This is a genomic window from Thiobacillus sp. SCUT-2, assembly GCF_035621355.1.
Lineage (GTDB): Bacteria > Pseudomonadota > Gammaproteobacteria > Burkholderiales > Thiobacillaceae > Thiobacillus > Thiobacillus sedimenti.
Window position 1 is genome coordinate 1 of record NZ_CP141769.1, and the last position, 56,880, is coordinate 56,880.

Sequence of the window (56,880 nt, forward strand, 5' to 3'; positions counted from 1 at the left end):
CGGGCAGGCACGCGTCTCCCGGCCTGTGGATAACCTCGGCGAAGGGGAGTAAGATGCACGTCCGAATCCCATGCAGCATTCCGCCCCTCGCCCCTCGACTATGGATTCCTTCTGGGACCTTTGCCAAGAGCGCTTTCGCGCCAATCTGACCCAGCAGCAGTTCAGCACCTGGATCAAGCCGCTGGTCTTCGAGCACGCGGGGGACGAGGTACGCATCCTGGCGCCCAATCACTTCGTGATGGACTGGGTGCGCGAAAAATTCGCCGAGCATATCGAAACGTGGGCGCAGGAATTCTATTCCCAGCCGGTTTCGATCGCGTACGCCCTCGGCAAGAAGAACCCGGCCCCGCGCACGCCGGCGTCGACCAATGCGGCCGCCGCGGCAGCGCCCGCTCCCGCCGCCACGGCGGCGCCGGCGCAGATGGGCATGCGGATCAACCCCGGCTTCACCTTCGACAACTTCGTTTCCGGCCGGGCCAACCAGCTCGCCCGCGCTGCCGCGCTTCAGATCGCCGACAACCCGGGCGTCGCGTACAACCCGCTCTTCGTGTATGGCGGCGTCGGGCTGGGCAAGACCCATCTGCTGCAGGCCATCGGCAATACCGTGCGCCAATCCAACCCCGATGCGCGCATCAGCTACATCCACGCCAACGACTATGTCGACGACGTGGTCAAGGCCTATCTGAACAAGCAGTTCGACGACCTCAAGCGCCGCTACATGTCGCTTGACCTGCTGCTGATCGACGACATCCAGTTCCTCGCCAAGAAGGACCGCACCCAGGAAGAGTTCTTCTACGTCTTCAACTCGCTGATCGAGAACAAGAAGCAGATCGTCATCACCTGCGACACGTTTCCCAAGGAGATCAGCGGCCTGGACGACCGTCTGAAGTCGCGCTTCGCCTGGGGCCTCACCGTCGCGGTCGAACCGCCGGAACTCGAGATGCGGGTCGCCATCCTGCTCGCCAAGGCACAGGCAGAGAACGTCCGGCTCGACGAAGCCGTCGCCTTCTTCATTGCCAAGCAGGTGCGCTCCAACGTGCGCGAACTGGAAGGCGCATTGAAGCGCGTGATCGCGTTCTCGCGCTTCCACGAGAAGCCGATCACGATGGAACTGGTGAAGGAAGCCTTGCGCGACCTCATCGCCTCGACCTCACGCATCGTCTCGATCGAGAACATCCAGAAGACCGTCGCCGACTTCTACAAGATCAAGGTCGCCGACATGTTCTCGAAGAAGCGCACCCGCAATCTGGCGCGGCCCCGGCAGATCGCGATGGCGCTGGCGAAGGAACTTACCAACCAGAGCCTGCCCGAGATCGGCGAATCCTTCGGCGGCCGCGACCATACGACCGTCATCCATGCCTGCCGCAAGGTGGCCGAGCTGCGCGAGACCGAAGCCGACATCGGGCGCGACTATCTGGTGTTACTACAAAGCCTGACAGGCTGAGGGCGAATTGTGGATAAAAGAGACCTGGCGCCAATCCGCGAAAAAGCATCCCCAGCTCTCCCCGCTTTCCCCGCGTTTATCCACAGCTGAATACGGCCACCAAGATCTTGTAACAAAAGGATAAAAAAGCTTTTCCCCAGATTGATGTCGCCTTTATTATGATTCCCAGGAATATATAAATGCTATTAATACAAAGCGAACGCAACGCACTGCTGGCTTCCCTCTCTGCCGTTGTCGGGGTGGTCGAGCGGCGCCATACCCTGCCGATCCTGTCCAATCTTCTGCTGGAAAAAAAAGGCGGCAAGCTGACCCTGCTGGCGACCGACCTCGAACTGCAGGTCAGCACCCAGCTCGACGCGGAAGCCGGCGACGACTTCGCCATCACCATTGCGGCGCGCAAGCTGTTCGATATCGTTCGTGCCCTTCCGGATGCCGCCAGGGTCAAGCTCGACAGCAAGGACAGCCAGGTTGTGGTCAGCGCGGGCAAGTCGCGCTTCACGCTGCAGACGCTCCCCGCTGCCGACTTCCCGCGCGTGGAAACCGGTACCGGCCTGGGTGATGCCATCCATCTGCCGCAGAAGACGCTGAAGCGCCTGCTGCAACTGGTCCAGTTCGCCATGGCGAGCCAGGACATCCGCTACTACCTGAACGGCATGCTGCTGGTCCTCGACGGCAAGGCCCTGCGCGTGGTCGCCACCGACGGTCACCGCCTGAGCTATGCGGAAACGGCGCTCGAATCCGAAAGCGAGGCGCGCGAGGTCATCATTCCCCGCAAGACCGTGCTCGAGCTCTCCAAGCTGCTGTCCGACGTCGATGACGCCGTCGAACTGCGCATCGGCAGCAACCAGGTCACGTTCTCGCTGCCCGGGACCGAACTCGTCACCAAGGTGGTCGACGGCAAGTTCCCCGACTACCAGCGCGTGATCCCGGTCAACCAGCCGCGTCACCTCAAGGCCAACCGCCAGAGCGTGACGCAGGCGCTGCAGCGCGCGGCGATCCTCTCGAACGAGAAATTCCGCGGCGTGCGCCTGGTGATGAGCGCGAACACGCTCGGCATCGTCTGCAACAACAACGAGCAGGAAGAGGCGGCCGACGAGATCGAGGTCAACTACGACGGAGAGCCCCTGGATGTCGGGTTCAACGTCACCTACCTGCTCGACGGTCTGGGCGCGGTCAACAGCGACGAGATCACCTTGTCGCTGGGCGACGCCAACAGCAGCATGCTGCTGACGAGCGAGGCCGAGCCGGGCTTCAAGTACGTCGTGATGCCGATGCGAATCTGAGCACGCCCGTCCGATTCATTGCGCAACAAACCACAGGAAGCCCCGCACGGGGCAGGAACACCATGAGCGACAAGCCCGACAACAACGCCAACGGCGGTTACGACGAAGACAGCATCCAGCAGCTGGAAGGCCTGGAGGCGGTGCGCAAGCGCCCCGGCATGTACATCGGCGACACGTCCGATGGCACCGGCCTGCACCACATGGTGTTCGAAGTGCTCGACAACGCGATCGACGAGGCGCTGGCGGGGTACTGCGACGACATCAAGGTCATCATCCATCCGGACAATTCCATCTCGATCAGCGACAACGGCCGCGGCATCCCGGTCGGCATCAAGTTCGACGACAAGCACGAGCCCAAGCGCAGCGCGGCCGAGATCGTGATGACCGTGCTGCATGCCGGCGGCAAGTTCAACCAGAACAGCTACAAGGTCTCCGGCGGTCTGCACGGCGTCGGCGTGTCGTGCGTCAACGGCCTGTCGAAGTGGCTCAAGCTGGTCGTCCGCCGCGATGGCAAGAAATACGCGATGACCTTCAACCAGGGCAAGGTCGTCGATCGCCCGGTTGAAATCCAGAACGGCGTCGAGGTTTCTCCGATGCAGGTCATCGGTGAAACGAAGAACCGTGGCACCGAAGTACACTTCCTTGCCGACGAGGAAATCTTCGGCACCGTCGAATTCCATTTCGACATCCTCGCCAAGCGCATCCGCGAACTCTCCTTCCTCAACAACGGCGTCAAGATCGAACTGATCGACCATCGCGACGGCAAGAGCGAGAACTTCGCGCACTCGGGCGGCGTGAAGGGCTTCGTCGAATACATGAACCGCGTCAAGACCGTCCTGCATCCCAAGATCTTCAACGCCACCGGCGACAAGGACGGCATGACCGTTGAAGTCGCGATGCAGTGGAACGACAGCTATTCCGAGTCGGTGCAGTGCTTCACCAACAACATCCCGCAGCGCGACGGCGGCACCCACCTCACCGGCCTGCGCATGGCGATGACGCGCGTGCTCAACAAGTACATCGAGGAAAACGAGCTCGCCAAGAAAGCCAAGGTCGAGACCAGCGGCGACGACATGCGCGAAGGCCTGACCTGCGTGCTGTCGGTGAAAGTGCCCGAGCCCAAGTTCTCTTCGCAAACCAAGGACAAGCTCGTCTCGAGCGAGGTGCAGCCGGTGGTGCAGGAAATCGTCGGCCAGAAGCTCGCCGACTTCCTGCTGGAGAACCCCAACGACGCCAAGCTCTTGTGCGGCAAGATCATCGAGGCCGCGCGTGCCCGCGAGGCCGCGCGCAAGGCGCGCGAGATCACGCGCCGCAAGGGCGTGATGGACGGCCTCGGCCTGCCCGGCAAGCTCGCCGACTGCCAGGAGAAGGATCCCGCGCTGTCCGAGCTCTACCTGGTCGAGGGCGACTCCGCCGGCGGCTCCGCCAAGCAGGGCCGCGACCGCAAGTTCCAGGCGATCCTGCCCTTGAAGGGCAAGATCCTCAACGTCGAACGCGCGCGCTTCGACAAGGTCATCGGCAGCCAGGAAATCGCCACGCTGATCACCGCGCTCGGCACCAGCATCGGCAAGGACGACTACAACCCCGACAAGCTGCGCTACCACCGCATCATCATCATGACCGACGCCGACGTCGACGGCGCCCACATCCGCACCCTGCTGCTGACCTTCTTCTACCGGCAGATGCCCGAGCTCGTCGAGCGCGGCCACATCTACATCGCCCAGCCGCCGCTCTACAAGGTCAAGCACGGCCGCTCCGAGCGCTACATCAAGGACGAGCACGCGCTGAAGGAGCATTTGATGGCCGAGGCGATGAAGGACGCCGAGCTCACGCCGATGGAAGGCGCCATGCCGATCGCCGGCGAAGCGCTGGAAAGTCTTGCGCGCGAATACTTCCTCGCCGAGGCGGTGTGCGAGCGCCTCGCCCGCCTGCTGCCCGACGACGTGCTGCAGGCACTGATGAAGATCCCGCGTCTGAGTCTCGCCGACAGCGGGGCCGCGATGATGAGCGAGGCCAGCCTCGGTGCCGCACTCGACCCGAACAAATTCGAGGTCGCCGCGGAATACCTGAGCGAGGCCGACAGCCACCGGCTGCGCATCACCCGCCACGCCCACGGCAACGTGCACGTCAGCTTCCTCGAAGCCGATCTGCTGGATTCCGGAGACTACAACCAGCTGGTCAAGGTAGGCGACCTGCTGCGCGACCTCATCGGACTCGGCGCCAAGGCACGCCGCGGCGAGAAGGAAAGCCTCGTCTCGAGCTTCCGCGAGGCGATGGAGTGGTTCCTCGGCGAGGTCAAGCGCGGCATGAGCATCCAGCGCTACAAAGGGCTGGGCGAGATGAACCCTGAGCAGCTGTGGGAAACCACCATGGACCCCAAAGTGCGCCGCCTGATGAAGGTGCAGATCGAGGACGCCATCTCCTCCGACCAGATCTTCACGACGCTGATGGGCGACGAGGTGGAGCCCAGGAGAAACTTCATCGAGACCAACGCCCTTGGGGTGCGGAACCTCGACGTGTAACGATCAAGGTTCTCAGAATTGTCGAGAAAATTCTCAATGCTTGAGAAAGCCTGAACCCGAAAAGGCCAACCAATCCGGTTGGCCTTTTTTTTGTCGACGAATCTCCTACGGATTCTTCGGCAGCAGGCTGCTTTCCGCCACGAGCAGATAAACAGGATGGTTGTGGTGACCGTCCAATCCTCGGCTTGAGCGGCGATTAATCGCGTGAGCGAGCTCGGTCCGCAAGGGATGGCAAGCAGCCGTTGGCGAGTCGTCTTCAATCAGAAAAAAAACATGGTGCCTTTTCGGGTCTACGGTATTCCTCAATGATTCAGCTTTGCTGGTCGGTGTTGGAATGCGGCAAGGAATACGGCAATTGCCGATAGCAGCACGGCCGAGGCCGTATAGCGGCTCAGGTCCAACCCACCGGTATTTATAGGCTTGTCCAGGAAATCGCCCACCACGGCACCCAACGGCCGCGTCAGGATGAAGGCCGCCCAGAACAGCACGGTGTGGGACAACTTCGTCCTATAGTAAGCGGCCGCGATCAGGATGAGTAGGACGCTAAAAAGGATAGCGCCACCTTCGTATCCAAGCCCGGCGGTGTCCGCCGTCCAGTCACCCAACGCGGTTCCCAACGTCTGCGAGAACATGATCGTCACCCAGTAGAACAGCTCGGATTTCGACGACCCCACGGTATTGATCGAAACGGAACCCAGGGTACGGTACCAGATGGCGAGCGACAGAATAAGCAGGCCAAACAGTAAAGCTGAGCCTCCCGCATAGCCGATCCCCAGCGAGCGATCGGCAAAGTCGGCCAAGGTCGTGCCGACCGTTGTCGTTGCAATGATGGTTGTCCAATAGATCACGGGGTGAAATCGCTTGGCGCGGATCTGGACGATCACGGCAGCAAGGAAGATAGCGGCGAATATGCCAGTGCTCAACAAGTAGCCCAGGTTCATCGACATGGACAGCGCATCGCCGCCCGTCTCGCCGAGCGTGGTGGCGAATATCTTGATGATCCAGAAGACGAGTGTGACTTCCGGTACCTTGCTCAGGGCTTCGTCGGTTCTTTGGTTCATTATCGGGTGATCCTGTGTTCAGTGGAGCCCTTATGGATCAAGGTGAGATACGGGCGTCCGCTTGTTTGTTCCCAACGTCAATCATGCGCGGATGCTGACCTTGGGGGCTTCCGATCACTGAACATCAGCTCCTCGCCGCCGAACGCTCACTCCCGACCCTATGCAGCCATCTGAGTCGATCCGCCGGAGCTTCCGCAATTCGGCCTTAGCTGCCGGTCGTGGGTCGAGCGGAGGGGTTCCGCTCTGAGCTGATGACCAGATATTCACCTGCTTCGACGTTAACGTACGCAGTTTGCCGTCGGGAACATGGACTCCCGAGCCGTTGTTCCCGCCAAACCCTAGCCGGTAACGAGGCAGGGGCAGTGCAGAAGGATCGGACTCGCCGTCGTTACCGATCAGTTCTCCTGTTTGTCGAAGGGGTTCACCACACTGCGGGTGGATCCGCCTTTTCATGCTGTAATAGACGGACTAGGGAAACCAAACACATTGATAATCAACCAGATAAGGTTACTCTGATGGTGTCCGTATTATTAAAGAAAGAATGTCCGGACCCGTGGGTCCGTCTAATAACTGTTGGGGTTTTATGTAGATGGATTCAATCGCAAATTACCTGAAAGATCCTGGTTGGTGGTTCTCCGCCTTCTTTGTTGCGATTATCGCCAGTGTCATTGCCGGCTTTCTTAAAGACCGCATAGAGCGTCATCTTCCTAATCTTTCTACGCGCTTCTCTGCGTGGCGTTCAGTCAGAGCAATGGAAAGAGCTGCGTTAATCAAGGCGCTATCTGATAACCCATCTCTCCTCACCACCGCTTATATCCGCGCGGTCATGGGAGTAGTCCTTTACGTTTTGACGCTACTGCTTTTTTTAATGGCATCTCTATTTGATGAACTTCGCCCTCACACCAGCGCAGTGCTAGGGGCGGACGAAAAGTTTATCGTTTCAAATATCCTAATTCCGTTTGTTGGTGGCCTTGCGGTTATCCAAGGCTACCGTGCCTCGGCGCGTATTTCAGTCGTAGATAAGGCTTGGGGTGAGTTTAAAATGAAACATGATATTCCCAGCATGCCATAACCCCACGTTCCAGGGGATTGCGCAAAAGCTTCGCTTTTGCTCCATCCCTGAACTTCTACGTTATGCCCGCTTAAACCTAAGGTAGAGATATGCAGACCCTCGCAGCATACAGATTAGAAACGAAAGCTCTTTCAGATGATGAGCTTCAGATGTGGTGGTCTGATATATCTGGTGTGATAAATAAGTGGCTCAAGAAAAAGGGCGTTGCAGACACTTCTAGTGAGCTTGGCGCATTCGCATCAGAAACAAGTGGAGCAAAGGGCACGTTTACAACCAATTCAGTTTCGAGCACATCTGGAGAATTAACTGAAATTGTTCTTACTGAGCCGACAAAAGATGGCCATACGTTTACAACAAGTCTGGCAATAACCAATTCTGAGAAAGTAATTTCAGTTTATCTAACGCTGTCGGCTTCAATTACTGGAAATACGGTTGCACCAACAACGCTTTATCCACGCTGCCCAACTTTGATCCGGGAAATGCTTACCCTGCGAAGTGATTGGATGTTCGGAGGCAGCGAGGTACCAGATGCACGCCCAATTTCTGTCACAGGCGAAGAGGCAGCATCGGTACTTGCTGGTTATTTGATGAACGAGAGGCGCACTTTGCCCGTCACCGTCGTATCAGATATAGATGGGGAGCCGATTTGGAATGATTTGCCAGAAAAATTGGCTATTGATTTGGCCGGCCTTTCTTCTGTGGTCAGAATTGACGGCGAAGCATCCTGGGCTTTGACGGACCTTATCGGCAAGTCTAATTCATGTTATTTGGGTGCAGTGCGCATTTATTGGCCCCTGAGAAAGGTTGTAGAAGATACAAGTGAGTTACGCAGTAAAGTGTGGACGGCCGAACGTCTCCTTTCGAGCGATACAGATGGGAAGGGATTGTCTAGGTTTACAACATCCCTTCGGCGGGACGTCATGAATATCGCTGCCCTCGTTGTGGACGCGCCACCCAGTGTGAGAAAAATAAAGACCGAGGTTTCGCGAGCACGACTTTCCGAACTCCAAGCCAAGGCTGACGCAAATAGTGAGGAATTGGAGTTGGCGCGGTTATTTATTGAAGAAAATGAAACGCTTAAGGACGAACTCGAAAAAGCCAAAATAGAAATTTCCAAGCAAGCAGCAAGAGCTGAAGCGGCAGAATATGCACTCGACGTACTAAAGTCAGATGATTCTGACAAAAGCATAGACGATCAAGTCCAAGCTCAAGCTGATAAGAGACCTAAAACTGGCGAAATTCGTTACTACAAAAAAACGCACAGCAAGCCAACATATGATGTGCTGGTAAAGATTTCTGATTGTGGCCATAACTCTTGGCAGGCGGCGAACAAGGCAGACAAGGCAAAGAAGGGCATAGAGAAGCTAGAGGGCAGTTCGGATTGGAAGAGCGTTTCTCACTGTGGCTCCTGCCAAGGTGGTGGGGTGTGGAAGGTTGTTTGGTGAGATGGTCCAAGGCATAGCCCTGCATTTAACACGGACGCCTAACAGACGCCTTCGCCGGCAATTGGGCGCCGGTTAATTCCACGATGAACAGCGCTTTGTCCGCTTAGGGCAGAGCACCTGCCGTATACAGCGGTCGTCCTGTCAGTCCGCTCAGGCCGATAACCGGAAGATTGTGGTAACAACAGGTGCGACCGTCTGCCCTTGCCCGGAAGGCAGCCATTGGCGCGGTTGTTTCAGATCGTTGAGAAATGCGCAGGAATTTCTCGGGTAACGTGGGAACGGATTAAGGCCGTATTCTCGGATTGGATGAGAAAGCCTTCGAATTTCTGGAAGGCAATTCTCACGAATTCCGGGAACCTGCAGACGGTGCTCGGCGACAAGTGGACAAAAAAAGGCCAACCAAGCGGTTGGCCTTTGTTTTGTGCAACCCGGCCGGACACGTACATGCACGCTCGGCAACCCGGCGCGACATTCTTCGGTCGCGCCGGCGAAGGGGTCACCTCACTTTTTCTTGGCGGCTTTCTTGCCTGCGACGGCGGCCTTGAAGCCGGCGCCAGCGGTGAAGCGCGGCACGGTCGTGGCAGCGATTTTGATTTCCTTGCCGGTCTGCGGGTTGCGTCCGGTGCGCGCGGCGCGCTTGGCGGACTTGAAGGTGCCGAAACCGACCAGGGTGACGGAGTCACCTTTGGACACGGCTTTGACGACTGCGTCGAGGATGGCGTCCAGCGCGCGGCCGGCGGCGGCTTTGCTGATGTCTGCTTCGGCGGCAGCGACGTCGATCAATTCGGATTTGTTCATGAGTGTCCCTCTAGTTGATTGAGAAAAGCGAGGCTGGTGGTGGAGCCAGCATTCGTATCCTAGCCGCAAACAGGCCCGCTGGGCCTGATGTGCAGCCCTGATTATCGACTTTTTTCGGATCAATCTTGAAAAACGTGGCGCTTTCAATACGGAGCGCCGCGGCATCCGCCGCGCGCGCGCCGGAACCTGCGTGATTTTCCAGGCCCGGTGGGCGGCGGCGCAATCGCAAACCGCTTCGGAGAGGGGGACGGTCGAGCAGCCGCACTCAGTGCGATGCGGCGGCAGGATCTCCTGCGGCCTGGCCCATCCACCCCTGCAGGATGTCGCGCAACTCCGCTTCCTGCACGGGCATCGCCAGCGCGGCGTCGATGCGCAGGCGGGCGCGAACCTTGTCGAGCGCGGGCTGGTGGGCGGGCTCGTAGAACACCAGGATGCGGGTATGGGGAGAGGCTTGCACAGCGGCGAGAAGCGACTCCAGATTGGAGAGACGGTCGCGGAAGTCGGTCTGGTGATAGAAGTCCGCGACGATGACCGCAGGAGGCGTCTTGCGGACGAGGCTGATCGCCTTGCGCTCGGACCATTCGGCGGCGACCGCATAGCCGAGCGCCTGGTAGAGCTTCTTGAAATTGGCCGTGCCGATGCAGGCGTTGACCATGAGCAGGCTGGGCGGCGTGCTCATGCCGCGGGTTTCTTGGCGGTCGTCTTCTTGGTGGACGCGGCTTTCGTCTTGGCCTTCGGCGTCGTCGCCTTGGTGGTCGCCGCTTTCTTCGTGGCGGGCTTGGCCTTCGCCTCGGCCTTCTTCTCGGCAGCCGGCTTGGCCGCGGCCTTGCGGGTCGGCTTCTTGGCGGGGCCCTTGGCGACCCGCGCGGCGATCAGGTCGAGCGCTTCCTGCAGCGTGATCTCTTCCGGCGTGATGTCCTTGGGCAGGGTGGCGTTCGTGGTGCCGTGCTTGACGTAGGGACCGTAGCGGCCGGAACGAACGGTGATCTCCTTGCCGTCGTCCGGGTGCGGGCCGAGGTTCTTCAAGACGGCGGCGGCGGATTCGCCGCGCGGGGCGCGTTCCATCGCCAGCACCTCGAGTGCGCGCGGCAGGTCGATCTCGTAGACGCTGTCGGTCTTGGGAATCGACTTGAACTTGCCGTCATGCAGCAGATACGGCCCGAAGCGGCCGTTGTTGGCGACGATCGGCAGGCCGGTGACCGGATGGTGGCCGACCTCGCGCGGCAGCGAGAGGAACTTCAGCGCCAGTTCGAGGGTGGCGTTCTCGAGCGGGATGTCCTTCGGCCACGAGGCGCGGCGCGGCTTCGGCGCCTTCTTGTCCTCGGGCATCTCGCCGATCTGCACGTAGGGGCCGTAGCGGCCGGACAGCAGCTTGACGTCGAGGCCGCTCGCCGGGTCCTTGCCGAGGATGTTGTCGCCCTCGGCCGTGGCCGCGTGCAGCGGGCGCGTGTAGTCGCACGCGGGATAGCCCGAGCAGCCGATGAACAAGCCGCGCTTGCTCGCCTGCATGAAGAGCGGCTTGCCGCATTTGGGACAGGCTTCGAGGATCGGACAGCCGCGCTCGACCTCCTGCTTGGCCTTCAGCTCGCCGTCGAATTCCTTCCAGAATTCGCCCAGCAGGCGCGACCACTGGCGCTTGCCGTTGGAGACGTCGTCGAGCTTGTCCTCCAGCTTGGCGGTGAAGTCGTAATCGACGTAATGCGTGAAGTGGCGGGTCAGGAAGCAGTTGACCAGGCGGCCGATGTCGGTCGGCTGGAAGCGCTTCTTCTCCAGCACCACGTACTCGCGGTCCTGCAGCGTCGAGATGATGCTGGCGTAGGTCGAGGGACGGCCGATGCCGTATTCCTCGAGCGCCTTGACCAGCGAAGCTTCCGTATAGCGCGGCGGCGGCTGGGTGAAGTGCTGCTCGCCGTACAGCCGGTCGACCGGCAGCGTCTCGCCCTCGGTCAGTGCCGGCAGTTTCGATTCGCCCTCTTCCTCCTCGTCGTCCTGGTAGACGGCCAGGAATCCGGCGAAGGCCAGCGTCTGGCCGGTGGCGCGGAAGGTGCCCTCCCCCACCGTGATGTCGGCGGCGACGGTGTCGAATTGCGCGGCCGTCATCTGGCAGGCGACGGTGCGCTTCCAGACCAGCTCGTACAGCCGGGCCTGGTCGTGGGTCAGGAAGGACTTCACCGCATCGGGCGTGCGCAGCACCGACGTCGGACGCACCGCCTCGTGCGCCTCCTGCGCGTTCTTGGTCTTGGCCTTGTAGTGCACGGCGTGCGGCGGCAGGTAGTCCTTGTCGAAGTTGGTGCCCACGTACTTGCGGATGTCGGTGATCGCTTCCTGCGCGAGGTTGACCGAGTCCGTCCGCATGTAGGTGATGAGGCCGACCGGGCCTTCGCCGAGGTCGATGCCTTCGTACAGCTGCTGGGCGGTACGCATCACGCGGTCGGTCGTCATGCCGAGCTGGCGCACGCCGGCCTGCTGCAGCGTCGAGGTCGTGAACGGCGCGGCGGGATTGCGCGCACGGCGTTTCTTCTCGATGCGCATCACGCGCGCGTCTTTGGATTCCAGCGTCGCCAGCCATTCCTTGCTGCGCGCCTCGTGCTCGACCGAGAACTGTTCGAGCTTCTCGCCGCGGAAATGGGTGAGCTTGGCGGTGAAGGGCTGCGAGCCTTTGTGCGTGTCGAGGTGCAGCGTCCAGTATTCGCGCGGCTGGAACGCCTCGATCTCTTCCTCGCGCTCGACGATCATGCGCAGCGCCGGTGACTGCACCCGGCCGGCCGACAGCCCGGGGCTGATCTTCTTCCACAGGAGCGGCGACAGGTTGAAGCCGACCAGGTAGTCGAGCGCGCGGCGCGCCTGCTGGGCGTCGACGAGGTCGGACGCGATCTCGCGCGGATGGCGCACCGCATCCTGGATCGCCGATTCGGTGATCTCGTAGAAGGCGACGCGCTTCATCGGCGTCTTGACCTTCTTCTCTTTCAGGATCTCGCTGATGTGCCAGGAAATCGCCTCGCCTTCCCTGTCCGGGTCGGTCGCGAGCAGCACTTCGTCGGCTTTCCTGGCGGCCTTGACGATGGCATCGACGTGCTTGGCGTTGCGCTCGATGATCTGGTACTTCATCGCGAAGCTTTCGGTGTCGACCGCGCCGGTCTTCGGCTCCAGGTCGCGCACGTGGCCGTAGCTGGCGAGGATGTCGTAGTCCGCGCCGAGGTATTTCTTCAGCGACTTGGACTTCGACGGCGATTCGACGATGACGAGCTTGGACATGACTGATTAATGTGGGCGGGCAGGGATCAATGTAGACGGCCCGGCTCGTGGTTCAACAGCATGTCTTCCAGATGGGTGAAGTGTTCGATCACGCCGCGGCGCCACAGCACGATCAGCGTCATCCAGCGCACGTGGTCGGGCTCGATGTCCTCGCCGGCCAGCGTCATCAGGCCGGAAATGACCCACTCGCGCGATTCGGGGTCAAGCACCTTGGCGCCGACCAGGTAAGCGAGCTCGCTGCGGCACGCGTCGTTCAGGCGCTCCAGCTCCTCGGGCGCGTAGTGGCGGTCGTAGGCCAGCGCGAGGCGCGCGTGCGTGGCGCTGTCCGCGAGGTTGGCGTGCCAGTCGAGCGCGGCCTGGATGTCGGCCTCTTCGAAGCCGGCGGCGAACAGACGTCTCTCGAGCGCGTCGCGGTCGGGCGCCAGCTCGGCCATGCGGAAGCTTTCGTACAGATAAACCAGAATGTCGAGCATGATTTCAGTGGAGTTTTTGGTAGCGCCCGCCGGGCAAGGTTGCGATGTGCCCTTCCAGTTCAAGCGTCAACAGCTTCGCCGAAAGCGCATCGAGCGTCAACCCGGTTCGTTCGGCCAGCGAGTCGAGCGTCGTCGGGGCGTCGCCGAGCACCTCCAGCACCGGATCCGAGGGGGTTTCGGGGTGGTGCGGCGGGGTCAGCCGCTGCTGCCAGGCGAGTTCGTCGAGGATGTCGGCGGCCGATTCGACCAGCTTGGCACCCTGCTTGATCAGCGCGTGGCAGCCGCGTGAAACCGGCGAATGGATCGAGCCGGGAATCGCGAACACTTCCCGTCCCTGCTCGGTCGCCACCCGTGCGGTGATCAGCGAGCCGCTGTCGGGGGCGGCTTCGACGACCAGGACGCCGCGGGAGAGCCCGCTGATGATCCGGTTGCGGCGCGGGAAATTGCCGGCCACGGGGGGCGTGCCGAGCGGGAATTCCGAGACGACGAGGCCGGACTCCGCGAGCTGGTGCGCCAGCGCCTTGTTCTTCGCCGGATAGATGCGGTCGAGTCCGGTGCCGATCACGCCGATGCTCGACGCGGCGCCCATGAGGCCGCCACGGTGGGCGGCGGCGTCGATGCCCAGGGCGAGCCCGCTGACGATGGTGAGCCCGGCGTCGGACAGCACGTGCGCGAAGGCCTCGGCGTCGCGCGCGCCTTGCGGCGTGGCGTTGCGGCTGCCGACGATGCCGAGGCAGGCACGGCCGAGCAGCTCGCGCCGGCCTTTGCAGTACAGCATGGCCGGGGGATCGGGAATCTCGAGCAGCGACTTCGGATAATCGGCATCGGCCAGGGTCATCAGGCTGTTGCCGGGCTGGTCGAGCCAGGCGAGCGCGGCATCGAGTTCGGCAGGATCGGGCCCCGCCAGCAGGGCGTCGCATTGGGCGGGCGTGAGGTGCGCCGACAGCGCGGCGCGGCCGGATGCCAAAACGGCCTCCGGGGAACCGAAGGCCGTCAGCAGGCGGATCAGGCTGGTATTGCCGACCCCCGGGACGAGGGCCAGCCGCAGCCAGGGATCAAGGGCGTTCAATCAGGGTTCTTGACGGCGTCCAGCAGATAGACCGGCCCCTGGGATTCCATGATGAGGGCGTAGGCCACCCGATCGTAGACGCGGTAGACCATGACGAGGCCGCTGCGCGCATCGGGCAGCTTGACGGCGCGGTCGCTGCGCTCGCTGAGGCAGGTGTGGCGGAAGGTGTTGCGCACGTCGGCCGCCTGGTCGTAGCTGACGGCGCTGTTCTCCTTGAGGCAGCGCACGTCGCTGTAGAGCCACGCGCTGCCGTCAGGCGTGCCCGCGCCCTTGCCGTCGACCCAGTTCATGCGGTCCTTCTCCTCGCGCGAGAGCTTCACGGCCAGGCCTTCGCGGAACACGGCCAGGACGTCGCCCGGCTCGAGGCCGTCGCGGCTGCCGCGGTTGAGGACGACGGTCTGGTAGCGGCCGCTGTCGGACAGCCCGCCGTAGGCCGAGATGATGCGTCCGCTGACCGGCTTTTCCGGCGCGTGGGGGATATATTCGAAGGTGGTGTCGTCATCTGCGGCGACCAGCTTGTCCTTCGGCAGGATCTCGCGCACCGACTGCGTGATGCGGATCTTCTGCGGGGCGCCTTCCGCGACGGTGCGCGCATCGCCCAGATACTCGACTTCATAGCCCAGCACCTCGCCGGTTTCCGGATCTTTCAGCGCCTTGCCCGGACGCAGGACGTTCCAGCGGGTGACGCCGGGCTGGCCGCCGGTTGCGAAGGCGTCGTCGCCCGCACCCAGCACGACGCGTTCGGCGTTGCTGCCGAGGATGAAGGGGGCGTCGTCGAGGGCGCCCTTGGATACCACGCGCGGCTGCGCCAGGAAGGGATGGATCACGCGGATGGGGATCGGCGGGATCGCTTCGTCGGCGAGCGCGGTGGCGCGCACGCCTGGCGCCAGCTTCACGGTCGGCAGGCCGCCCTTGCTGCCCTTGACCAGCGACAGGCGCGGCTCCTTGCCGCTGCGGTCGAGGACGATCAGGTCGCCCGGATAGATCCAGTGCGGGTTCTTGATCTCCTCGCGGTTCATCTTCCAGATCTGCGGCCAGCGCCACGGGTCCTTGAGGAACTTGCCGGAGATGTCCCACAGCGTGTCGCCCTTGACCACGACGTATTTGTCCGGCGCGTTGTCCTGCAGTTTAAGGGAGTCGGACAGCGCGGGCGTGGCAGCCAGCAACAGGGCAAGAGAAACAACGAGTTGACGCACGGGGGAACCCTCCATTTAGACCTTGTCTAATTCTGCGGTGAAAATATACTGTGCGCTTAGCTTACGGTTAAATGCCGCCTTATATTTAGGGTCGCGGGCAGCCAAATGCAGATTCTGCATCAAAGTCCACGCCCAGCCCATTCATTTGTAAACTTTTTATGGCCAGACTCGACATCCTGCATTATCCCGATGCGCGCCTCCACACCCTCGCCAAGCCGGTGAAGGCGGTGGACGGGCGCATCCGCAAGCTGGTCGACGACATGGCCGAGACGATGTACGCGGCGCCCGGCATCGGGCTGGCGGCAACGCAGGTCAACGTCCACGAGCAGGTCGTCGTGATCGACATCTCCGAGACGCACGACCAGTTGCGCGTCTTCATCAACCCGGAAATCGTCGCCCGCTCCGGAACCGAGGAAAGCGAGGAAGGCTGCCTGTCGGTGCCGGGCATCTTCGACCGGGTGACGCGCGCCGAGCGCGTCACGGTGCGCGCGCTCGACCGCGACGGCAAGCCGTTCGAGCTTGAGGCCGACGGCCTGCTGGCGGTGTGCATCCAGCACGAGCTCGATCACCTGAAGGGCAAGGTCTTCGTCGACTACCTCTCCAGCCTCAAGCGCAACCGCATCAAGACCAAGCTCCTGAAGCAGGCCCGCGAGCACCGGCCGGAACCGGCGCCGGCGCGCGCCTCGCTCTGACCGGCCGCGCCGCCATGCGTGTCATCTTCGCGGGCACGCCGCCGTTCGCGGCGGCCGCGCTGAACGCCCTGGCCGACGCCGGCCACGATGTTGTCCTCGTGCTGACCCAGCCCGACCGGCCCGCGGGGCGAGGCATGAAGCTCACGCCGAGCGCGGTCAAGCAGGCGGCGCTGGCGCGGGGCCTCCCGGTTCATCAGCCGGCCACCCTGAAGACGCCCGAGGCGCAGGCCGAGCTGCGCGCGGCAGCGGCCGACGTCATGGTCGTCGCGGCCTACGGGCTGATCCTGCCGCAGGCCGTGCTCGACATCCCGCGCCTCGGCTGCCTCAACATCCATGCCTCGCTCCTGCCGCGCTGGCGCGGCGCGGCGCCGATCCAGCGGGCGATCCTGGCCGGCGATACGGAAACCGGCATCACGATCATGCAGATGGACGCCGGGCTCGACACCGGCGCGATGCTGTCAAAAACCGTGGTGCCGATCCGCGCGACCGACACCGCCGCGAGCCTGCACGACGTCCTGGCCAAGGCCGGCGCCGAGGCCATCGTGGCTGCGCTGGCGAATCCCGGCGCGTGGGCTGCGGCGGCGCAGGACGAGGCGCAGGCGACTTACGCCGCCAAGCTCAGCAAGGAAGAAGCCCGGCTCGACTGGCGCGAGGCGGCGGAGTCCCTCGCGCGCGCGGTGCGTGCGTACAACCCGGCACCCGGGGCGTGGACGCTGCTCGACGGCGCGCCGCTGAAGGTGTGGGCCGCGGCGGTCGTGCCGGGAGGCGGGAAGCCGGGCGAAATCCTGCGCGCCGACGCGGCGGGGCTGGTGGTGGCCTGCGGCAGCGGTGCGCTCGCCTTGCAGGAGATCCAGCCGGCGGGCAGCAAGCGCATGACGGCCATCGCGTACCTCGCCGGCCGCGCGCTCGCGCCGGGCAGCCGGCTCGGCGATTGAAACCGCGCGGCGGCATCCCAATCTAACGCTCGTCGACGCCCCTGTCGGCGCTTGCAAGGAGCTTCACATGTTCGGCAACTGGGTCAAGACCTCGATTCTATTCGCGGGCATCATCGCGCTGTTCGGCGCCATCGGCGCGGCGATCGGCGGCGGCCAGGGGATGCTGATCGCCCTGTTGTTCGGTGCGGGGATGAACCTGTTCGCCTACTGGAATTCCGACCGCGTGGTGCTCTCGATGTACAACGCACGCGAGGTCGACGCCGCGAGCGGCGGCCGCTTCTACGCGATGGTGCAGGAACTCGCCGCTCGGGCCGGGCTGCCGATGCCGCGCGTCTACGTGATCGACGAGGCCCAGCCCAACGCGTTCGCCACCGGGCGCAGCCCGGAACACGCCGCCGTGGCGGCCACCACCGGCATCATGCAGCTGCTCGGCGAGCGCGAGCTGCGCGGCGTGATGGCGCACGAGCTGACGCACGTGCGCAACCGCGACACGCTGATTTCGACCGTTTCGGCGTCGATCGCCGGGGCGATCTCGGCGCTGGCCAACTTCGGCATGTTCTTCGGCGGGCGCGACAGCGAGGGCCGCCAGGCCAACCCGCTGCTGGCGATGGCGATCATGATCATCGCGCCGATCGCCGCGATGCTGATCCAGATGGCGATTTCGCGCGCCCGCGAGTTCGGTGCCGACGCCGGCGGCGCCGAGATCTCGGGCGATCCGCAGGCGCTCGCCAGCGCGCTGCAGAAGATCGAGGCCTACGCGCGCGGCCTGCCGCTGCCGCCCGCGGAGGCGCATCCGGAAACGGCGCAGATGATGATCATCAATCCCCTGTCCGGCGCCGGGCTGGCCGGGCTGTTCTCGACCCACCCTCCGACCGAGGAGCGTGTCGCCCGGCTGCTGCAGATGGCGCGCCCGGCCTGAGCGCGCGGGCTGCTATCATCCGCCGCTCACCAGCGGCGTCATCCGATGAACAAGCAGCGAGCGCTCGGCGCTTCCTCCCATGCGTAATGTCCAGAAACTGGCGGCCGGCGTGCTCGAGGCCGTGCTCGGCGGCGCGGCGCTGCATCAGGTTCTGCCGCAACGCCTGCAGCAGCTCGATGCCGCCTCCGCGCGCGGCGCGCTGCAGGACATCGTCTACGGCAGCCTGCGCCAGCTCGGCCGGCTCGATGCGTGGCTCGCGGCCCTGCTGGAGCGGCCCCTGACCGACCCGCAGCTCGGCTGGTTGCTGCGGGTCGCCCTCTATCAGCTCGCCTATACGCGCGCGCCGGCCCACGCGATCGTGCACAACGCGGTCGCGGCGGCAGGGCCGGGCTGGCGGCGCGGGCTGGCGAATGCCGTGCTGCGCAATTTCCAGCGCCGCCGCGCCGAGCTCGAACGGCTGGCCGACGCCACGCCGAGTGCGCGCTGGTCGCATCCGGACTGGTGGATCCGCAAGCTGCAAGTGCAGCATCCAGGCCGCTGGGAGGCCATCCTCGACGCGAGCCTGCTGCACCCGCCCTTCACCCTGCGCGTCAATGCCCGTCACGGCGATGTCGCGACCTATCTGCGCCGCCTCGACGAGGCGGGCCTGGCGGCCCGCCAGACGGGGCCGGACGCGGTGACCCTCGACAAGGCGGTGCCGGTGCACCAGCTGCCCGGCTTCGATGCCGGCGAAGTCTCGGTGCAGGACGCCGGCGCGCAGTGGGCGGCGCGCCTGCTCGACGCGCGCCCGGGCGAACGGATCCTCGACGCGTGCGCCGCGCCCGGCGGCAAGACCGGCCACCTTCTCGAGCGCGCGGAGGTCGACCTCACCGCGCTCGACGTCGACGCCGCGCGGCTGGCGCGGGTACGGGAGAATCTCGACCGGCTGCGGCTCCGCGCGACCCTGCTCGAGGGCGACGCGGCCCATCCCGAGCGCTGGTGGGACGGCCGCCCGTTCGACCGGATCCTGGCGGACGTGCCCTGCAGCGCCTCCGGCGTGGCCCGCCGCAACCCCGACATCAAGTGGCTGCGGCGCCCCGACGACGTCGCTCAATTTGCCGCGCAGCAGGCCGTTATGCTGGATGCGCTCTGGCGGCTGCTGGTCCCGGGTGGTACATTGCTCTACGCCACCTGCTCGATATTCGACGAAGAAAACGACGCGCAGGTGCGCGCGTTCCTGGCGCGTCATCCCGGCGAAGCCGAACGCGGTACGCTTCCAGAATCTTTCCCTGACGGGTCGCTTTTGCCTGATGCCGAGCATGATGGTTTCTTCTACGCCCTGTTGCGCAAGACCTGAGTCCGCCCGCCGCTGGCTGGTCGCCCTGCTGCTGGGTGTGTGGCTGGCGCTGGCGGGCGGCGGCGCCCTCGCGGCCGAGAAGAGCGCGGTCCGCCAGGCGGTGATTCGCGCAACGCCGCAGGGGTATGTGATCGACGGCGACGTCAACATCGTTCTCAACAGTACCCTGGAAGACGCGCTCACCCGCGGCATCAACCTGTATTTCGTGCTCGAGCTCGAGGTCACGCGGCCGCGCAGCTGGTGGTTCGACGAAAGCATCGGCGAGGCGACGCGCAAGCTGCGGATCTATTACCACCTGCTGCTGCGGCGCTACGTGGTCGAAAACGGCTACACGACCCGCACCGCCGCCACGCTCGCCGAAGCGCTCGCGATGCTGGGCCGGATCGACGACTGGCAGGTGCTGGAACGGGGTGCGCTCAAGACCGGCCATGCCTACGATGCCCGCCTGCGCCTGCGGCTGGACACTTCGCAGCTGCCGAAGCCGCTCGTCATCGGCGCGGTGGGGGGTGATCGCTGGGAGCTGGCCACGCCGTGGTATGGCTGGTCGTTCGACGCGCCCGCGCTGGCAGCCGCGCCCGCCTCCTCGCCCTGATGCGCAGTCTGATCGCCGCGGCCCTGCTGCTGGGCATCGTGCTCCTTTCGCTGCTGTTCTATGCCAGCAGCGGGAGCAGCGCATTTTCCGATTCGCTGCCGACGCTGTTCGTCGGCGGCGGGGCGCTCGGCGTGGCGCTTCTGGTGCTGCTCGGCTGGCGCATGTGGTGGCTGCAGAAGCGCATCCGCCGCGGCGTTTTCGGCGCCAAGCTCACCCTCAAGCTGCTGCTGATGTTCGGCGTCGTCGCCATGCTGCCCGGCCTGGTCGTATACGGCGCCTCGGTGTTCTTCCTCAACCGCTCGATCGAGACCTGGTTCGACGTACGCGTCGACAATGCGCTGGCGTCGGGGGTCAACCTCGGCCAGGCCGCGCTCGACGACCTCCTGCGCGATCTCGACAAGAAGGCCCAGCGCATGGCGCTGACGCTGTCGGACCAGGGCGTGGGCTCGATGATCACGAGCCTCTCCACGCTGCGCGAGCAGAGCTCGGTGCAGGAACTGACCCTGTTCGACGAGCGCGGCGGCGTGGTCGCCCACGTCAGCGGCGACAGCGGTACCCTGCTGCCGGTGCTGCCCGACCGCGCCGTGCTGTGGCAGGTCCGGCAGCAGCAGCCCTACAGCCGGATCGAGGAAGTGCCGGAGCGAGGCCTGGTCATGCACGTCATCGTGCCCGTGTATACGAGCGCGCTGAGCGGCGAGACGCGCGTGCTGCAGCTGGTGCAGCCGGTGCCGGCGCGGCTCGCGCACGACGCGCAGGCGGTGCAGCTGGCCTACCAGGAATACCAGCAGATCTCGGTGTCGCGGCTGGGGATCAAGCGCATCTATGGCGTCGCACTCACGCTCACGCTGATGCTCGCCCTCCTGATGACCTTCGTGATCGCCTATTTGCTGTCGGAACGGCTGGGCGCGCCCCTGCGCACGCTCGCGCGCGGCACGCGCGCGGTGGCCAAGGGCGATTTCTCCCAGATGCCGTCGGTGTCCAGCCGCGACGAGCTGGGCGTGCTGATCCAGTCCTTCAACCGCATGACCCGGCAGCTCTCGGACGCGCGCGAGCAGGTCGCGCAGAACCACCAGCAGACCGAGCAGGCCAAGGCCTTCCTGGAGCGGGTGCTGGCGAACCTGTCGTCGGGCGTCGTGGTGCTCGACGACACCTTGCGGGTGCGCACGGCCAACAGCGCGGCCGCGCAGATCCTCGGGGTGGACGTCGCGACGCTCGACGCGCGCCTGCTTGCCGAGCTGGGCGAGCCGGGCGAGGCGCTGCGCACGCTCGGCACGACGGTCGCCGCCCGCTTCGGCGAGCACGAGGGCGAGTGGCAGGAGCAGATCGACTACGCCGCGCACGGCGGCAGCCAGTCGCTGCTGCTGCGCGGCACGCGCCTGCCGCCGGGCGTCGAGCGCGGCTACGTGCTGGTGTTCGACGACGTCACCAAGCTGATCGATGCCGAGCGCAACGCCGCATGGAGCGAGGTGGCGCGCCGGCTGGCGCACGAGATCAAGAACCCGCTCACGCCGATCCAGCTGTCGGCCGAGCGCATCGCGCGCAAGCTGGACGGGCGCCTCGAGCCGGCCGACGCCGAATTCCTCGGGCGCGCCACGCAGACCATCGTCAGCCAGGTCGCCGCGATGAAGAGCATGGTGGATGCGTTCGCCGGCTACGCGCGCATGCCGCGCGCCAAGCTCGAGGCGCTCGATCTCAACGCACTGGTGCGCGAGGTGCTGGCGCTCTACGATGGCAAGGCGCTCGGCCTGGTGCTCGGCCTCGAAGAAGGCTTGCCGCGCATCGCGGGCGACTCCACATTATTGCGTCAGGTGATACATAATCTGCTGCAGAATGCGCAGGACGCGCTGAGCGGCCATCCCGCGCCGCGGGTGGAGGTCGGCACGCGGCTTCGCACCAATAACCACGCAGTTTGTTTGACCGTGACGGATAATGGAGCCGGCTTTCCGGAGCATCTGATGACGCGGCTGTTCGAGCCCTACGCAACCACCAAGGCCAAGGGAACGGGGCTGGGCCTGGCTATCGTCAAGAAGATCGTCGAAGAGCATCACGGCAAGATTCAGATCGAAAATATCAAATCGGGCGGCGCGGCGATCCGCATTGCGCTCCCCGTGTTTGGGGCGGGCGGAGAAAACACGTGAGCGGGCATATTCTCGTCGTGGACGACGAAGTGGGCATTCGTGAGTTGCTGTCGGAAATCCTCACCGACGAAGGGTACGACGTGCATCTGGCGGAAAACGCCGAGGCGGCGCGCGCCTTCCGCGCCCAGCGGCGTCCGGACCTGGTGCTGCTCGACATCTGGATGCCCGATACCGACGGCGTGACCCTGCTCAAGGAATGGGCCGGTGGCGGCCAGCTCACCATGCCGGTCGTCATGATGTCGGGCCACGGCACCATCGATACCGCGGTCGAGGCGACCAAGCTCGGCGCGGCCGATTTCCTGGAAAAGCCGGTGGCGCTGGCCAAGCTGATCGACACCGTGAACAAGGCGATCAAGCGCGGGGTCTCCCTGCCGCGGCGCACGGCGAGCATGGACCTGTCGGCCCTCGGCAGGAGCCCGCTGATTCTCGAGCTCAAGAAGCGCCTCTCGCAGATCGCCGGCAATACGGCGCCGGTCCTGCTGCTCGGCGAGGCGGGCAGCGGCTTCGAGATCTGCGCCCACTTCCTGCACCAGCCGTCGACGCCCTGGGTCGAGATCAAGGACCGGGCGCGGCTGGTCTCCGATCCGCTGAGCTTCGTCGAGTCGCTCGGCAACGGCACGCTCTATCTGCCGGAAGTGTGCGAGCTGGCGCGCCTGGAGCAGAAAGGCCTGGCGCTGCTGCTCGACCGCATCGAAGGGAGCGGTGCCCGCCTGGTGTGCGCGTCCAGCCGCAGCCTCGACGCCATGGTCGCCGCCGGCGAATTCGACAGCCGCCTCTATTACCGCCTGTCCAGCCTCGCCATCCAGGTGCCCGCGCTGCGCGAACACCGCGAAGACATTCCGGACATCGCCAACTTCATGCTCGCGCAGCTGATCGAAGCCGGCGTCTGCCCCGTGCGGCGGCTGACGACGCCGGCCCTGAACCAGCTGCGCAACTTCGACTGGCCGGGCAACCTGCCGCAGCTCAACAACGTGGTGCGCACGCTCGCGGTGACCGCGCTGGCAAGCGAGATCGACGCCGCCGACGTCAATCGCGTGCTGGCGCCGATGAAGCAGGCGGCGCCGGCCGTGGCGCACGGCATTCCGCTCGACATTCCGCTGCGCGAGGCGCGCGATGCGTTCGAGCGCATGTATTTCGAGCACCTGATCCAGAAGGAAGGCGGCAGCATGACCCGGGTCGCGGACAAGTCGGGGCTGGAGCGCACCCATCTCTACCGCAAGCTCAAGCAGCTCAACATCCGCCATGGTCGCCGGCTCGACGACGAACTGTAAGCACAGGCGGCGCCCATGAAGATCATCATCCTCGGTGCCGGCCAGGTCGGCGGCAACCTGGCGGAGAGCCTGGTCGCCGAAAACAACGACATCACGGTCGTCGACCTCGACACCTCGAGGCTGGCGTTCCTGCAGGACCGCTTCGACCTGCGCACCGTGCGCGGCCATGCGGCGCAGCCCGCGGTGCTGAAGCAGGCCGGCGCCGGGGACGCGGACATGCTGGTGGCGGTCACGCAGAGCGACGAGACCAACCTGGTCGCATGCCGCATCGCATCGACCCTGTTCAACGTCCCCACGCGCATCGCGCGCATCCGCTCCAACGACTTCCTGGCCCTTGAAGGCGAATTCCTGGCGGAGCATTTCGGCGTCAACGACGTCATCAGCCCCGAGCAGGAAGTGACCGACACGCTGCGGCGGCTGATCGAGCACCCGGAGGCGCTGCAGGTGCTCGACTTCGCCGACGGCAGGGTGCGGCTGATCGCGGTCCGCGCCTACCACGGCGGCCCGATGATCGGGCATGAATTGCAGGAGATCAAACGCCACATGCCGAGCGTGGATTGCCGCATTCCCGCGATCTACCGGCGCGACCGCGGCATCGTGCCCAAGGGGACCACGGTGATCGAGCCGGGTGACGAGGTGTTCTTCCTCGCGCGCAAGGAGGATATATCCTCCGTGATGCGCGAACTGCGGCGCATGGAACGCCCCGTGAGGAAGGTCATGCTCGCCGGCGGCGGCAACATCGGGCGGCGCCTGGCGGCGCGCATCGAACGCGACTACGAGGTCAAGGTCATCGAGCACAACAAGGCGGTCGGCAGCCTGCTGGCCGAACAGCTGCAGAAAACGCTGGTGCTGCAGGGCGACGCCACCGACGAGGAACTGCTCGACCAGGAGAACATCGCCTCCATGGACGTGTTCTGCGCGCTCACCAACGACGACGAGGACAACATCATGTCCGCGCTGCTGGCCAAGCGAATGGGGGCGCACCGCGTCATCGCCCTGATCAACCGCTCGGCCTACGTCGACCTGGTGCAGGGCGGCGAGATCGACATCGCGATCTCGCCGGCGCAGGCTACTGTCGGGCCGTTGCTGTCCAAGATCCGCCGCGGCGACATGGTGGCGGTGCACTCGCTCCGGCGCGGCGCGGCCGAGGTGCTCGAGGTGGCCGTGCACGGCGATACGCGTACCTCGCGCGTCGTCGGCCGGCGCATCGGCGAAATCGACCTGCCCGACGGCGCGACGATCGCCGCGATCATCCGCAACAAGGACGTGGTCATCGCCCACCACGACACGCTGATCGAGTCGGAGGACCACCTCATCGTGTTCGCGCTCAACAAGCGCATCATTCCCAAGGTCGAGAAACTGCTCCAGGTCGGCTTCGGCTTCTTCTGATGTCGCGCATCGCCCCCGTCCTCAACGTCCTGTCGAAGGTGATCATGCTGTTCGCGGCCACCTTCCTCGTGCCGCTGGGCCTGTCCTGGCTGCTGGGCGACGGCGCCGAGTATGCCTACGACGATGCGATCGTCATCACCTTTGCCGCCGGCGCGTTCACCTGGCTTCTGACCCGCGGACGGCAGCGCGAGCTGCAGATCCGCGACGGCTTCCTGCTCGTCGTGCTCGCCTGGACCAGCATTCCGGCCTTCGCCACGCTGCCGCTTCTCTTCTATCTGCCCCACCTGTCGTTCACCGACGCCTACTTCGAGACGGTATCGGGCATCACCACCACCGGCGCGACCGTGCTGACCGGGCTGGATGCGCTGCCGATGTCGATCAACCTGTGGCGCGGCCTGCTGGTGTGGTTCGGCGGCATGGGACTGATCGTGCTGGCCGTCGCCATCCTGCCGCTCCTCGGCGTCGGCGGCATGCAGATGTACAAGGCGGAGACACCCGGGCCGATGAAGGACACCAAGCTCACGCCGCGCATCACCGAGACGGCCAAGGGGCTCTACCTCATCTACGTGGGCATCTCGGTCGCGTGCGGCGTGTCGTTCTGGCTTGCAGGGATGACGCCCTTCGATGCGGTCATGCATGCCTTCGCGACCATGGGGCTGGGTGGATTCTCGTCGCACGACGCGAGCTTCGGCTACTGGAATTCGCCGGCGATCGAGGCGGTGACGGTCGTGTTCATGCTGCTCGCGGGAATCAATTTCTCCACCCATTTCCTGGCGTGGCGGCAACGCGGACTCAACGCCTACCGGGTCGATCCCGAGGCGCGCTGGTTTCTCGCCGTGACGCTTGGCAGCGCGCTGCTGATCGCGGTCTACCTGCGGGCGGTGCACGTCTATCCCGATTTCCTCGAGGCGCTGCGCTATGCGGTGTTCAACACGGTCTCGATCGCGACGACCACAGGCTTCGCGAACACCGACTACAATCAATGGCCGATCTTTGCGCCGCTGTGGATGCTGATGCTGTCGGGCTTCGCGTCCTGTTCGGGCAGCACCGGCGGCGGCATGAAGATGGTGCGTGCGCAGCTGCTGTTCCGCCAGGGGCGGCGCGAGCTGACGCGCCTGATTCATCCGGCGGCGCGCCTGCCGGTCAAGCTCGCCGGCCAGGTGGTGCCGAACAACGTCATCTATGCGGTGCTGGCCTTCGCCTTCATGTACGTGTGCGCGATCCTCGTCATGACCCTGCTGATGACGGCCAGCGGCCTCGACCTCATCACCGCGTTCTCCGCCGTGCTCGCGTCGATCAACAACACCGGCCCCGGGCTCAACGCCGTGGGGCCCGCGACGACCTACGCCGTGCTCACCGATTTCCAGACCTGGGTCTGCACCATCGCGATGCTGCTCGGCCGGCTGGAGCTGCTGACGGTGCTGGTCGTCTTCTCGAGGGCCTTCTGGCGTGCCTGACCCGCTGGAGAATTTCCTCGCCATGCTTGCGGGCGGCCGCGACGGCGCGCTGCTGCGCTATTCGCTCGGCAACGAATATCTGAAGCGGGGCGAACCGGCGGAGGCGGCCGCGCACCTGCAGCGCGCGGTCGAGCACGATCCCAAGTATTCGGCCGCGTGGAAGCTGCTCGGCCGCGCGCTGGCCGAGGCCGGCCGGGCGGACGCGGCGCTTGCCGCCTACCGCGAGGGCATCGCCGTGGCCGAAGCCCGCGGCGACAAGCAGGCGGCCAGGGAGATGGGCGTCTTCGCCCGGCGAATCGAGAAGCAGCTTGGGTTAAAATCCGACGATTGATTCTTTCAGGAGCCGCAAAATGACGCGAATGGTGAATTGTGTGAAGCTCGGGCGCGAAGCCGAAGGCCTGGCCTTCCAGCCGGTCCCGGGCGAACTGGGCAAGAAGATTTTCGAGAACGTGTCGAAGGAGGCGTGGAGCGGCTGGCAGCGCCACCAGACGATGCTGATCAACGAGAACCGCCTCAACCTGGCCGACCCGCAGGCGCGCGCCTACCTGATGGAGCAGATGGAACGCTACTTCTTCGGCGGCGGCAACGTCGACGCCGCGGCGGGTTACGTTCCGCCCCGCCGTTAAGCGGACCGCAACAAGCAGAACGGGCGCCGCGGCGCCCGTTCTGCTTTTCCGCTAGGTAGCGCCTAGAGCACTTCCTTCTCGATCTCCTCGAGCGAGGTGTGGCGGACGTCCTTGCCCTTCACCATGTAGACGACGTATTCCGACATGTTCTTCGCGTGGTCGCCCATGCGCTCGATCGCCTTGGTGACGAAGAGGATGTCGATGAAGACCGAGATCGTCCGCGGGTCTTCCATCATGAAGGTGATCAGGTGGCGCAGGTTGAGCCGGAACTCCTCGTCGACCGACTGGTCCTGCCGCGCGATCTCGACCGTCTTGGTGGCGTCGAGGCGGGCGAAGCCGTCCAGCGCCTTGCGCAGCATGTCGAGCACCAGGTCGGCCATGTACTTGACCTCGGTGAAGCGCGGCAGGCTGATGCGCTCGGCCTGATGGATCAGCTTGGCCATGCGCGCGATCTTGGCGGCTTCGTCGCCGATGCGCTCGAGGTCGGTGATGGTCTTGACGACCATCATCACCATCCGCAGGTCGGATGCGGTCGGCTGGCGGCGCGCGATGATGTTGGTGCAGTCCTCGTCGATCGCCACTTCCAGCGCGTTGACGTTGTGGTCGTTCGCGTCCACCTGGTCGGCCAGCTTCATGTCGCCCTGGATCAGCGCCTCGATGGCGTTGGTGATCTGCTCCTCGACCAGGCCACCCATCTTCAGCACGTTGGCGCGCACGGCCTCCAGCTCGGCGTCGAACTGCTTGTAGGTGTGTTCAGTTGGCATGGTGTCGATCTCTCCAAAAGTCTGCCTTTAATTATAGGCCCCGTCCTGTGACGCTAGCATGTACGGCAGGTTTCAGCGGGTGCTGAAGGGCACGGCATAACGCGTTCCGTCGATGTCGAGGTAAAGCGTCCAGTCGTGGCGGCCGCTGACGCACACGGGCAGCGTCACGCTCGACGTGAAGGCGCCGTCGGCGGCCGGCCGCAGATCATAGCGGTTGAAGCCCATTTCCATGCCGTTCATCTGGAATTCGGCGCTGACCCGCGCGGCGCCGGGTGCGCGCACGGCGATGTCGAACGCCTCGAGCGGCTTCGGCGCGGACGAGAAGCGCACCGTCGCGCGCGCTCCGCCGTGCCGGAAGCTGCAGCCCCGCAGCACGTCGGTGCAGGCGACCGCATGGGCCCCGGCCGGCCGGCTGAGCCAGTAGCCGGCGGCCGCGATGGCGGCCAGCGCGACGGCCAGCAGCAGCGGCCCGACCACGCGCAGCGAAACGCCCGTTCCCTCGGGGCCTTCTCCGCTCATGTCCATGCACCACGGAGCAGGGCCACGCCGTGCGCCCCGTGCGATTGCGCCAGCGCGAGGTCGTCGCGCCCGAGGCCGCCGAGGCCGTATACCGGAATCGGGCTGGCGGCGGCCAGCGCGGAGAAGGTCTCCCAGCCCAGCGTCGGCGCGCCCGGATGGGTCAGCGTGGGCAGCACCGGCGACAGCAGGGCGAAGTCGGCGCCGATGGCCGCCGCATGCGCGAGCTCCACGGCATCGTGGCAGGAGGCTCCGACCCACTCGCAGTCCGGCCGCACCGACAGCGATGCGGCGGCGGCGGCATCCAGATGCACGCCGTCGGCGCCGGCCGCGCGCGCCAGATCGAGGCTGCCGTTCACGAGCACGCGCGCGCCGTGGGCATGGGCGCGGCGCACGGTCTCGCGCGCGAGTTCGAGGCGCGCGGCCTCGGCCAGCGACTTGTCGCGCAGCTGGATCAGCCGCAGGCCGTCGTGGAGGGCGACGTCGAGGCGCGCGAGGAAGCTGTCGACTCCGAGTGCCTCGGCGTGCGAGATGCCCAGGACGGGCGGCAGCGAGAGCGCTTTCACGATCGGGAAATTGGCCGGCAACAGCGGCGTCACCTCGACCGCGTCGGGGCGCTGCCAGGAGAAGACCTGGCCTTCGTGCGGATGCGGCGTGCCCTGCCACTCGAACACGCGGAAGAAATTCAGCCGCACCGTCGCGTGCGGATATTCGAAGACGCGCGTGATCCAGCGGCAGGCGCGCGTGACGGCGATGCCGAGTTCCTCGTGCAGCTCGCGCGCCAGCGCCGCTTCCAGCGATTCGCCCGGCTCGACCTTGCCGCCGGGAAACTCCCAGTAGCCGGCGTAGGGCTTGCCGGCAGGACGCTGGGCCAGCAGAACACGGCCGTCCGGCTGGACGAGGACTGCCGCGGCGACTTCGGTGATGGCGGCCGTCATCGGCGCCCGGCCCAGTCGCGCGCGAACTGCCAGGCGACCCGGCCGTTGCGCGCGCCGCGGCTGAGCGACCACTGCAGCGCGGCGCGCTCGAAGTCCTCGTCGGGGCGCGCGCCGAGGCTGGCCGCCCAGTGGCGCGCGATCGCGAGGTAGGTGTCCTGGTCCATGCCGTGGAACGGCACCCACAGGCCGAAGCGGTCGGACAGCGAGATCTTTTCCTCGGTCGCCTCGCCCGGATGCACCTCGCCGCCGGCATGCCGGGTCTCGAGGTTCTCCGCCATGTATTCCGGCATCAGGTGGCGGCGGTTGCTGGTCGCATAGATCAGCACGTTGTCCGACGGCCCCGCCAGCGAACCGTCGAGCGCGGCCTTGAGGCTCGCGTAGCCGGGCTCGTTTTCGGCGAAGGTGAGGTCGTCGATGAACACCACGAAGCGACGGGGCGCGTCCGCGAGCAGGTCGAAGAGGTCGGGCAGCTGCGGCAGCCCTGCCTTGTCGACCTCGATCAGGCGCAGTCCCCTGGGCGCGTATTTGGCGTGCACGGCCTTCACCAGCGACGACTTGCCGCAGCCGCGCGCGCCGGTGAGCAGCACGTTGTTGGCCGGCCGGCCGGAGACGAACTGGCGGGTGTTCGCGTCGACCCGCTGCTTCTGCTCGTCGATCGCCAGCAGGTCCTTAAGCGCCACGCGCTGCGGGTGAAGAATGGGCTTGAGGGTGCCTGCCGGTGCCGCCCAGCGGGCGGCGCGAACGCTCTTCCAGTCGAACGGGGATGGCGCCGCGGCGCCGTCGAGTCGGTCGAGCAGCCGCTCGATGCGCGGCACCAGGGAGGCGAAATCGGTCATCCGCAGATTCTAGCCGCTCGCTTAGGAAAAATTTAGGTTTCCGCTAGCAAAGACTTATCAACGCGCGGCGGGCGGCCTGCGTACGCTTGGCCTGGTTCGGGCGCATGGTGCGTCCGCGCACAGGAAAGGAGAGGACATGAACACGAACAAGACATTCGCGGCGGGGCTGCTCGCCTGCCTGGTGCCGCTTGCGGCAGCGGCGCAGGGTGCCGGCAGCGCAGCCGAGATCCGCCACGGCCGCTATCTCGTCCGCACCTCCGGATGCAACGATTGCCACACGCCGGGCTACATGCAGAAGGACGGCCAGGTGCCGGAATCCGAATGGCTGATCGGCACCGGCGTGGGCTGGCACGGACCGTGGGGGACGACCTACCCGGCGAACCTGCGGAAACTGGTGCAGGAGATGGACGAGCACGCCTGGGTGGAGCGGGCGCGGAAACCGATGCGGCCGCCTATGCCGGCGCCTTCGCTGCGTGCCATGAGCGACGCCGACCTGAAGGCGATATACCGCTATGTGCGCAGCCTCGGACCGAAGGGCGAGGCGGCACCGGCCTACGTGCCGCCCGGGGAGCCGGTGGCGACGCCCTATCTCGACCTCACCCCGAAGAACCTGCCGACGCAGGTGGCGCAGTGAGCGCGGCGGCAACCGTGCCGGCGACGGTGCGCCGGCTGGAGACGATGCTGCTGGCCCGCGCCTACGAAGAGGCGCTGGTCGAGCTGCAGCACGGCGGCGCGCCGGGGACCTGCACCAGCGTCGGCCAGGAGGCGTGCGCAGTCGGCGTCGTCGGCGCGCTCGAGCCGCGCGACCGCCTTCTCACCAACCATCGCAGCGCGGCCCACCTCATCGCACGCGGCGCCGACCCCGGCCGCCTGATGGCCGAGGTGCTCGGCCGCGTCGACGGCTATTGCGGCGGGCGCAGCGGCAGCCTCCACATCTCGGCCAGGGAACTCGGCGTCGTGCTCACCTCGACGATCGTCGGCGGCGAACTGTCGATGGCGCCCGGCGTGGCGCTCGCCCAGAAGATGGGCCAGGGCGAGGCCGGCGGGATCGTCGCGGTGTTCTTCGGCGACGGCGCGGCGTGCGAGGGCATCTTCCACGAGGCGCTCAACCTCGCGGTGCAGTGGCAGCTGCCGCTGCTGTTCGTCTGCGAGAACAACGACTGGCAGGCCTTCGTGCATCGGCGCGAGACCATGCCCGACAATGCGATCGCGGCCTGGGCAGCCGGCCACGGCCTGGCGGTCCGGACGGTCGACGGCAACGACGTGGAGGCGGTGCATGCCGCGGCAAGCGAGGCGGTTGCGGGCATCCGCGCGGATGGCCGGCCGCGGTTTCTGGAACTCGTCACCTACCGCCTGCGCGGCCACTTCGAGCCCGACGACCAGGCCTACGTCGATCCCGCCGAACTGGCGCGCTGGCAGGCGCGCGATCCGCTGCAGCAGCAGGCGGACCGGCTGCTCGCGCAGGCGGCGCTCGACTCCGCCGGCCTGGCGAGGCTGCACGAGGCCGCCCGCGCGCGCATCGCGGCGGCGGTGGCGTTCGCGCAGGCGAGCGCCTGGCCCGACCCGCGCGCGCTGACCCGCCATGTCTATGCCGAACAGGGAGACCGCCCATGAGCCGAATCACCACCGAACAGGCGATCCACCAGGCGCTCGCCGAGGAAATGCAGCGCGACGCGCGCGTGTTCCTGATGGGCGAAGGCGTCGCCACCAAGCGTCCGGACCTGCTGCGCGATTTCGGCGCCGCGCGCGTGCGCAATACCCCGCTGGCCGAGGCCATCATCGCCGGAACCGCCGTGGGCGCGGCGGCGAGCGGGCTGCGGCCGGTGATCGACCTGCTGTTTGCGCCCTTTCTGACCTACGCGATGGATGCGCTGGTCAACAGCGCCGGCAAGCTGCGCTACCTGTCGGGCGGCCAGTTCGAATTTCCGCTGGTCGCCATGAGCATGACCGGCAGCGGCTGGTGCGTCGGCGCGCAGCACAACCACAATCTCGAGGCGATGTTCGTGCATGCACCGGGCCTCAAGGTCGTGATGCCGTCGACGCCCGCCGACTTCAAGGGCCTGCTCAAGTCGGCCATCCGCGATGCGGACCCGGTGCTGTTCTTCACCGACCTTGGGCTACTGCACCAGGAGGGCGAGGTGCCCGACGACGGCGACCACTGCGTGCCGCTCGGCGAGGCCGTGGTGCGCCGCGCGGGCAGGGACGTGACGCTGGTGAGCTACGCCAAGACGGTCGAGGTCTGCCTGCAGGCGGCGATGCAGTTGGGGGCGCAGGGGATCTCGGCGGAGGTGGTCGATCTGCGCACGCTGAAGCCGTTCGACGAGGCGACGGTGCTGAATTCGCTGCGCAAGACCGGCCGCCTCGTCATCGTCACCGAGGCCAGCGGGCTGTGCGGCATGGCGGCGGAACTCGCGGCGCTGGCCGCGACACGCGCGTTCGCGGCCCTGCGCGCGCCGGTGGTGCGGCTGACCGGGCCGGACGCGCCCGCCGCCTCGTCGTGGGTCCTCGAGCAGGCCGCATTGCCGAGCGCCGATGCGGTCGTGCAGGCGGTCGAGGGCCTGCTGCACCAAGCGGTTGCCGAGCCGGCCGTGCTCGCCGCGAGCTGAACCCTGGTTCAGGCGTGCAGCCGCAGCGGACGGCTGACGTTGAGGCGGAAGCGGCCGCGCCCCGTCTTCTCCAGCGCGATCGCCGGGCAGCGCTCCGCCAGCCGGCGCGCGAGCAGGATCAGCCGCGTTTCCAGGTTGTCGCCGAAGTCGGGCAGCGGCAGGCGCGGGTCGTGCCGCAGCTCGCGGTTGCAGAAGTCGCGGCGGCCGTTGTGCACGTGCTCGTTGAGCAGCGTCCACAGGATGCTGCCGGCCACGCCCTTGATGAGGTAGTCGTTGTCGATGAAGACGCTGTGGTCGACGGCGAAGTAGCGCACGGCCAGCGGGGCGCCGGTCGGATGCGCGGCCGGCTCGACGCGAAGCGGCTCGGCATCGTCGGGCTCGCAGGCGGCCTGTGCGATGAGCGCGGCGAGGTGGCGCGCGTAGACCACGAGCGCGTCCTCGTCGGCGTGGCTGAAGAAGGCGTCCTGTTCGCTCTCGGCATAGAGCACGCCGACGAGCCGCCCGCCGTGGATGAGCGGCACGGCGATGCGGCTGTGCGGATTGGCGAGCAGCGGCAGCGGGATGCGCGGCTCGCCGGGTTCGGCGACGCGCATGGCCGCCTGGTAGGTGTAGTCGCCCGTGCGGTAATTGATGCGGACGGGAATGCGCTCGCGCGCGGCGACGCCGATCAGGCCCTCACCGACCCGCACCTCGGCACCGATCCCGGAATCGGGGTAGCCGAGGCTGGCGAGCGCGTAGAGGCCCTCGCCGGACTCGTCGAGCATCAGCAGCAGCGCGTGGTGAATGCCGAAGCCCGGCGTCAGCGCCGCGAGGCCGCGATCCGCCAGGGCGGCGAGGTCGGTCGAAGCGCCGAGGGCTTCGACGGCGCGACGCAGGTTCAGCAATGCATCGGTCGCCGGGATGGCGGGCGCAACGTCGGGGTCGACGGACTCGATCTCCAGCACCGCGTAGACGTCCGCGCCGCGCAGCCTGAACACCTTGTCCATGCGCGTCTGGGTCGCGATGCCGGCGAGCTGTGCCTTCATGTATTCGAACAGGGGGCCGTCGGTCTCCGTGCGCGTGTAGCGCAGCTTCAGCCGGAAATGCCGGAAGCTGCCGGGCTCGAGCACCTGCACCTGCGCGTAGGGATGCGCGAGCACGTTCTCGCGCGTCTTGCTGAAGAACTGGTAGGACAGCGCCACGTGGCCGGCGTCGACGTAGTGGACTTGGGATGCGTAGGCGACATTGGGCGTGCCGTCGCGTGCACACGTGGCGACGACGGCGGGGATGGCGCCGTCGAGGCAGGACCGCAGGGATTCGAGCGTAGGCTTCATGCGGATGCGAGGATGCGCCCGGCGTCCGGTCCGGGCGTCTGGTCGAAGACGATCTCCGGGGCGAAGCGCAGCGCCACCAGGTCGTCGGCGTGCATCACTGCGATCAGACCCTGCCTCAGCTCCGGACCGAAGCCGAGCTTTGCCAGTTCATCGGCGAAGGCATGCGCGTAGCGCGCGTTGCAGGCGCGCAGGGCCGCGGAAACCGCGACGTGAGCCGCACGTGCTGCCTTGAGCTGGAGCGTGGCGTGCGTCGACGGGCGGCTGAACACCGCGGCGATGCCGCTTCCGGCGTCCAGCGCATCGAGCAGCTCGCGTCCGCGGCGGGCCGACAACAGCAGCGTCACCGTCCGCCGGTCGCGCGCCACGATGCAACCGTGCGCCCTGCATACGCACGGCCAACCGTCGCGCCCGGTCGCACCGACGTTGATGGAGACCGGGCCCTGCAGCAAGGCGCTCTGCTCGGCGGTCAGCTGCACGCTCATGGCATCAGGTGCGGTACTCCGCGTTGATCTTCACGTAATCGTAGGAGAAGTCGCAGGTCCATACGGTGGCGGAGGCGCTGCCGCGGGCGAGCACGACGCGCACGGTGATCTCGGCTTCCTGCATCACGGCGGCGCCCTGCGCTTCGGTGTAGCTCGCTGCGCGGCCGCCGTTTTCGGCGACCAGCACGTCGCCCAGATAGACCTTCAGCGCGTTGACGTCGAGGTCCGACACGCCGGCGTAGCCGATGGCGGCGAGGATGCGTCCGAGGTTGGGGTCGCTGGCGAAGAAAGCCGTCTTGACCAGCGGCGAGCGCGCGATGGCGTAGGCGACCTGCTTGCACTCGGCGCGGTCGCGGCCGCCCTCGACCGCGATCGTCATGAACTTCGTGGCGCCCTCGCCGTCGCGCGCCATCGCCTGCGCGAGCTCGATCGCGACTTCGCAGAGGGCCGCCTTCAGTGCCGCGTAGTCGGCCCCGGCGGTGTCGGTGATCGCCGCGTTGCCGGCCTGGCCGGTCGCGATGAGGATGAAGGAATCGTTGGTCGAGGTGTCGCCGTCGACGGTCACGCAGTTGAACGAGACGTCCGCGACGTCCTTCACCAACTGCTGCATCAGCGCGGGCGCGATCGCCGCGTCGGTCGCGACGAAGCCGAGCATGGTCGCCATGTTGGGGTGGATCATGCCCGATCCCTTGGCGATGCCGGTGACCGTCACCGGCCGCCCGCCGATCGTCAGCCGGCGCGAGGCGCCCTTGGCGACGATGTCGGTCGTCATGATCGCCTGCGCGGCCTCGCTCCAGTGGTCGGGTGCGAGGTCGGCCCGGGCGGCGGGAAGCGCGGGCAGGATCCTGTCGACCGGCAGTGGCTCGAGGATCACGCCGGTCGAGAACGGCAGCACGCCCTCGGTTGTGCATCCCATCAGCTCGGCCACCGCTTCGCAGGTCCGCCGTGCCCGGGCGAGGCCCTCCTCCCCGGTGCCGGCATTGGCGTTGCCGGTGTTGATCACCAGCGCGCGGATGGGAGCTGCGGCCAGGTGCTGCTTGCATACCGTGACCGGCGCGGCGCAGAAGCGGTTCTGGGTGAACACGCCGGCGACGCGGCTGCCGGCTGCGAGTTCGATCAGCGTGAGGTCGCGCCGTCCGGGCTTCTTGATGCCGGCCGAGGCGATGCCGAGGCGGACGCCGGCGACGGGCAGCAGGGAGGCGGGTTCGGGAGCGGAGAGGTTGACGGGCATGGCAGCGGCGCGGAACGGAAAGCCGCTATTCTATGCCCCGCAGATCGGATGCGGACGGAGCCGGGCCTACGGCGCGCGCCCCCGCAGTGCATCGATCAGACGGCGGAAGCCGGGGCGCCATGGCCACACGGGGTCGAATTCGATCGAACGCGCCAGCGCGGCCAGCGCGATCAGCGCGAACACGAGGAACAGCAGCTCAGACAGAAGCTCGCGCGAGGTCAGCGTTCCCAGCGGAATGTCGAGGAAGCCGGGAACGTAGAACAGACTGGCAAAGGCTGCGAAGAGAAAAGCCGGGCCGAGATACATGGTTGCCGCCGATCGTCATGGGTGTCCGGGGATCCCAGCAATCGTCATGCCAGCAAATAAATACGAGGAAAAACAACCGAATACGGCGTACCGTCCACCGCCGCCGGCAGCGGCTGTAAATAAACTCGACAGCTACTTGCCGGCCGGCGAGTCGGCCAGCTTGCGCAGGATTTCGTGCGACAGCGAGTAGAACTGGGGCGTGGGGCCGAGATCCTCGTAGATCGGGTCGCCGAAGTCGTCTTCGGCGATGATGCGATTGCCCGGCACATAGGGCATCGCGACCTCCAGTTCGTCGAGCGCGGCGCGGATCAGGTCGGCCATGAGCTGCGCGTCGCTGCGGCCCGGATACATCACGTGCAGCGCTTCGATGCGCGCGGCGTCACGCAACGGCAGGTGGACTGTGTAGGCGCGAACATTCGAGCGCGCGTGACCCTCCTGGCTCCAACGCTGGATCAAGTCGGCGATGCGCATGTGAATTCCTCGACTCCATGACGTTTTCGTTATAGCAGAGCGGTCCGCAAGGCAAAGCCGCGGCGAGGGGTTCATTCGTGCCGGCCGCGCTTGCGCCACACGAGCGTGCGGTTGTTCGCCGGCATGGCAATGTCCTGCAGCAGTTCGAGGCCATGCGCCCGCGCCAGCGCGTCGATCGCCTCGAAGTCGCGCACGCCGGATGCCGGGTCGCGCGCCTTCAGCCAGGCGTCGAAGCGGGCGTTGCTTTCGGACGTGAAGCGGCCGCCGTAGTTGAATGGCCCGTATACGGCCAGCAGGCCGTCTGCTTCCAGCACGTCGCCGACGCCTGCGAAGAACGCCTCGACGGCATCCCAGCCCATGATGTGAAGCGTGTTCGCGGAGAACACCGCATCGTAGCGGCCGTTGCGCCAGTCGCGGTCGCGGACGTCGAGGGCGATGGGGGGCAGCACGTTGGGCAGCCGGGCCTCTTCGAGCCACCGGCGGATGCCGGCGTGATGCTGCGGCACGTCGGCGGTTTGCCACACGAGATGCGGCAGTTCGGGGGCGAAATACACGGCATGCTGGCCGGTGCCGCTGCCGATTTCCAGCACGCGGTGGCGGTCGGCGAAGACCTCGCGCAGTACCACGATGATCGGCGCGCGGTTCTCCGCGCAGGATTCGGCGAAGGGCTTGTCGGTCATGACACGACTCCAGACTCTTGCAACGATGTGGACCCGATTCTCACGGGTGGGCAGGTCACCCGGTCTCCAGGCTTGAGGGAGAAGGCTCGCCCGTGGGCTGCAACGGAACCAGCCGGCCATCGGCCAGCAGCAGCGCCGCGTGCACCGGCTTGCCGGGATAAAGCGCTTCGAGCAGGCTGCGATAAGCGGCGAGCTGCGCGCGGTGGCGCTCGGCGAGGCGGGGCTCGGACAGTAGCCGGCTGTCGTCCCCGGTCTTGTAGTCGAGCAGCCACACTGCGTCGTCGAATTCCACCACGCGGTCGAGCCGCTGCTGGCGGCCGCCGGCGTCGAGCAGCACCCGTTCGTTGTGTGCGCGCCGGTACCGCGCCGGGTCGAAGAAGCGCGCCAGATGCGGTTGTGCGAGCAAGGCGCGTGCCTCCAACTCGATCGCGGGCAGCGCGTCCTCCAGCCCGAGCCGCGCGGCGAGCGCCGGCAGGTCGCGCGGGGCGCCCGGCGGCGCGTGGTGTTCGAGACAGGCGTGAAAGAGCTCGCCGCGCGCCGCCTCGACGCTCGCCGGGGCCGCCGCGACGCGCTCTCCCACGGGAAAAGCCGCGATGGGCCGGGGCGGCGCGCAGTGCACGGCTTCCCCGACGGCCGCGGGCGGCAGCGCGTCGGGCAGGGCGAGCGTGCGCCAGGCGCCGTCGACGCGCTGCAGCCAGGCATTCCTGTCGGCGTCGCCGCTTACGATGAGCGCCTGCTCGGCGCGCGTCAGGGCGACGTACAGCAGGTTGTCGGATTCGCGCTGCGCCAGCAGGGTCTCCTCGGCGAACCAGGTTTCGCGCGCGGCCCCGCGCTCGTCGCGCTTGCCGAATAGCGAGAGGTGCAGCGGCCGCGCCGAGTCGGGCGGCCACGGCGCCAGCACCCCGTAGCTGTCGCCCCGCGGGTGATCGCTGCCGCCGAGCAGCCAGACGATCGGCGCCTCCAGCCCCTTGGATCCGTGGATGGTCAGCAGCCGTACCGCGTTCTCGCCGTCCGCCGCCAGACCTTCGCCGGGGGCGGCGTCGGCATCGTCGACCAGCGAGGCGAGTTCGCGGACGAATGCGGCCAGCGTGGGGTAGCGGCCGGCGTCCAGGGTCAGCGCCAGCTGCATGAAGGCGCGCAGGTTGGCCGCGACCTGGGGCCGCATCGCCTCGGGAACGGCGGCGGCGTAGCGTGCCTCGATGTCGCCCTCGAAATAGATGCGGTCGAGCAGGTCGTGTGCCGGCAGCCTGCCGCAGTGCGCGCGCCAGCGCGTCAGCAGCGCGGCGGCGCGTGCCAGCGCGGGCGGGCAGCCGGGCGTGTCGGCACGCGCGACGAGACGCTCCCAGCCGCGGCCGCCCTCGGGCACGAACACCTCCAGCAGGTCGTCGTCGCCGCAAGCGAAGATCGGGCTCTTCAGCACATGCGCGAGCCTGAGGTCGGCGTGCGGCAGCAGCAGAACCTCGATCAGGGCGATCATGTCCTGTGCCTCGAGCGCATGCAGCAGGCCGCCGCGACGCGAGGTGATGAAGGGGATGCGCGCGGCTTCGAGCTCACGTTCGTAGCGTTGCAGATGCGTGCGCTTGCGCACCAGGGCGATCACGTCTCCCGGCCGTGCCAGGCGGTAGCGTTGGGTCTCCTTGTCCCATATGCCCCAGCGGTCGACGACTTCGTCGCGCAACACGCGTGCGAACTGGCGGGCTTCCTCGTGCACGGCGCGGTCTTCGGCCTCCGCCTGGGGTGTCGCAAGCGGGTTGCGCAGGCCGGCCGGCGCTTCGGTTTCATGGCTTGCCGCACGCGCGGGGATGCAGAACGCCGCGCCCGGGCGGCCGGCCTTGTCCGGCGCGTGCGTGTGTTCGGCGTAGCCGTCGACGCCGGCGAACACCGGATTGATCGCCTTGACGATGTCGGGGGCGAGGCGGCGCGTCATGTCGGTGGCGAAGCGCGGCGCGTCGAAGTGATCGTGCAGAAAGGCCGCGGCCGCGTCGAACACGCGCGCCTCGCCGCGGCGGAAGCGGTAGATCGCCTGCTTGGGGTCGCCGACCATGAATACCGTCATCGCGCTGGCGGCGCCGCGTGCTTCCAGCAGCCAGGTCGACAGCGCCTGCCACTGCAGCGGGTTGGTGTCCTGGAACTCATCCAGCAGCAGGTGCCGGTAGCGCGCATCGAGCTTGAGCGCGAGCGCAGGGGCGTGCGCGTCGTCCTGCAGCAGCCGGCACGCCAGCCATTCGGCGTCGGTGAAATCGATCACCCCTTGCTGCGCCTTGGCTTCCTGGTAGGCGGCGACCAGCGCATGGCCGAGCAGCAGGCCGTGGCGGTTGAGCGTCCAGATGCGCTGGTCGACCTGGATGGCGGCAACCGTCTCGAGCGCAGTCTCGACCGCGTCGAGGTCGCGCAGGTAGGCGGCGAGGCCGTCGCCGAGCGCTTTTTCCAGTTCTTTCGTGGCCTGCTTCTTTCGCCGGGCGCCGGCGGTCATCAGGCGGGTCAGCAGCACCGGGTGCGCCGACGCCGGGTCGCGGGAGACGGTGTCGACGATGTCGCGGCCGCGCTCGGCCTCGGTCTTCGAGCCTTTTTCCAGCGCGTGGCCGACGCGCCTCACCCGTGCGACCATCAGTTCGTCGGCCCAGAAGGCCGCGACCGGGTCGTGGTCGAGTTCGGCATGCAGCAGCGGGCGCAACTGGTCGAGCGCATGCGTGACGGGGTCGGAAACGCCCGCGGTATAGGCCCACCACTCCGCGCGCGCTGCGGCGAAGCGCTTCAGGAGCGTGCGCAGGTTGTGCTCGCCGGTCTCGGCCAGCAGCGCCAGCAGGGCGGCACCCTCCGGCGATCCGGGCGCCGCCGCCCATTGCGCGAGCAGGCGGTCGCGGACCTCGTCCTGCAGCTGCTGCGTGCGTTCCAGCAGCGGCGCACCCCATGGCAGGCCGGCTTCCAGCGGGGCGCGCTTCAGGAGGTCGAGGAACCAGCCGTGGAAGGTGGTGACCGTCGGTCCGGGCTGCGCGGTCAGCACGGCCTCCAGCAGGCCGCGGGCGCGCGGCAGCAATGCGTCGACCTCGTCGTCCGGGACAGCCCGGTCGCGCAGGAAGGCGCGCACCGTCGTCTCGTCCTCCAGCGCCAGCACGCGCAGCCACTGGTGCAGCCGGTCGGTCATTTCCTGCGCCGCCTTGCGCGTGAAGGTGATCGCCAGCAATTCCGAGGGCGCCGCGCCCGCGAGCAGCAGCCGCAGCATGCGCGACACCAGCAGCCAGGTCTTGCCGCTGCCGGCGCACGCCTCGATCACCGCCGAGCGGCCAGGGTCGAGCGCGACGGCGGTGTCGAGCGGCTCACGCATGCCAGGTTCCCTTGCGGCACAGACCGCGTGCCTCGCAGTGCCGGCACACGCGGTCGACGCCGTGGGCAGGCAGTGCCGCGCCGGCGGCGATGGCCTCGAGCAGCGCCGGCAGGCGCAGGCTGATGGCGGCGACGTCGGTTTCGCCATCGAGGGCGAGCGGCGCGACCGGCACCTCGTTGATCGGCAGATAGGCCGCGGCGGCGTCGGCGAGCCAGGCGTAGAAGGGCAGCTGCACGGCCTCGTCGGGCGTGTTGAGCTTCTTCTTCAGGTCCGGCGAGGCGGTGGTCTTGTAGTCGATCACGGCGCGTGCGTCGCCGCCCGGGCCGGGGCGGCGGTCGACCCGGTCGACCCGTCCGTGCAGGGTCACCTCGCCGACCCCGGCGACGTCGACCGGCACCGCGAAATCGGTCTCGCCCGACTGGTAGCGCCAGCCCTGCCCGGCCCATTCCAGCCAGGCGTCGACGTAGGCCGGCTGGATCGCCTCCCAGCGGCTCGCCCAGGCGGCGGCCGTGAAGGCGGGCAGGGCCGCGAATTCGGCGGCGGACAGCCGTGCCAGCCGCGCGAGGGCCGTGCTGCGCTCGAGCGGCGGGTCCTCGTCGTGAAAGCGCTCGAGGATCCGGTGCAGCAGGTTGCCGTAGTCGCTCTTGTCGAGGACTTCGTCGGCCTCGTCGAGCTCGCGCAGGCCGAGCACGCCGCGCGCGAAAAAGCGGTAGGGGCAGTCCAGCAGCGTCTGGTAGGCCGTCGGCGAATAACGGCGCGGCAGCCGCGCCGCTCCGACGAGCGGCGCAGGCTGCCGCGTGGGGTCGGGCGGCGTGCTCGCCCGGGCGGGCGGCACACCCGGCGGCTGTTCGGGCAGCGCCGCCCCCCATGCGGCCTGATGGAGCGCCTGCAGCCGCAGCACCAGCGGCGAAGCGGGGTTGGGCTCGTCGTCGTTCCACGCCCGCCAGCTCAGCAGCGCCGGCCCCTGCACGAGCAGCTGCATGAGGTCGGCCGTGGCGGCGGTTGCGTCGTCGGTGGCCGTCGCGAGACCGAGCTGGGCGCGTATCGCCTGCGAAAACAGGCCGGGCGCGGGGAGCGGCGGCAGGTGACGCGCGTCGGCGCCGATCACCGCAACCGCGTCGAACAGCCGCCCGCGCGCGGCGGGCAGCGAGGTCAGAACGATCGGGCTCGCCACGCCGGCATCGGTGAAGCTGGCGGACTCCAGTGCCAGGTTCAGCCAGCGCCGCCACTCGGCAAAGCCGTACTTTTCGGGGTCGCCGGCGAGGTCGCGGCGCAGCGCCTTTAGCGTCTCGAGCAGGCTGTCCCCCGCGGCGTCGGCCCCGAGAAGCGGCAGCGCACCGATCCCTTCGAGGCTGTCGGCGAGGCGCGCCAGCCAGGTCGCGAGCGGCGCGCGGCTGCGGGGAAAGCCCTGCCGTGCCGCGAACAGCGCGGCGAGCCAGGCGGGCACGGCGCCAAATTCGTGCTGCGCCAGCCGCTGCAGGTCGGTCGTGCCCTGCGACACGCCGTGGCGGCGCAGGGCGAGCTCGAATGCCAGCACCGCATCCTGGCGCGCGGCGGGTTCGCCGAGCACGAAGGGGGACTTGAGGAGGTCGAGCAGCTCGACGTGCGGGAAGTCGGCGGCGATGCATTCGAGCCAGCGGTCGACGACCGCGGCGGCGGCGGTCGTCGTCAGGGTCCAGCCCGTTTCGTCGGCAATCAGGACCTCCATGCGTTCGAGCAGCGCCCGCACCCGCCGCGCGGTCTCGCGATCCAGCGCGATCAGCGCCAGCGCGCGGCGTCCGGCGTGCAGCTGGTCGGCGACCCAGGCGGCGACCGTGCGCGCCTCGCCCTCGAGGTGGGGGGCCGGCGCGAGCGTGACGCGCTCGCGCAGCGGCGAGGTCGGCAGGGCGCGTGCGAGGTCGGCGGCGCGCGCGCGCAAGGGCGGCTCGGTCACCTCCCAGGCCTGGTGCAGGGTACGCGCGACGTCATCGTCGATGTCGGATTCGAGCAGCGTGACCGGGACGCGCTCGGCGCATCGCGAGAGAAATTGCCGCTCGAGGGCCGTGAGCGGGCCGAGCGCGTAGCCATAGATCGCTTTGGGCCTCGCGTTCGCCCGCTCCCCCATTTGGGAGGAGGATTGGGGATAACCCGCGACTTGCCCGCTTGCGGGCCTAGTCGAGTGGCTAGTGGTCTCATCCGAGCGGGGGGGCGGCGCGGCGGCGAGCGCGTCGAGCAGGCGGTCGAGCGCGCGCGCATAGCATGCCTGCGGATCGCTGCCGTCGCCGTTGAGGATGTGCCAGACGGCTTCGATCAGGGCGGTTTCGCGGTCCAGCGCCGCACCGTTCAAGGCACGGATGCGCGCGCCGATTGCGCCGCCCAGGCGGGCGGCCGAGAGCTCGTCGGCCAGTTGCAGCAATTCGGTGGCGAGTGCCCACTTGTCGACCGCACCGAGCCAGTCGGTGCGGCGCAGCACGCCGTGGAGGCGCGCCAGGCGGCTGGCCTGCGGTTCGGCGCGGCCGCCGCCCACGGTGTCGGCCCAGGCCTTCAGCGGGGTGATGTGCGGCGGAATCAGGACGGCACGACCCGATTCGCGCGCCAGCGTGCGGGCCAGGTCCTGGCCGGCGCGGTGGTTGGGAACGAGGACGGTGAGCCCGGAGAGGTCCGGCAGGCCGTCGGCGTGCCGGTCGAGCAGGTGGCGGGCGACGGCCCGCGGCAAGGCGGAACCGCCGACGAGTTTCAAGGGTGTCAGCGTTCCAGGTACTGGCGCTTGTCCTTGACGCCGGCCCACTGGTCGGCATCGGCCAGCGGATCCTTCTTCTCGACGATCACCTTCCAGACCTTGGCGAGTTCGGCATTGAGCGCGATGTAGGCGCGCTGATCATCCGGCACGTCGTCTTCCGCAAAAATGGCCTCGACCGGGCATTCGGCGACGCACAGGGTGCAGTCGATGCATTCTTCGGGGTCGATCACCAGGAAATTGGGGCCTTCATGGAAGCAGTCCACCGGACAGACATCGACACAATCGGTGTATTTGCACTTCACACAGGCGTCGGCTACAACGTAAGTCATTCGAATTTACCCCGATGAGTTGAGAAATGCCCGGTTGCTTGCAGCCGGCAATTTTGATGTAGCATATCGGCACAAAACCGATTTTTCCAGCTTTACCATCCCCGAACCGTCCAAGGCCGCCTCCGGCCATCCCAACTTCAATCAGGAGCTGCACCGATGAGCGAGCATGTTCATTACATATCCGATGATTCCTTCGAACAGGAAGTCCTGCAGGCCGGGTTGCCCGTGCTGGTGGACTACTGGGCGGACTGGTGCGGCCCGTGCAAGATGATCTCGCCGATCCTCGACGAAGTCGCCAAGGAATACTCCGGCAAGCTCAAGGTGTGCAAGCTCAACATCGACGAGAACCAGGCGACGCCTCCCAAGTTCGGCATCCGCGGCATTCCCACCCTGATGATCTTCAAGAACGGCAACGTCGAAGCCACCAAGGTCGGCGCCCTTTCCAAGTCCCAACTCACCGCCTTCGTCGACAGCAACATCTGACAAACCCCGTTTCACCGGACGGCGCATCGGCGCGCCGCCAACCTGCAGCACCGTCCGGCACCATCCCTTGCTCACCGTCCGGCTCTTTCAAGCGAGCCCACTCAGGCCCCTCCCATGCACCTTTCCGACCTCAAGCAGAAATCGATCACCGAGCTCCTTGAACTCGCCGCGACCAACGGCATCGACAACGCCAACCGCTTCCGCAAGCAGGAGCTGATCTTCGCCATCCTGAAGACGCTGGCCAAGCGCGGCGAAAGCATCTACGGCGACGGCGTCCTCGAGGTGCTGCCGGACGGCTTCGGCTTCCTGCGCTCGCCCGAGACCTCGTATCTTGCCAACACCGACGACATCTACGTGTCGCCGTCGCAGATCCGCCGCTTCAACCTGCATACCGGCGACAAGATCGAGGGCGAGATCCGCACGCCGAAGGATGGCGAGCGCTACTCGGCGATGACCAAGCTCGACAAGATCAACGGCGAGCCGCCCGAGGCGAGCAAGAACAAGATCCTGTTCGAGAATCTCACCCCGCTGCATCCGGACAAGCCGCTCAAGCTCGAGCGCGACATCAAGGCCGAAGAGAACATCACCAGCCGCGTCATCGACATCGTCGCCCCGATCGGCAAGGGCCAGCGCGGCCTGCTGGTGGCGCCGCCGAAATCCGGCAAGACGGTGATGCTGCAGCACATCGCCCACGCCATCACCTCCAACCATCCCGACGTCGTGCTGTTCGTCCTGCTGATCGACGAGCGCCCGGAAGAAGTGACCGAGATGAGCCGCACGGTGCGCGGCGAGGTCGTCGCCTCCACCTTCGACGAACCTGCCAGCCGCCACGTGCAGGTCGCCGAAATGGTGATCGAGCGCGCCAAGCGCCTGGTCGAGCACAAGAAGGACGTGGTGATCCTGCTCGACTCGATCACCCGCCTCGCGCGCGCCTACAATACCGTGCAGCCCGCTTCCGGCAAGGTGCTCACCGGCGGCGTCGACGCCAACGCCCTGCAGAAGCCGAAGCGCTTCTTCGGCGCTGCGCGCAACATCGAGGAAGGCGGCAGCCTCACCATCATCGCCACCGCGCTGATCGACACCGGCAGCCGCATGGACGACGTCATCTACGAGGAATTCAAGGGCACCGGCAACCTGGAGATCCACCTCGACCGCAAGATGGCCGAGAAACGCCAGTACCCGGCGATCAACGTCAACCGCTCCGGCACCCGCCGCGAGGAACTGCTGATGCCGCACGACATCCTGCAGAAGGTCTGGGTGCTCAGGAAACTGCTGTATCCGATGGACGACATGGAGGCGATGGAATTTCTCCTCGACAAGATCCGCGCGACGAAGAACAACAACGAGTTCTTCGATTCGATGCGCCGCGGCTGACGGCGGGTGGGCTTGATCGGGTGCCAGTAACCCGCTATACTCTCGCGTTCTCCGAATTCAACCCGAAGGAATTGCCATGAAAGCCGGCATTCACCCCGATTACAAAGATGTGACCGTGAACTGCTCGTGCGGCAGCACGTTCGTCACCCGCTCCACGCTGGGCAAGGACAAGCTGCACGTGGAAGTGTGCGCGGCCTGTCATCCGTTCTATACCGGCAAGCAGAAGATCGTCGACACGGCCGGCCGCGTCGAGAAATTCCGCCAGCGCTACGGCATGAAGTAAGCCGTTCCGGCGATGCGAAAAAAGCGGCCACGGCCGCTTTTTTCATTCCTGCGGCGCCGGCGCGGTCGTCTTGCTGCGATTTCACGGCCTGACGACGGTATCATTTCGGGCGCCGCGTAACGAGAAAGAGGCCGACTTGAATTTCCGAGCTTTTCGCCGCATCGCCGTGATCGTGCTGGGCGCGCTCGCGCTGACACACTGTGCGCGGAATCCGGTCGGCCCGGATGGCGGTGCGGCGCAGAAAGCCGGCCGGCAGGAAGGCGGCCCGGGGGCGCAGGCCAACCGGGAACTGCTCAAGGCCTACGCCGTGCTCGACGCCCCGGTGCTGCAGGGCTACGTGAACGAGGTCGGTCAGCGGCTCGCGCAGCAGACCGGGCGCGGCGATCTCACATGGCGCTTCACGGTCGTCGACAGCCCTGAGGTCGATGCGTTCTCGCTGCCCGGGGGTTACGTCTACGTCACGCGCGGGCTGCTGGCTTACCTGAATACCGAAGCCGAGCTGGCGAGCGTGCTCTGCCACGAAATGGGCCATGTCGCGGCGCGCCACGGGCTGCGGCAGCCGGCCCCGCCGGCGGCGGCGGCGCTGGGCTCGGTCCTGTCGCCGGACGGCGGTGGCGAATCGGACGTGTTGCGGATGCTGGCGCAAGCGCGCGCCGGCGGCTACGGCGGCGACGCGGAGCGCGAGGCCGATCGCCTCGGCGCAGGCTACCTGGTCCGGGCGCATTACGCGCCGCGGGCGCTCGCCGATGCGCGGGCCGCGTTGAGGAACCAGGCGCTGGCCGCCGCCGCCCAGGCGCAGGGGGGCGGCGGGCCGGTGCAGGCCTATCACGCCGCCTTCCTTCCCGTTGCCGGCGAAGCCGTCGCGGCCGCCGAACGGGCGGGCACGCCGGATGGCACGCCGCCGCGCAGCGGGCGCGACGATTACCTGCACAAGACCGAAGGACTGGTATTCGGCGACAGCCCGGCCCAGGGCGTGATACGCAACAACGCCCTCTTGCACGACAAGCTGGGCCTCGCAATGCAGTTCCCGCCCGGGTGGCAGGTCAAAAACTGGCCCGAGCGGGCGTTCGCGCTCAGCCCGCAGGGCGATGCCGTGGTCGAGCTGGAACAGGGGCCGCAGAGCGACGATCCGATGGCAACGCTGCGGCAGGGCGTGCGGCTGGATGCCGGCGCGCGCTACGACAGCGGGCGGCTCGGCGGCTACGCGGCGGCGTTTGCCGCCGGCCACCAGCAGGGCAGGCCGGTGGTGGTCGCGGTCGTGGTAATGGGCCGTGTGCAATACCTGATCGCCGGCATGACGCGCGATGCGGACGCCTACGAACGCGAGCGCAGCGCGCTGCGGGCCGCGATCAACAGTTTTCACGCAATCACGCCGGCCGAGCGTCTCGCCGCACGGCCGCACATCTTGCGCCTGGTCGCGGCCCGGCCCGGCGTGACGATGACCGCGATGGCGCAGCAGTCGCCGCTGGGCGCCGATGCCGAAACGCAGTTGCGCCTGATCAACGCACTCTACCCCGCCGGCGAGCCCGTTCCGGGCCAGCTTCTCAAAATTGTTGAATAGGCCGTCCTTGTCCCCCGCCCGCCTCGGGCTCCTGCTGCTGTGCCTCGCCTGGCTGTTGCCGGGGCTGGTCGGGCATGCGCCCTGGAAGGGTGGCGACAGCGAGCATTTCGTGCGCCTGTGGCTGCTGCAGCACGGCGACGCGGCGTCGCAGGCCGTGGCCGGAACGCCGCCGCTGTACTACTCCGTCGCGACGACGACCGCGTGGCTGACGTCCGCCTTCCTGCCGCTTGCGGATGGCGCGCGGCTGGCGTCCGGGCTGTTCGTCGCCGCGGCGCTGTTCTTCGTCGCCCGCGCGGCCCGGATGCTCTACGGCGTCGAAGCGGCTTGGGCCGCCGCCCTGACGCTGCTGGGCTGCATGGGCCTGCTGGTCCGCGGTCACGAACTCAATGCCGCGACCGCCCAGTTCGCGGCGGCCGCCGTGATGCTGTACGGCATCGCCGCGCTGCCGCAGTCGGCGCGCGGCGGCGGGTGGCTGGGGGGCGGCACGGCGCTGATGCTGCTGGCCGGTGGTGCGGCGGAGGCGGCCCTGTTCGTGCTGCTCGCCGTCGCGCTGTACGTCGGATGCGGGGGGTTCCGCACGCCGCAGGCGCGGCGGGGGCTCGCGCTGGGGCTGGTTCTGGCGCTCGTGGCCGCCGGCCTGTGGCTGGGTTATCTTGCGGCGCAGGACGTTCCCTTTGGCCGCGCCCTCAATCTGCAGCGCTGGGCCGGCACCGCCGCGTTGCGGCCGCTCTTCTATCCGGGGACGCTGGGTTGGTACGCATGGCCGGCATGGCCGCTCGCGGGATGGGCGCTCTACCGCGAGCGGCGACAATGGCGCAGCCCCGGCGTCGCGTTGCCGGCGGCCGTGCTGCTCGGCCTGCTGCTGCTGTATGCCTTCGACCGGCACCCCGGCGAGGAGCAGGGCCTCATCCTGCTGCTGCCGCTGGCGCTGCTGGGGGCCGCCGGACTCCTGAGCCTGCGCCGCGGGGCCGCCTCCGCCCTGCTGTGGTTCGCCGTCATGCTGTTCGGCTTCCTCGCGCTCGTCCTGTGGGTGTACTGGGCGGCGCACGATCTCGGCCTGCCGGCCCGCGTGGCAGGGCGGCTGGGCCGGCTCGGGATGACCCAGGTCGGGACGTTCCGGCCGTGGGCGCTGGCGCTGGGGGGCATCGTCACGCTGGCGTGGATCGTGTTTCTTGCGCGCGTCCGCCGCTCGCCCTTGCGTCCGATGCTGGTCTGGACCGCCGGGATGACCTTCAGCTGGGGCTTGCTGATGGCGCTGTTCCAGGCGCCGCTCGACCAGCGCCTGTCGTACGCTGGTGTCGGCCAGGCGCTGGCGGCGCGGGTGGCGCCGGCGGAATGCATCGGGACCCTGCATGTGCGCCGCCAGCAGCGTGTGCTGCTGGCCTATCACAGCGGGCGCCGGCTGATGGCGGCCGACCGCGGCTGCGACTGGCTCCTGGTGGAGACCCGCGAGCGTGCCCGCGAGCCCGAGGTCGCGTCGCGCTGGCTCAAGGTGTGGGACGGCGGGCGCCCCGGTGAGCGCGATGACCGCTTCTTCCTCTATGCGCGTCGTGGTCGCGGCTGATCCCGAGCGCGTCGCCGCCGTCATCCTCGCGGGCGGGCAGGGCCGTCGCATGGGCGGGGCGGACAAGGGCCTGATCGACTACCAGGGCCGTCCGCTGGTCGAATGGGTGCTGGAGGCGCTTGCCCCGCAGGTCGACGAAATCGTCATCAGCGCCAACCGCAATCTCGAGCGCTACGCGCTGTACGGCCGTCGCGTGCTGCCCGACACGCTGCCCGACTTCCCCGGGCCGCTCGCCGGCGTGCTGGCCGCGCTGGAAGCAGTGCGGGCCGACTGGCTGCTCGTCGCGCCGTGCGACACCCCGCATCTGCCAGCCGACCTTGCCCTGCGCCTGCTGGGGGCGGCCCAGCTGGAAGGCGTGCCGCTGGCGGTGGCGGAGGACGCCACGCAGGTGCATTACACGTGCTTCATGGTGCGCGCCGACCAGCGCGACAACCTGGCGGCGTTCCTGGCGGGCGGCGGCCGTGCGGTGCACCGGTGGCAGGCGGGGCTGTCGTCGACGCATGTGCGTTTCGACGCCGCCTGCTTCGCCAACCTCAACCGGCCCGACGATCTGGCCTGAGCGTCCGCGCTATCCCTGGCGGCTTTCCGCGATCTGCCCGCAATACTGCTGCAGGTGCGCGGGCACGTCGGGCGGGCACAGGCCGCACCCACGGTTGCCCGGCAACGCGTAGTCGATGAACTTGGGATACGCGAGCTTCAGTTCGCCCATCAGCCGGACGAAGTCTTCGAGCGTGCGGTCGCCGCCCAGGCGCGGGTTGCGCGCCTTCTCCTGGCCGATGCTGCTGACGCGGCGCTGCTCGTAGTCGTGCGCCGGGTAGACGAGGGTGTCGTCGTCGTAGGCGAACAGCGTGCCGCGCACCGAGTGATAGAGCGCGGCGGCGTCACCGCTCTGGAAGTCGGTGCGGCCGCAGGCCTCGATCAGCAGCGCATCGCCGGTATAGAGGCGGCCGGCGTGGAAGTAGGCGAAATGGTTGTCGGTGTGGCCCGGGGTGTGGAGCGGCGCGAGTTCGATCGAGCCCATCGCGAGCGGCACGCCGTCGACGATGCCGACATCGGTGCACGGAAGCTGATCGAGCGCCGGGCCGGCGATCTTGCTGCCCACCGTTTCCTTCAGCTTCTTCGCCGAGGTGATGTGGTCGGCGTGGATGTGCGTCTCGACCGTGTAGGCGAGCGTGAGGCCGAGCGCGTTCACCTCGGCGAGGTCGCGTTCCCAGGCCGGCAGCACCGGGTCGATCAGCAATGCCTGGCCGGTCTGCTCGCAGCCGAGGAGATAGGTGTACGTGCTGGAAACCGGTTCGAACAGCTGCTTGAAGATCATGTGCCTTCCCTCCGGGGTTTCAGGGTGCGGCAAGCGCCTGATCCAGAAGTTCCACCCAGTGCTTGACCGGCGTCTGCGTGCCCGACTGCAGATGCGTCAGGCAACCGATGTTCGCGGTGGCGATCAGCTCCGGTCCTGCCGCCTCCAGATGTGCGAGCTTGCGCGTCTTCAGCTGCCCGGCGATTTCGGGCTGCAGGATCGAGTAGGTGCCGGCCGAGCCGCAGCACAGATGCCTTTCCGCCACCGGGACGAGTTCGAAGCCGGCGTCCGCCAGCAGGGCCTCGACGCCGCCGCCGAGCTTCTGCCCGTGCTGCAGCGTGCAGGGCGGATGATAGGCGATGCGTTTGGCAGGGAGCGGGGAGCGGGGAGCGGCAAGCGGCTTCAGCGCATCGCGCTCGGCGACGAGGATTTCGGAGATGTCCCGCGTCGCGGCGGAGATCCGCGCCGCCTTTTCCGCGTAGCGCGCATCGTTGCGCAGCAGCCAGCCGTAGTCCTTCACCATCACGCCACAGCCGGAGGCGGTCATCACGATCGCCTCCACGCCGGCGTCGAGATGCGGCAGCCAGGCGTCGATGTTGCGGCGCGCCGAGGCGAGCGCCGCGTCGGTGTCGTTGAGGTGATGCGCCAGCGCGCCACAGCAGCCGGCTTCCGGCGCGGCGATCAGGGAAATCCCGAGCCGGTCGAGCACGCGTGCAGTGGCGGCGTTGATGTTGGGCTTCAGGCCCGGCTGGACGCAGCCGGCGAGCACCAGCATGCGGCGCGGGTGGCGCGGTGCCGGCCAGTCGCCCGCCGCTTCGGCGGGCGGGATGCGGGCCTTGAGCGGGCCGGGCAGCAGGCCGCGCACGCCCTGGCCGAGCTTCAAGGCCGCATTGAACAGTCGCGGCGTTCCGAGGCCGGTCTTCAGTACCGCGCGCGTCGCGCTTTCAAGGGGGTTGCGGCCGACCGTTTCCTCGACCAGGTGGCGGCCGATGTCGAGCAGCTTGCCGTATTCGACACCGGACGGGCAGGTCGTCTCGCAGTTGCGGCAGGTCAGGCAGCGGTCGAGGTGGAGCTGGGTCTTCGCGGTCGGCGCCGCGCCCTCGAGCACCTGCTTGATGAGGTAGATGCGGCCGCGCGGCGAGTCGAGCTCGTTGCCGAGCACCTGGTAGGTCGGGCAGGTGGCGAGGCAGAAGCCGCAGTGCACGCAGCTGCGCAGGATGCGTTCGGCGACTTCGCCTTCGGGGGTTTTGCGAAAAGCATCGGCGAGCGTGGTCTGCATGTCAGAGTGGATTGGACAGTTCGATCAAATTGCCGTCGGGGTCGCGCACGTATACGGAAAGGATGGGGCCCTGTGCGCCGGTACGTTCGACCGGGCCGTCTTCGATGGCAACGCCGTGCGCGGCGAGATGGCGCACGATCTCGGCAACGGGCGTGCGCGCGAGCAGGCAGAGATCAACGGCGCCCGGCGCGGGGTGCGCCGCTTTCGGCTCGAACTCGCGGCCGGCCTGATGCAGGTTCAGTTTGCAGTGCCCAAAGGCCAGGGCGCGCCGATTTCCGCCAAAGAGCACCTCGCGCATGCCCAGTACGCGCGTGTAGAAGGTCACGCTGGCGGGAATGTCGCGCACGGTCAGTACGACGTGGTCGATAGCGTCGAGGTCCATTCAGAAGTCCGGGTATAGCCGGCCGCGGTTGAAGATACCTTTGGGGTCGAAGCGCTGCTTGAGCGCGCGGTGCAATGTCAGCATCGCCGGCGCGAGCGGGGTGAACACGCCGTCGATCCTATTGGACATTACGTTCGCCCCCTCCCCCGCCCGGGGGGAGGGTTGGGGAGAGGGCGCGTCACCGCGGAACAGCGTGGCGTGGCCGCCGGCGTCGCGTGCGGCTTCGCGCAAGCGCGCCGCGGGCAGGTCGGACGCCAGCCAGCGCACCGCGCCGCCCCATTCGATCCACTGCGCCTCGCCCAGCTTGAGCGGCGGAGTCGTCGATTTGACCGCCAGCCGCCACAGCGGGCGCTTGTCGAAGAAGGGCGTCGCCTGGTCGCGCAGACGCTGCCAGAAGCCGGCGGCGTCGTGCAGCGGTTCGCCGCCGAGCTTCGCCTGCGCGGCGTGCACCGACGACGCTGCGCCCGACAGGCGCACGGTCAAAAGGCCCGCGTGCCAGCTGGTGGCCGACAGCGGCAGCGGCTGCCCGGCCCATTCGTTCATGCGGCGGATCGCGGTCGCCTCGTCGAGCTCGAACTGCAGCGACACTTCTTCCGCAGGCCTGGGCAGCACCTTGAGCGAAACCTCGGTGAGGAGGCCGAGCGTGCCGAGCGCGCCGACCATCAGGCGCGACACGTCGTAGCCGGCGACGTTCTTGATGACCTGGCCGCCGAAGCGGAGCGGCTGGCCGGTGCCGTCGATCATCCGCACGCCGAGCACGAAGTCGCGCGCCGCGCCGGCATAGGGGCGGCGCGGGCCGGACAGTCCGGCGGCGATGGCGCCGCCGAGCGTGGCGTGGATCGGGTTGGCCGTGGTGAGCGCATCAGGGGCGCGCCCCGGCAGCGGAAATTCACCGAAATGCGGCGGTTCGAAGGCGAGCATCTGACTGTGCTCGGCCAGCAGCGCCTCGATCTCGGCCAGCGGCGTGCCGGCGCGCGCGGTCAGCACCAGTTCCTTGGGCTGGTAGTCGACGACGCCGGCAAGGCCGCGAGTGGAGAGCACCTCGCCCTCGTCGGCATTGCCGTAGAAGCTCTTGCTGCCTCCGCCCTGGATGATCAGCGGCGCGTTGGTTTCATAGGCGGCGCGAATGCGCTCGATCAGGGCATCCGGCATCAGAACCTCGGCAGCTCGGGATGCGGCAGCTGGCCGCCATGGACGTGCATCGCGCCCCATTCGGCACAGCGGTGCAGCTCGGGCACGGCCTTGCCGGGATTGAGCAGGGTGCCGGGATCGAACGCCGCCTTCACCTCGTGAAAGCGGGTCAGCTCGGGTGTCGCGAACTGCGCACACATCTGGTTGATCTTCTCGAGGCCGACACCGTGTTCGCCGGTGATGGTGCCGCCGACCTCGACGCAGAGTTCGAGGATGCGGCCGCCGAAGGTTTCGGCCTTCTCGAGTTCGCCCGGCTGGTTGGCGTCGAACAGGATGAGCGGATGCAGGTTGCCGTCGCCGGCGTGGAACACGTTCGCCACACGGAGCCCGAACTCCTCGCTCATCTCGCTGATGCGCTTCAACACATGCGGCAGCTGCGCGCGCGGGATGGTGCCATCCATGCAGTAATAGTCGGGCGCGAGCCGTCCTACTGCGGGAAACGCTGCCTTGCGCCCGGCCCAGAATTTCAGGCGCTGCCCCTCGCTGTCGGCGGTGCGGATCTCGGTCGCGCCGGAGGCTTCGAGCACCTGGCGCACGGTGTAGATGTCGGCCGACACTTCCTCGTTGACGCCGTCGACCTCGCACAGCAGCAGTGCCTCGGCCATCGGGTAGCCGGCGTGGACGAAGGCCTCGGCGGCCTCGATCGCGAGACGGTCCATCATCTCGAGGCCTGCGGGCACGACGCCGGCGGCGATGATGTTGCCGACCGCGGCGCCCGCCCGGGCGACGTCGTCGAACGCGGCGAGCACGACCTGCGCGCGCTCCGGGCGGGGCAAGAGCTTCACCGTGACCTCGGTGATCACCGCGAGCATGCCTTCGGACCCGGTCAGCAGCGCGAGCAGATCGTAGCCCGGCGCGTCGAGCGCGTCGCTGCCGATTTCGAGCGCATCGCCTTCAATGGTCAGCGCGCGCAGCTTGAGGATGTTGTGCACGGTCAGCCCGTATTTCAGGCAGTGCACGCCGCCGGAGTTCTCCGCGACGTTGCCGCCGATCGAGCAGGCGATCTGCGAGGAGGGGTCGGGCGCGTAGTAGAGGCCGTGCTCCGCGACGGCCTCGGAAATCGCGAGGTTGCGCACCCCGGGCTCGACCACTGCGGTGCGGGCGAGCGGATCGATGGCCTTGATGCGGTTGAGCTTGGCGAGTACCAGCAGCACCGCGCCGTCGACCGGCAGCGCGCCGGCGGCGAGCCCGGTGCCGGCGCCGCGCGCCACCACCGCGACCTTTTCCGCGTGGCATAGCTGCAGCACCGCCGCCACCTGCGCCTCGTTCTCCGGCAGCACCACCACGTCGGGGATGTTGCGGTAGGCCGCAAGACCATCCGACTCGAACGGCAGAAGATCCTCGCGCTCGCTGAGCACGCAGTGCGCGGGCAACAGGGCGCGCAGCTTGGACAGGAAGGCGGGACTCAGCATGCGGATCGCGAAACGGGACTCAGGCCGCGAGTTTAGCCGGGCTCGCCTCACCGCGCGAGGGCGCCAGTCGCCGGTAGGCCTCGGCGAGCGCATCTTCGCCGCCGACGTTGCCGGGAAAGATCACCACCGGCAGCATCGGCAGGCGGTGCCACGGCGGTGTCTGCACCACGGTGACGCCGGGCAGGATCTGGCCCAGCACGCGCGACGCGGTCAGCTCGAGCCCCGTCGACAGCATGTCGTTGGACGTGATGCCGCCCTTGCTGATGAGGAAGCCCAGCGTCTCGGGCAGCCGCTGCACCACGTCCATCAGCGTGCCCGACACCGCTTCGCCGAAAGCGAGGCGTTCGGCCGTGCTGGCGAATTTGAGCTCGCGGCGGCTGGTGAAGATCACCGGGGTGAGCCCCTGCGCGTGCGCGTGGGCGACGCTCGCCGTGAGTTCGTCAGCGACGGCGGCTCGCTCCCCCGGCAGGCGGGTGACGTCGAGCGGCAGGCCCACGACGCCGCGTTCCTTCAGCAGTTGCGTCAGCTGGGCGGTGGTCTTCGCCACGTGCGAGCCGACCACGACCGCTCCGGGACGGGCGTCGCGCACCAGCGTCGCGAAGGCCTCGGCGGCGACCGGCTGCGGCGGCAGCTTGGCGAGCGCGGTCAGCAGCGAGGCGGCGCTGCGGAACAGCAGGCGCTTGCCCCCGGCAGCCGCCCTCAGCACGGCGTCGGCGAAGGTGCGGTAGTCGGCGGGCGATTCACCGTCGACCACGCCGACGTCGTTGTTCGTGAGCGCGGCGAGCCAGGCGCCGGCGCGGCCTTGGCGCAGCTCGGCGAGCGTGAGGCGCGCGACGTCCCTGGCGGCGACGCGGCCGCCGGTCTTCTCGGCGACGTAGTCGGGGAGGTATGCCGTCGTGTAGCCGAATACCGAGTCGCGCGCAAATTCGGTCTCGTGCGTCGGCACCGGCTCGCCGTCGACCATCAGATAATGCGTGCTGTCGCGCGTGATGCGCCCGCCTTCGAAGAAGCCGGGGGTGAGCAGCGTCGCGTCGAACGGCCCGAGCACTGCGTTCATCACGTCGGTCTCGACCGGATAGTGGCCGCGCAGCGTCGAGTCCGAGCGCGACACGAACAGCACCGGGCCGGCGTAGTCGGCGAGCGCAAGCCTGAGGTTTTCGCATACCTCGCGCGTGACCGCGGCGGCGCGCGCAGCGTCCATGCCGCGCGTGTTGGTGAGCACGAAGAACAGCGGTGCCGCGTCGGCCAGCGCCGTCCTCAGCGTGGCGACGTCCCAGCGCGTCAGCAGCAGGCAGGAATGCACCGTCTGCGAGCCGGTGGGGTCGTCGTCGAGAACGATGATTTTCGGGTTCATGGTCAAGACCTTTGATGGACGCGAATGCGCCGCAGCGCATTCGCATTGACGTGTCAGGCCGCCGCGCGCTCCAGCATGGCCAGCGCGCGCTCGTGCATCGCCTGTGCGTTCATGCCGTTGAAGTCGAACAGCTGCTGCGGGTTGGCGGTGGTCTCGCCGCGCTTCCAGCAGAACACGTCGCGCTGCGAGGCCTGGCTGCGCAGCAGCACGGGCTCGAGCGGCGCCGAGGGACCGCCGGTGACGCCGATCAGCACGTCGCCGTGGAACATGTCGCGGAAGGCGTCGTCGCCCATGAAGCGGCCGTCGGGCTCGGACACGCTGTCCCACAGCACGTCGCTCGGGCGGTACAGCCGGCGCGGGTTCACCACCGCGACGATGCGCGAGCCGATGCCGGCCTCGGCGAGCTTCTCGGCGGCGGCGAACACCGGCTGCAGCACCATGTCGCCGGTGACGGCGAACACGACGGTGTGCGAGCCCTTCGTCTCCTTCAGCACCATCGCGCCCTCCTCGATCGCCTGACGGCTCTGCGCCAGCGTCGCGTGGATCGGCAGCGGCGACTTCGACGCGGTGATGACGATGCCCTTGTTGGTCTGCTTCAGGGCCCAGTCGTAGCTTGCCTGGATCATGTTGGCGTCGACGGGGAACAGCGGGTAGACGTTGCCGTTCCGCATCATCGCGGCGAAGTAGCTCTCGATCTCGGGCCGCTGGTGGGTCCAGCCGTTGCGGCCCTGCTCGAGCGCGCCGGCGGTGAACAGGCACACCGTCGCCGGGGTCGGGCGGCGCAGCTCGGCCATCGCCTGCGTCACCGTCTGCCAGATCGGCAGGCCGTTGATCGCGAAGGATTCGTAGCTGCACCACAGGCTGCGGCCGCCGAACAGCGCGACGCCCACCGCGAGCCCGGCGCAGGCGTCCTCGTTGAGCGGCTCGTAGACCTGGCCGGACGGCCCCTGGAAGTAGAGGTCGTCGGCGGTAGGATGGCGGATCGTCAGCGCCTTGTTGATGTTCGCCATGCCCGAGGCCTCGTTGCCGTCGGCGTTGGTGACGACGAAGTGCGGATCACGCTTGCCGACTTCGCCGACGACGTGGCCGAAGGCGGTGGTCGGGATGTGGTTCTCGCCGACCGCGAACTCGGTCAGCGCGATGCCGTCGAGGCTTGGCAGCACGCGCACGTTCTCGGTTACCGCGACCTTCGCGGCGGGGCCGCCGCCGGC

At 67.4% G+C, this 56,880-nt stretch carries 52 protein-coding genes (1 of these 52 only partly in view); 25 read left to right on the forward strand and 27 right to left on the reverse strand.

The window, feature by feature from the left end:
* The first annotated feature begins 100 nt into the window (after positions 1–100).
* The 3 genes from dnaA to gyrB all read left to right on the forward strand — a co-directional run bounded on the left by dnaA (position 101) and on the right by gyrB (position 5,249).
* Positions 101–1,444: a chromosomal replication initiator protein DnaA gene (gene dnaA / locus VA613_RS00005; RefSeq protein ID WP_324779813.1), complete on the forward strand. Its 1,344-nt coding sequence runs from the start codon at positions 101–103 to the stop codon at positions 1,442–1,444.
* Positions 1,445–1,623: 179 nt separating this feature from the next.
* A complete protein-coding gene (gene dnaN / locus VA613_RS00010) occupies positions 1,624–2,727 on the forward strand; it encodes a DNA polymerase III subunit beta (protein WP_324779814.1) in 1,104 nt (367 codons plus the stop codon).
* 62 nt (positions 2,728–2,789) lie between these two features.
* Positions 2,790–5,249, forward strand: a complete 2,460-nt coding sequence (gene gyrB / locus VA613_RS00015; RefSeq protein WP_324779815.1) for a DNA topoisomerase (ATP-hydrolyzing) subunit B — start codon at positions 2,790–2,792, stop codon at positions 5,247–5,249.
* Between the two features lie 302 nt (positions 5,250–5,551).
* Here the strand turns inward: gyrB and VA613_RS00020 are convergent, their stop codons facing one another.
* The gene (locus VA613_RS00020) at positions 5,552–6,310 is read right to left on the reverse strand and encodes a COG4705 family protein (protein ID WP_324779816.1); all 759 of its coding nucleotides are present in this window, start codon (positions 6,308–6,310) and stop codon (positions 5,552–5,554) included.
* A 589-nt stretch (positions 6,311–6,899) separates the two neighbouring features.
* On the opposite strand from VA613_RS00020, the gene VA613_RS00025 reads away from it, so the two are divergent.
* Positions 6,900–7,382: a hypothetical protein gene (locus tag VA613_RS00025; RefSeq protein WP_324779817.1), complete on the forward strand. Its 483-nt coding sequence runs from the start codon at positions 6,900–6,902 to the stop codon at positions 7,380–7,382.
* An 89-nt stretch (positions 7,383–7,471) separates the two neighbouring features.
* On the forward strand, positions 7,472–8,827 hold the full coding sequence (locus VA613_RS00030) for a hypothetical protein (RefSeq protein ID WP_324779818.1): 1,356 nt from the start codon (positions 7,472–7,474) through the stop codon (positions 8,825–8,827).
* Between the two features lie 501 nt (positions 8,828–9,328).
* Here the strand turns inward: VA613_RS00030 and VA613_RS00035 are convergent.
* The 6 genes from VA613_RS00035 to VA613_RS00060 form a co-directional block, all read right to left on the reverse strand.
* On the reverse strand, positions 9,329–9,625 hold the full coding sequence (locus tag VA613_RS00035; protein ID WP_324779819.1) for an HU family DNA-binding protein: 297 nt from the start codon (positions 9,623–9,625) through the stop codon (positions 9,329–9,331).
* Between the two features lie 265 nt (positions 9,626–9,890).
* Positions 9,891–10,304 carry a hypothetical protein gene (locus VA613_RS00040; RefSeq protein WP_324779820.1) on the reverse strand — a complete coding sequence of 138 codons (414 nt, stop codon included), beginning with the start codon at positions 10,302–10,304 and terminating at the stop codon, positions 9,891–9,893.
* Positions 10,301–12,880: a type I DNA topoisomerase gene (gene topA / locus VA613_RS00045; protein WP_324779821.1), complete on the reverse strand. Its 2,580-nt coding sequence runs from the start codon at positions 12,878–12,880 to the stop codon at positions 10,301–10,303. The genes VA613_RS00040 and topA overlap by 4 nt, the downstream gene beginning before the upstream one ends.
* Before the next feature lie 26 nt (positions 12,881–12,906).
* Positions 12,907–13,353 (reverse strand): DUF494 family protein, encoded by a 447-nt coding sequence (locus VA613_RS00050; RefSeq protein WP_324779822.1) that lies wholly within the window; start codon positions 13,351–13,353, stop codon positions 12,907–12,909.
* A gap of 4 nt (positions 13,354–13,357) precedes the next feature.
* On the reverse strand, positions 13,358–14,422 hold the full coding sequence (dprA, locus tag VA613_RS00055; RefSeq protein ID WP_324779823.1) for a DNA-processing protein DprA: 1,065 nt from the start codon (positions 14,420–14,422) through the stop codon (positions 13,358–13,360).
* Complete coding sequence (locus tag VA613_RS00060; protein WP_324779824.1) at positions 14,419–15,618, reverse strand: LysM peptidoglycan-binding domain-containing protein; 1,200 nt, start codon at positions 15,616–15,618, stop codon at positions 14,419–14,421. Before VA613_RS00060 ends, dprA begins: the two co-directional genes overlap by 4 nt.
* Before the next feature lie 158 nt (positions 15,619–15,776).
* Here VA613_RS00060 and def point away from each other — a divergent pair, with 158 nt between their 5' ends.
* From def to VA613_RS00115, 11 genes are all read left to right on the forward strand, one after another.
* The gene (def, locus tag VA613_RS00065; protein WP_324779825.1) at positions 15,777–16,310 is read left to right on the forward strand and encodes a peptide deformylase; all 534 of its coding nucleotides are present in this window, start codon (positions 15,777–15,779) and stop codon (positions 16,308–16,310) included.
* Positions 16,311–16,324: 14 nt separating this feature from the next.
* Positions 16,325–17,245: a methionyl-tRNA formyltransferase gene (gene fmt, locus VA613_RS00070; RefSeq protein WP_324779826.1), complete on the forward strand. Its 921-nt coding sequence runs from the start codon at positions 16,325–16,327 to the stop codon at positions 17,243–17,245.
* A 67-nt stretch (positions 17,246–17,312) separates the two neighbouring features.
* Entirely contained in the window at positions 17,313–18,164 is an 852-nt protein-coding gene (htpX, locus tag VA613_RS00075; protein ID WP_324779827.1) for a zinc metalloprotease HtpX, read from the forward strand.
* Between the two features lie 79 nt (positions 18,165–18,243).
* Entirely contained in the window at positions 18,244–19,500 is a 1,257-nt protein-coding gene (rsmB, locus tag VA613_RS00080) for a 16S rRNA (cytosine(967)-C(5))-methyltransferase RsmB (RefSeq protein WP_324779828.1), read from the forward strand.
* On the forward strand, positions 19,463–20,092 hold the full coding sequence (locus tag VA613_RS00085) for a DUF4390 domain-containing protein (protein WP_324779829.1): 630 nt from the start codon (positions 19,463–19,465) through the stop codon (positions 20,090–20,092). The genes rsmB and VA613_RS00085 overlap by 38 nt, the downstream gene beginning before the upstream one ends.
* Positions 20,092–22,230 (forward strand): sensor histidine kinase, encoded by a 2,139-nt coding sequence (locus VA613_RS00090; RefSeq protein WP_324779830.1) that lies wholly within the window; start codon positions 20,092–20,094, stop codon positions 22,228–22,230. Before VA613_RS00085 ends, VA613_RS00090 begins: the two co-directional genes overlap by 1 nt.
* Entirely contained in the window at positions 22,227–23,501 is a 1,275-nt protein-coding gene (locus VA613_RS00095) for a sigma-54-dependent transcriptional regulator (protein WP_324779831.1), read from the forward strand. The genes VA613_RS00090 and VA613_RS00095 overlap by 4 nt, the downstream gene beginning before the upstream one ends.
* A 15-nt stretch (positions 23,502–23,516) precedes the next feature.
* On the forward strand, positions 23,517–24,890 hold the full coding sequence (gene trkA / locus VA613_RS00100) for a Trk system potassium transporter TrkA (protein WP_324779832.1): 1,374 nt from the start codon (positions 23,517–23,519) through the stop codon (positions 24,888–24,890).
* Positions 24,890–26,347: a TrkH family potassium uptake protein gene (locus VA613_RS00105; protein WP_324779833.1), complete on the forward strand. Its 1,458-nt coding sequence runs from the start codon at positions 24,890–24,892 to the stop codon at positions 26,345–26,347. The genes trkA and VA613_RS00105 overlap by 1 nt, the downstream gene beginning before the upstream one ends.
* Positions 26,340–26,678, forward strand: coding sequence for a tetratricopeptide repeat protein (locus VA613_RS00110; RefSeq protein WP_324779834.1), 339 nt, complete (start codon positions 26,340–26,342; stop codon positions 26,676–26,678). The genes VA613_RS00105 and VA613_RS00110 overlap by 8 nt, the downstream gene beginning before the upstream one ends.
* Positions 26,679–26,697: 19 nt before the next feature.
* Positions 26,698–26,973, forward strand: coding sequence for an oxidative damage protection protein (locus VA613_RS00115; protein WP_324779835.1), 276 nt, complete (start codon positions 26,698–26,700; stop codon positions 26,971–26,973).
* Between the two features lie 62 nt (positions 26,974–27,035).
* On the opposite strand, the gene phoU is transcribed toward VA613_RS00115, so the two are convergent.
* The 4 genes from phoU to VA613_RS00135 all read right to left on the reverse strand — a co-directional run bounded on the left by phoU (position 27,036) and on the right by VA613_RS00135 (position 30,027).
* Positions 27,036–27,737 (reverse strand): phosphate signaling complex protein PhoU, encoded by a 702-nt coding sequence (gene phoU, locus VA613_RS00120; protein WP_324779836.1) that lies wholly within the window; start codon positions 27,735–27,737, stop codon positions 27,036–27,038.
* 72 nt (positions 27,738–27,809) lie between these two features.
* Positions 27,810–28,256, reverse strand: a complete 447-nt coding sequence (locus tag VA613_RS00125; protein ID WP_324779837.1) for a hypothetical protein — start codon at positions 28,254–28,256, stop codon at positions 27,810–27,812.
* Entirely contained in the window at positions 28,253–29,191 is a 939-nt protein-coding gene (locus tag VA613_RS00130; RefSeq protein ID WP_324779838.1) for a Nudix family hydrolase, read from the reverse strand. Before VA613_RS00130 ends, VA613_RS00125 begins: the two co-directional genes overlap by 4 nt.
* A complete protein-coding gene (locus tag VA613_RS00135; protein WP_324779839.1) occupies positions 29,188–30,027 on the reverse strand; it encodes an ATP-binding protein in 840 nt (279 codons plus the stop codon). The genes VA613_RS00130 and VA613_RS00135 overlap by 4 nt, the downstream gene beginning before the upstream one ends.
* A 136-nt stretch (positions 30,028–30,163) precedes the next feature.
* On the opposite strand from VA613_RS00135, the gene VA613_RS00140 reads away from it, so the two are divergent.
* The 3 genes from VA613_RS00140 to VA613_RS00150 are packed head-to-tail and all read left to right on the forward strand — an operon-like array spanning position 30,164 to position 32,633.
* On the forward strand, positions 30,164–30,661 hold the full coding sequence (locus VA613_RS00140) for a c-type cytochrome (protein ID WP_324779840.1): 498 nt from the start codon (positions 30,164–30,166) through the stop codon (positions 30,659–30,661).
* Positions 30,658–31,641 (forward strand): thiamine pyrophosphate-dependent dehydrogenase E1 component subunit alpha, encoded by a 984-nt coding sequence (locus VA613_RS00145; protein WP_324779841.1) that lies wholly within the window; start codon positions 30,658–30,660, stop codon positions 31,639–31,641. Before VA613_RS00140 ends, VA613_RS00145 begins: the two co-directional genes overlap by 4 nt.
* Positions 31,638–32,633, forward strand: coding sequence for an alpha-ketoacid dehydrogenase subunit beta (locus tag VA613_RS00150; protein ID WP_324779842.1), 996 nt, complete (start codon positions 31,638–31,640; stop codon positions 32,631–32,633). Before VA613_RS00145 ends, VA613_RS00150 begins: the two co-directional genes overlap by 4 nt.
* A gap of 8 nt (positions 32,634–32,641) precedes the next feature.
* Here the strand turns inward: VA613_RS00150 and VA613_RS00155 are convergent, their stop codons facing one another.
* From VA613_RS00155 to fdxA, 9 genes are all read right to left on the reverse strand, one after another.
* Positions 32,642–33,946 carry a GAF domain-containing protein gene (locus tag VA613_RS00155; protein WP_324779843.1) on the reverse strand — a complete coding sequence of 435 codons (1,305 nt, stop codon included), beginning with the start codon at positions 33,944–33,946 and terminating at the stop codon, positions 32,642–32,644.
* On the reverse strand, positions 33,943–34,428 hold the full coding sequence (locus tag VA613_RS00160) for a hypothetical protein (protein WP_324779844.1): 486 nt from the start codon (positions 34,426–34,428) through the stop codon (positions 33,943–33,945). The genes VA613_RS00155 and VA613_RS00160 overlap by 4 nt, the downstream gene beginning before the upstream one ends.
* Positions 34,429–34,432: 4 nt before the next feature.
* On the reverse strand, positions 34,433–35,659 hold the full coding sequence (gene argJ / locus VA613_RS00165) for a bifunctional glutamate N-acetyltransferase/amino-acid acetyltransferase ArgJ (RefSeq protein ID WP_324779845.1): 1,227 nt from the start codon (positions 35,657–35,659) through the stop codon (positions 34,433–34,435).
* A gap of 66 nt (positions 35,660–35,725) precedes the next feature.
* Positions 35,726–35,965 (reverse strand): hypothetical protein, encoded by a 240-nt coding sequence (locus VA613_RS00170; protein ID WP_324779846.1) that lies wholly within the window; start codon positions 35,963–35,965, stop codon positions 35,726–35,728.
* A gap of 132 nt (positions 35,966–36,097) precedes the next feature.
* A complete protein-coding gene (locus tag VA613_RS00175; RefSeq protein WP_324779847.1) occupies positions 36,098–36,436 on the reverse strand; it encodes a type 1 pili tip component in 339 nt (112 codons plus the stop codon).
* Between the two features lie 71 nt (positions 36,437–36,507).
* Positions 36,508–37,116, reverse strand: a complete 609-nt coding sequence (locus tag VA613_RS00180; protein ID WP_324779848.1) for a DUF938 domain-containing protein — start codon at positions 37,114–37,116, stop codon at positions 36,508–36,510.
* A 55-nt stretch (positions 37,117–37,171) separates the two neighbouring features.
* Positions 37,172–40,441, reverse strand: a complete 3,270-nt coding sequence (locus tag VA613_RS00185; protein WP_324779849.1) for a UvrD-helicase domain-containing protein — start codon at positions 40,439–40,441, stop codon at positions 37,172–37,174.
* A complete protein-coding gene (locus VA613_RS00190) occupies positions 40,434–43,160 on the reverse strand; it encodes a PD-(D/E)XK nuclease family protein (protein ID WP_324779850.1) in 2,727 nt (908 codons plus the stop codon). Before VA613_RS00190 ends, VA613_RS00185 begins: the two co-directional genes overlap by 8 nt.
* Positions 43,161–43,165: 5 nt before the next feature.
* Positions 43,166–43,489, reverse strand: coding sequence for a ferredoxin FdxA (gene fdxA, locus VA613_RS00195; RefSeq protein WP_324779851.1), 324 nt, complete (start codon positions 43,487–43,489; stop codon positions 43,166–43,168).
* A gap of 156 nt (positions 43,490–43,645) precedes the next feature.
* On the opposite strand from fdxA, the gene trxA reads away from it, so the two are divergent.
* The 6 genes from trxA to mobA all read left to right on the forward strand — a co-directional run bounded on the left by trxA (position 43,646) and on the right by mobA (position 49,313).
* A complete protein-coding gene (gene trxA / locus VA613_RS00200) occupies positions 43,646–43,972 on the forward strand; it encodes a thioredoxin TrxA (RefSeq protein ID WP_324779852.1) in 327 nt (108 codons plus the stop codon).
* Between the two features lie 114 nt (positions 43,973–44,086).
* A complete protein-coding gene (rho, locus tag VA613_RS00205) occupies positions 44,087–45,346 on the forward strand; it encodes a transcription termination factor Rho (RefSeq protein ID WP_324779853.1) in 1,260 nt (419 codons plus the stop codon).
* 76 nt (positions 45,347–45,422) lie between these two features.
* Complete coding sequence (rpmE, locus tag VA613_RS00210) at positions 45,423–45,629, forward strand: 50S ribosomal protein L31 (RefSeq protein WP_324779854.1); 207 nt, start codon at positions 45,423–45,425, stop codon at positions 45,627–45,629.
* A 136-nt stretch (positions 45,630–45,765) separates the two neighbouring features.
* A complete protein-coding gene (locus VA613_RS00215) occupies positions 45,766–47,190 on the forward strand; it encodes a M48 family metalloprotease (RefSeq protein WP_324779855.1) in 1,425 nt (474 codons plus the stop codon).
* Positions 47,191–47,197: 7 nt separating this feature from the next.
* Positions 47,198–48,754 (forward strand): hypothetical protein, encoded by a 1,557-nt coding sequence (locus VA613_RS00220; RefSeq protein ID WP_324779856.1) that lies wholly within the window; start codon positions 47,198–47,200, stop codon positions 48,752–48,754.
* The gene (gene mobA, locus VA613_RS00225; protein ID WP_324779857.1) at positions 48,714–49,313 is read left to right on the forward strand and encodes a molybdenum cofactor guanylyltransferase MobA; all 600 of its coding nucleotides are present in this window, start codon (positions 48,714–48,716) and stop codon (positions 49,311–49,313) included. The genes VA613_RS00220 and mobA overlap by 41 nt, the downstream gene beginning before the upstream one ends.
* A 9-nt stretch (positions 49,314–49,322) precedes the next feature.
* Here mobA and VA613_RS00230 read toward each other — a convergent pair whose 3' ends face one another.
* The 7 genes in view from VA613_RS00230 to VA613_RS00260 are tightly spaced (at most 53 nt apart) and all read right to left on the reverse strand, a layout consistent with a single transcriptional unit that may run on beyond the window.
* Positions 49,323–50,072 carry an MBL fold metallo-hydrolase gene (locus tag VA613_RS00230; RefSeq protein ID WP_324779858.1) on the reverse strand — a complete coding sequence of 250 codons (750 nt, stop codon included), beginning with the start codon at positions 50,070–50,072 and terminating at the stop codon, positions 49,323–49,325.
* A gap of 19 nt (positions 50,073–50,091) precedes the next feature.
* A complete protein-coding gene (gene glcF / locus VA613_RS00235) occupies positions 50,092–51,330 on the reverse strand; it encodes a glycolate oxidase subunit GlcF (protein ID WP_324779859.1) in 1,239 nt (412 codons plus the stop codon).
* Position 51,331: 1 nt separating this feature from the next.
* Positions 51,332–51,712: a VOC family protein gene (locus tag VA613_RS00240; RefSeq protein ID WP_324779860.1), complete on the reverse strand. Its 381-nt coding sequence runs from the start codon at positions 51,710–51,712 to the stop codon at positions 51,332–51,334.
* Entirely contained in the window at positions 51,713–52,864 is a 1,152-nt protein-coding gene (glcE, locus tag VA613_RS00245; protein WP_324779861.1) for a glycolate oxidase subunit GlcE, read from the reverse strand.
* Positions 52,864–54,315, reverse strand: coding sequence for an FAD-linked oxidase C-terminal domain-containing protein (locus tag VA613_RS00250; RefSeq protein ID WP_324779862.1), 1,452 nt, complete (start codon positions 54,313–54,315; stop codon positions 52,864–52,866). The genes glcE and VA613_RS00250 overlap by 1 nt, the downstream gene beginning before the upstream one ends.
* Before the next feature lie 19 nt (positions 54,316–54,334).
* The gene (locus tag VA613_RS00255) at positions 54,335–55,669 is read right to left on the reverse strand and encodes a four-carbon acid sugar kinase family protein (protein WP_324779863.1); all 1,335 of its coding nucleotides are present in this window, start codon (positions 55,667–55,669) and stop codon (positions 54,335–54,337) included.
* 53 nt (positions 55,670–55,722) lie between these two features.
* Positions 55,723–56,880 carry the 3' portion of a phosphoketolase gene (locus VA613_RS00260; RefSeq protein WP_324779864.1) on the reverse strand. Its footprint extends 1,065 nt past the window's final position, so 1,158 of the gene's 2,223 nt are visible here — the last part of the coding sequence; its start codon lies off the right edge, out of view; it ends in the stop codon at positions 55,723–55,725.

Coding starts and splice junctions, on each gene's coding strand:
- dnaA (WP_324779813.1), top strand. CDS start 101: ATGGATTCCTTCTGGGACCTTTGCCAAGAGCGCTTTCGCGCCAATCTG.
- dnaN (WP_324779814.1), top strand. CDS start 1,624: ATGCTATTAATACAAAGCGAACGCAACGCACTGCTGGCTTCCCTCTCT.
- gyrB (WP_324779815.1), top strand. CDS start 2,790: ATGAGCGACAAGCCCGACAACAACGCCAACGGCGGTTACGACGAAGAC.
- VA613_RS00020 (WP_324779816.1), bottom strand. CDS start 6,310: ATGAACCAAAGAACCGACGAAGCCCTGAGCAAGGTACCGGAAGTCACA.
- VA613_RS00025 (WP_324779817.1), top strand. CDS start 6,900: ATGGATTCAATCGCAAATTACCTGAAAGATCCTGGTTGGTGGTTCTCC.
- VA613_RS00030 (WP_324779818.1), top strand. CDS start 7,472: ATGCAGACCCTCGCAGCATACAGATTAGAAACGAAAGCTCTTTCAGAT.
- VA613_RS00035 (WP_324779819.1), bottom strand. CDS start 9,625: ATGAACAAATCCGAATTGATCGACGTCGCTGCCGCCGAAGCAGACATC.
- VA613_RS00040 (WP_324779820.1), bottom strand. CDS start 10,304: ATGAGCACGCCGCCCAGCCTGCTCATGGTCAACGCCTGCATCGGCACG.
- topA (WP_324779821.1), bottom strand. CDS start 12,880: ATGTCCAAGCTCGTCATCGTCGAATCGCCGTCGAAGTCCAAGTCGCTG.
- VA613_RS00050 (WP_324779822.1), bottom strand. CDS start 13,353: ATGCTCGACATTCTGGTTTATCTGTACGAAAGCTTCCGCATGGCCGAG.
- def (WP_324779825.1), top strand. CDS start 15,777: ATGGCCAGACTCGACATCCTGCATTATCCCGATGCGCGCCTCCACACC.
- fmt (WP_324779826.1), top strand. CDS start 16,325: ATGCGTGTCATCTTCGCGGGCACGCCGCCGTTCGCGGCGGCCGCGCTG.
- htpX (WP_324779827.1), top strand. CDS start 17,313: ATGTTCGGCAACTGGGTCAAGACCTCGATTCTATTCGCGGGCATCATC.
- rsmB (WP_324779828.1), top strand. CDS start 18,244: ATGCGTAATGTCCAGAAACTGGCGGCCGGCGTGCTCGAGGCCGTGCTC.
- VA613_RS00085 (WP_324779829.1), top strand. CDS start 19,463: ATGATGGTTTCTTCTACGCCCTGTTGCGCAAGACCTGAGTCCGCCCGC.
- VA613_RS00090 (WP_324779830.1), top strand. CDS start 20,092: ATGCGCAGTCTGATCGCCGCGGCCCTGCTGCTGGGCATCGTGCTCCTT.
- trkA (WP_324779832.1), top strand. CDS start 23,517: ATGAAGATCATCATCCTCGGTGCCGGCCAGGTCGGCGGCAACCTGGCG.
- VA613_RS00105 (WP_324779833.1), top strand. CDS start 24,890: ATGTCGCGCATCGCCCCCGTCCTCAACGTCCTGTCGAAGGTGATCATG.
- VA613_RS00115 (WP_324779835.1), top strand. CDS start 26,698: ATGACGCGAATGGTGAATTGTGTGAAGCTCGGGCGCGAAGCCGAAGGC.
- phoU (WP_324779836.1), bottom strand. CDS start 27,737: ATGCCAACTGAACACACCTACAAGCAGTTCGACGCCGAGCTGGAGGCC.
- VA613_RS00125 (WP_324779837.1), bottom strand. CDS start 28,256: ATGAGCGGAGAAGGCCCCGAGGGAACGGGCGTTTCGCTGCGCGTGGTC.
- VA613_RS00130 (WP_324779838.1), bottom strand. CDS start 29,191: ATGACGGCCGCCATCACCGAAGTCGCCGCGGCAGTCCTCGTCCAGCCG.
- VA613_RS00135 (WP_324779839.1), bottom strand. CDS start 30,027: ATGACCGATTTCGCCTCCCTGGTGCCGCGCATCGAGCGGCTGCTCGAC.
- VA613_RS00140 (WP_324779840.1), top strand. CDS start 30,164: ATGAACACGAACAAGACATTCGCGGCGGGGCTGCTCGCCTGCCTGGTG.
- VA613_RS00150 (WP_324779842.1), top strand. CDS start 31,638: ATGAGCCGAATCACCACCGAACAGGCGATCCACCAGGCGCTCGCCGAG.
- VA613_RS00155 (WP_324779843.1), bottom strand. CDS start 33,946: ATGAAGCCTACGCTCGAATCCCTGCGGTCCTGCCTCGACGGCGCCATC.
- VA613_RS00160 (WP_324779844.1), bottom strand. CDS start 34,428: ATGAGCGTGCAGCTGACCGCCGAGCAGAGCGCCTTGCTGCAGGGCCCG.
- argJ (WP_324779845.1), bottom strand. CDS start 35,659: ATGCCCGTCAACCTCTCCGCTCCCGAACCCGCCTCCCTGCTGCCCGTC.
- VA613_RS00170 (WP_324779846.1), bottom strand. CDS start 35,965: ATGTATCTCGGCCCGGCTTTTCTCTTCGCAGCCTTTGCCAGTCTGTTC.
- VA613_RS00175 (WP_324779847.1), bottom strand. CDS start 36,436: ATGCGCATCGCCGACTTGATCCAGCGTTGGAGCCAGGAGGGTCACGCG.
- VA613_RS00180 (WP_324779848.1), bottom strand. CDS start 37,116: ATGACCGACAAGCCCTTCGCCGAATCCTGCGCGGAGAACCGCGCGCCG.
- VA613_RS00185 (WP_324779849.1), bottom strand. CDS start 40,441: ATGCGTGAGCCGCTCGACACCGCCGTCGCGCTCGACCCTGGCCGCTCG.
- fdxA (WP_324779851.1), bottom strand. CDS start 43,489: ATGACTTACGTTGTAGCCGACGCCTGTGTGAAGTGCAAATACACCGAT.
- trxA (WP_324779852.1), top strand. CDS start 43,646: ATGAGCGAGCATGTTCATTACATATCCGATGATTCCTTCGAACAGGAA.
- rho (WP_324779853.1), top strand. CDS start 44,087: ATGCACCTTTCCGACCTCAAGCAGAAATCGATCACCGAGCTCCTTGAA.
- rpmE (WP_324779854.1), top strand. CDS start 45,423: ATGAAAGCCGGCATTCACCCCGATTACAAAGATGTGACCGTGAACTGC.
- mobA (WP_324779857.1), top strand. CDS start 48,714: ATGACCGCTTCTTCCTCTATGCGCGTCGTGGTCGCGGCTGATCCCGAG.
- VA613_RS00230 (WP_324779858.1), bottom strand. CDS start 50,072: ATGATCTTCAAGCAGCTGTTCGAACCGGTTTCCAGCACGTACACCTAT.
- glcF (WP_324779859.1), bottom strand. CDS start 51,330: ATGCAGACCACGCTCGCCGATGCTTTTCGCAAAACCCCCGAAGGCGAA.
- VA613_RS00240 (WP_324779860.1), bottom strand. CDS start 51,712: ATGGACCTCGACGCTATCGACCACGTCGTACTGACCGTGCGCGACATT.
- glcE (WP_324779861.1), bottom strand. CDS start 52,864: ATGCCGGATGCCCTGATCGAGCGCATTCGCGCCGCCTATGAAACCAAC.
- VA613_RS00250 (WP_324779862.1), bottom strand. CDS start 54,315: ATGCTGAGTCCCGCCTTCCTGTCCAAGCTGCGCGCCCTGTTGCCCGCG.
- VA613_RS00255 (WP_324779863.1), bottom strand. CDS start 55,669: ATGAACCCGAAAATCATCGTTCTCGACGACGACCCCACCGGCTCGCAG.